Origin of the sequence: Pseudomonas sp. VA159-2, assembly GCF_024126635.1 — a bacterium.
GTDB lineage: Bacteria > Pseudomonadota > Gammaproteobacteria > Pseudomonadales > Pseudomonadaceae > Aquipseudomonas > Aquipseudomonas muyukensis.
This window is the reverse complement of record NZ_JAMYBV010000030.1, coordinates 1-57611: the sequence shown is the minus strand read 5'-3', so window position 1 is coordinate 57611 and position 57611 is coordinate 1. Positions and strand designations below refer to the sequence as shown.

Below are 57611 nucleotides of genomic sequence, written 5' to 3'. Positions count from 1 at the left end.
CCGTGGGTACCGCGCTGTACGCCCCATCCTGGGGCGCAGCGCTCGACGGCCATCCATGGCCGTCGCCCCACTACGCAAGCACTCCGCTCGGCCTCCTGAAGTCGCAATTGGCGGCGCCTGAACTATCGCGCGCTTAGAAGCAAGAGCCAGAGCACAACAGCAACAGCAACAGCAACAGCAACAGCAACAGCAACAGCAACAAAATGAGTCAATTGCCGTGTGGATGCAGTTCTTTGATGCCACGCTTCACAGTTTCAGGGCTTGACCTTCTTCAGTTCGTTCAACAACCCCATCAATTGCTCCAACTTGTCACTGCCAAACTGTCGCTGGATCTCCTGGTAATTACGCTCCATCTCCTCGCTCATCGCCAGAAACGCCTGCTGCCCACGCACGGTCAGGCTGATGAAGATCCGCCGCTGGTCCTCCGGCGACTTGCGCCGCGCCACCAGGCCATCACGCTCCAGGCGCTTGAGCACCCCGCTCATGCTCGGTTTGAGAATGCACGCCAAATCCGCCAGCTGGTGGCTCTCCAGCTCGCCCTGCTGGCGCAGGATGCGGATCACCCGCCATTGCTGTTCGGTCAGGTCGTGGGCATTGAGGGCCGGACGGAAGAACGCCATGGTCGCTTCGCGGGCCTGCAACAAGGTCAAGGTCAGTGAGGGTCTAGGTTGAGTCATCAGGATAAAGGGCTGGTTTTATTAAGATATTAATAAAGTGAAAACCATTTGCCCCCGTTCTGTCCAGCCCCCTGGCAACACCCGGTGCCCGCCTGAACCGCTCAGCGCAACCCCGCCTGGCGCAGGCGGTACTCCCCCGGCGTGGTGCCGGCATGGCGCTGGAAGAACCGGCTGAAGTAAGCCGGATCCTTGAACCCCAGCTGGTAGCAGATCGCATTGGCCGAACCGCCGGAATACAACAGCAGCCGCCGCGCCTCCTGCATCAGCCGCTCGAACACCAGGCGCTTGGACGGCAAGTCGGCGATTCGCCGGCACACATCGTTCAAGCGCGCCTCGGTCACCCCCAGCGCCGCCGCGTACGCCGGCAGCGTCCAGTGGTCCAGGTAGTGGCGCTCGATCAGCTCGTTGAAGCGGCGGAACACCTGCAAGTCCTCGTGCCGCGCCGGGTTGGCCGGCAACGCATTGGCGCCCAGGCGCAACAGGCTGATCATCACCAGCCGCGCCAGGTCCTGCAATGCCGTGCCCTGCCCCACCTGGCCCTGGCCGACCTCGCTGCCCAGCAGATCGAGCAACTGCTCCAGGCGCCGCGCCTGCTCGCCGGCCTGGCCCTGCAACTGCCCCAGGGCGACACAGGCCGGCGCCAAGCGCGGGTTGCTGCCCAGGCCCGGCTCGGCCTGCAACAGTTGCCAGACCAGTTGCTGGCTCACGGTCAGCACATGGCCGTCGGCGTCCGTCTCGGTGACGAAGGCATGGGGGATGGTCGGCGGGGTCAGGAAGAACATCGGCCCGGCCTCGTGGAAGCGCTGGTCGTCGAGCAACACCCGCACGCTGCCACTCTTGACGTAGTGCACCTGGAAGCACCGGTCATGGCGATGCACCGGCATGTTGCGGCCAAAGAACCCGGCCAGGTTGCCGAGCCGGTCGTAGTGCACCTCGCTGTCGCTGTAACGCTGGTCGTAGACCTGCCCGATATTGATGTTGGGGATCGGCTGTCGCGCTTTCATTGTTGTTCTCGTGCCGGTTGGACTGCCCGCGATCGCCACCTCGGCAGCGTCGATGCCTTGACGATCGTTAACATATTAAATATAACGTTAACACATTAACAAAAACACCATGAAGCATACCCCCATGCTTCGCAGAGCGCAGGAGAAAAGCATGAGCCGTGCCTTGCACGAGGTCGCCAGCGGCAGCCTGTTCGGCGTCGCCCTGAACTACCCGGGCCTGCTCCAGCAGCACCTGGCGTCCTTCCATGAAGCGCCCTACCGGCAACCACCGGTCAAGCCGGTGCTGTTCATCAAGACCCCCAACACCCGTAACGGGCACGGCCAGGCCTTGACCTACCCCTCGGGAGTCGAACGCCTGCAACCCGGCCCCGCCCTGGGCGTGGTGATCGGCAAGGATGCCAGCCGCGTGAGCGTGGCCAAGGCCCTGGAGCATGTGGCCGGCTACACCCTGGTCAACGAATTTAGCCTGCCCGAGGACAGCTACTACCGCCCGGCGGTCAAGGCCAAGTGCCGCGATGGCTTCTGCCCGCTGGGGCCAGAGCTGGTGCCGGCGGCCCAGGTCGGCAACCCTGATGCGCTGGGTATTCGCCTGTGGGTCAACGGCGAGTTGCGCCAGCAGAACAACACCGCCAACTGCGTGCGCAGCGTCGCGCAGTTGATCGCCGAGATCAGCGAGTTCATGACCTTGCATGCCGGCGACGTGCTGATCACCGGCACCCCGGAAGGCCGAGTCGATGTGCTGCCGGGCGACCAGGTGACGGTCGAGATCGACGGCCTTGGCCAGCTCACCACCCCCATCGTCGCCGAACAAGGACTCGCCCCATGAAGCACGCCCGCATCCAGCTCGACGGCCAGGTCCACCAGGCCATCGTCGAGGCCGACCAGCAACTGCGCCTGGCCGACGGCCGGCGGGTCCAGGCCGACCAGGTCACCTGGCTGCCACCGGCCACCGGCAGCATGTTCGCCCTGGGCCTGAACTACGCCGACCACGCCGCCGAGCTGGCCTTCACACCACCCACCGAACCGCTGGCATTCATCAAGTCACCCGGCACCTACACCGGCCACGACCAGGTGACCTGGCGCCCGGACAACGTCAAGTACATGCACTACGAGTGCGAACTGGTGGCCGTGATCGGCAAGCCGGCGCGCAACGTGCGTCGCGAGAATGCCCTGGACTATCTGGCCGGCTACACGGTGTGCAACGACTACGCCATCCGCGACTACCTGGAGAACTACTACCGCCCCAACCTGCGGGTGAAGAACCGCGATGCCACCACCCCCGTGGGCCCGTGGATCGTCGACACCGCCGATGTGCCGGACCCGTCCAACCTCAAGCTGCGCACCTGGGTCAACGGTGAGCTGAAGCAGGAAGGCAGCACCGCGGACATGATCTTCGACATCCCCTACCTGATCGAATACTTCTCCAGCTTCATGACCTTGCAACCTGGCGACATGATCGCCACCGGTACGCCGGAAGGCCTGGCCGACGTGGTGCCGGGCGATGAAGTGGTGGTTGAGGTGCAAGGCGTCGCTCGCCTGGTCAACCGAATCGTCAGCGAAGCCGAGTTCTTCGCCCGTCACGCACAAGAGGCAACAGCATGATCAAGCACTGGATCGACGGCCGCGAAGTCGAGAGCCGCGACACCTTCGTCAACTACAACCCCGCCACCGGCGAGGCGATCGCCGAGGTCGCCAGCGGCGCTGCCGAGGAAGTCGCCCAGGCCGTGGCCGCGGCCAAGGCGGCCTTCCCGAAATGGGCCAATACCCCGGCCAGGCAGCGGGCCCGGCTGATGCGCCGCCTGGGCGAGCTGATCGAGCAGAACGTGCCGCAGCTGGCCGAACTGGAAACCCTGGACACCGGCCTGCCGATCCACCAGACGCGCAATGTGCTGATCCCCCGCGCTTCGCACAACTTCGACTTCTTCGCCGAGGTGTGCACGCGCATGGACGGCCACAGCTACCCGGTGGACGACCAGATGCTCAACTACACCCTGTACCAGCCGGTGGGCGTGTGCGCCCTGGTGTCGCCATGGAACGTGCCGTTCATGACCGCCACCTGGAAGACCGCGCCATGCCTGGCCCTGGGCAACACCGCGGTGCTGAAGATGAGCGAGCTGTCGCCACTGACCGCCAACGAACTGGGCCGCCTGGCGGTCGAGGCCGGCATCCCCAACGGCGTGCTCAACGTGATCCAGGGCTATGGCGCCACGGCGGGCGATGCCCTGGTGCGTCACCCGGACGTGCGGGCGATCTCCTTCACCGGCGGCACCGCCACCGGCCGCAAGATCATGCAGAGCGCGGGCCTGAAGAAGTACTCGATGGAACTGGGCGGCAAGTCGCCGGTGCTGATCTTCGAGGACGCCGACCTCGAGCGCGCCCTGGACGCCGCGCTGTTCACCATCTTCTCGCTCAACGGCGAGCGCTGCACCGCCGGCAGCCGGATCTTCATCCAGGAGAGTGTGTACCCGCAGTTCGTCGCCGAATTCGCCGCCCGCGCCAAGCGCCTGATCGTCGGCGACCCGACCGACCCGAAGACCCAGGTCGGCTCGATGATCACCCAGCAGCATTACGACAAGGTCACCGGCTATATCCGCATTGGCCTGGAAGAAGGCGCGCGCCTGCTGGCCGGTGGCCTGGAGCGCCCGGCGGGCTTGCCGGCGCACCTGGCCAAGGGGCAGTTCATCCAGCCGACCGTGTTCGCCGATGTGAACAACCAGATGCGCATCGCCCAGGAGGAAATCTTCGGCCCGGTGGTGTGCCTGATCCCGTTCAAGGACGAAGCCGAGGCGCTAAAACTGGCCAACGACACCGAGTACGGCCTGGCCTCGTACATCTGGACCCAGGACATCGGCAAGGCCCACCGCCTGGCCCGCGGGATCGAGGCGGGGATGGTGTTCATCAACAGCCAGAACGTGCGCGACCTGCGCCAGCCGTTCGGCGGGGTCAAGGGCTCGGGCACCGGCCGCGAGGGTGGGCAATACAGCTTCGAGGTCTTCGCCGAGATCAAGAACGTGTGTATATCCATGGGTAGCCATCACATTCCGCGCTGGGGCGTCTGACGGCCTCGCGGGGCAAGCCGCCGCGGCGACTTACCCCGCCACCCTCGGAGCACAACAACAATCAAAGGAGATTCCCATGGGTAAACTCGCGCTCGCCGCCAAGATCACCCACGTGCCGTCGATGTACCTGTCGGAGCTGCCCGGCCCGCGCCAGGGCTTTCGCCAGGCGGCCATCGACGGCCACCACGAGATCGGCCGCCGCTGCCGGAAACTGGGCGTGGACACCATCGTCGTGTTCGACACCCACTGGCTGGTCAACGCCAACTACCACATCAACTGCGCAGCGCAGTTCGAAGGCCTGTACACCAGCAACGAACTGCCGCATTTCATCGCCAACATGAACTACGGCTTCCCCGGCAACCCCGAGTTGGGCCACCTGCTGGCGCAGGCATGCAACCGCCTGGGCGTGGAGACCATGGCCCATGACGCCACCACCCTGGCCCCGGAATACGGCACCCTGGTGCCGATGCGCTACATGAACGCCGACCGCCATTTCAAGGTGATTTCGGTCTCGGCGCTGTGCACCTCGCACTACCTCAACGACAGCGCGCGCCTGGGCTGGGCCATGCGCCGCGCGGTCGAGGATCACTACGACGGCAACGTGGCCTTCCTGGCCAGCGGTTCGCTGTCGCACCGCTTCGCCCAGAACGGCCAGGCCCCAGCGTTCGCCACCCAGGTCTGGAGCCCGTTCCTGGAAACCCTCGATCACCGCGTGGTGCGCATGTGGCAGGACGGCGACTGGGCCGACTTCTGCGCGATGCTGCCCGAATACGCGGTCAAGGGCCATGGCGAGGGCTTCATGCACGACACCGCCATGCTCCTCGGCGCCCTGGGCTGGTCGCGCTACGACGGCAAGGCCGAAGTGGTTACGCCCTACTTCGGCTCGTCCGGTACCGGCCAGATCAACGCGATCTTTCCGGTCACCGCGCAGGACGGCGCCGCCATCCCCGCCGCCCAGGCCTCGAACCCGGCCGGCGTGGCCTCCACCAGCCGCCTTTAAGGAGCATCCGCATGCCCCATCTGGTCCTGCTCTACAGCCCGGACATCGAAACCGACAGCGACCTGCCCGCGCTGTGCCGCGCCCTGGCCGACTGCATGCTCGCCCAGCGCGATGAAAGCGACCGCCAGGTGTTCCCCACCGGCGGCACCCGGGTGCTGGCCTACCCAGCGGCCCATGCGGCGATCGCCGACGGCCAGGGCGACTATGGCTTCGTCTACGCCAACCTGCGCATGGGCGCGGGGCGCAGCGCCAGTGTGCATCGCCAGGTCGGCGAGCAGTTGCTGGCCGTGTTGCGCCGGCACCTGGACCCGCTGCTCGCGCGGCGCCCGGTGGGCCTGACCGTGCAAATCGACGAAAGCCAGGCCCAGGTGTACGACGCCAAGCACAGCAGCCTGCACGCCTTGTTCAGCCGCCAGCCCTGAGGTTTCCATGCTCGACGCCCCTATCATCCAGCAAGCCGCCGCGCGCCTCGACCAGGCCGAGCGCGCCGGCGAACAGGTCGGCCAGTTTTCCCTGGAATACCCTGCGATCAGCATCGAGGACGCCTACGCCATCCAGCGCGCCTGGGTGAACCAGAAGATCAAGGATGGCCGCCGCCTGGTCGGCCACAAGATCGGCCTTACTTCCCGCGCCATGCAGGTCTCCTCGAACATCACCGAGCCTGACTACGGCGCGCTGCTCGACGACATGTTCTTCGACGAAGGCAGCGACATCCCCTTCGCGCGCTTCATCGTGCCGCGGGTCGAGGTGGAACTGGCGTTCATCCTCGGCAAGCCACTCAAGGGCCCCGGCGTGACCCTGTTCGACGTGCTCGAGGCCACCGAATGGGTGATGCCGGCCCTGGAGATCATCGACGCGCGCATCCAGCAGGTCGACCCGCACACCGGGGCCACCCGCAAGGTGTTCGATACCATTTCCGACAACGCCGCCAACGCCGGGGTGGTCCTGGGCGGGCGCGCCGTGCGGCCCGGCCAGATCGACCTGCGCAAGGTGCCGGCGGTGCTCTACCGCAACGGCGTGATCGAAGAGTCCGGGGTGTCCGCCGCCGTGCTCAACCACCCGGCCAAGGGCGTGGCCTGGCTGGCCAACAAACTGGCCGCCCACGACGTCGGCCTGGAGGCCGGCCAGGTTATTCTCGGCGGCTCCTTCACCCGCCCGGTGGCAGCGCGCCCCGGCGACACCTTCCATGTCGATTACGACCAGCTCGGTTCGATCGCCTGCCGTTTCGTGTAAGGACAATCCATGGACATGCCTATCAACAGCTTCAAGCAACGGCTGCGCGGCGGCCAGGCGCAAATCGGCCTGTGGCTGGGCCTGGCCGACCCGTACTGCGCCGAGCTGGCCGCCAGCGTCGGCTTCGATTGGTTGCTGCTCGATGGCGAGCACGCCCCCAATGACCTGCGCAGCCTGCTCGGCCAACTGCAGGGCGTGGCGCCCTACCCTGGCCAGGCCGTGGTACGCCCGGTCATCGGCGATATCGCGCTGATCAAGCAACTGCTCGATATCGGCGCGCAAACGTTGCTGGTGCCGATGGTCGAGAGCGCCGAACAGGCTCGCCAACTGGTACGCGCGACCCGCTACCCGCCAGCGGGTATACGCGGGGTTGGCAGCGCCCTGGCCCGCGCCTCACGCTGGAACAGCATTCCTGACTATCTGGATCGCGCCGACGACCAGGTTTGCCTGCTGGTGCAGATCGAAAACCGCGAGGGCCTGGCCAACCTTGACGCCATCTGCGCGGTGGACGGTGTCGACGGGGTATTCATCGGCCCGGCCGACCTCAGCGCCGCCATGGGCCACCGGGGCAATCCTGGGCATCCCGAGGTGCAGGCGGCCATCGAGCAGGCCATCGTGCGCATCGGCCAGGCCGGCAAGGCGGCGGGGATCCTCAGTGCCGACGAGCAACTGGCACGTCGCTATATCCAGCTCGGCGCGGCATTCGTCGCGGTGGGGGTGGATACCACGGTGCTGATGCGTGGCTTGCAGGGGTTGCTGGCCACGTTCAAGGACAGCGCGCCGAGCACGGCTGCACGCTCGGTGTACTGATCCTTTCGCTGTTCGCGGCTAAAGCTGCTTGCGCTGCGCGCTTGCTGCAGGCGCCAGATCGTTACTCGAAGGCCGCCACCAACCGCTCGATCACCGCGCGTACCCGCGCGGTGTGGCGCAGGTCCTGGTGGGTGACCATCCATACCTCGTAGGGCTGCGCCCGGGTGCGCTGCGGCCACACCCGGCGCAAACCATCGCGCTGGCCAAGCGCGAGCGGAATCTCGCCAATCCCCAACCCTTCGTGAAGGGCCCGGCGCAACAGCATGCTGGCGTTGGCCGCCATCACCACCCGGCCCTCGCCGATCGGCACGTCCACCAGGGTCGGCTGCGCCTGGCCGCGCCAGTAAGGCTCGTACACCACCAGGTCATGCCCGGCGAAACTGCCGTCTTGCGGCAGGCCATGGCGCTGCAGGTAGTCCTCTGCGGCGAACAAGCCCATCTGCCAACTGGCCAGCTTGCGCAGCACCAGGTCGGGGCTGTCCGGCCGCTGGTTGCGAATGGCGATGTCAGTCTCGCGTTGCGACAGGTTGACGATATCCGAGCCGCCGCTGAGCACCACGCGGACCTCCGGATGGCTCTGGCGCAGCTCGCGCAACGCGGGAATGACGAACTCGTGGGCCAGCGAATCGGTGGTGGCGATACGTACCTCGCCAGCCTCTTCGTTGTCGGCGCCGCGGGTACGCCGGGCCAGCTCCAGCGCGGCGTGCTCCATCTTCTGCGCCATTTCCACCGCCACCTCGCCAATGGCGGTCAGCTGGTAGCCGCCAGGGGTGCGCAGGAACAGGGTCGAACCCAGGTCTGCCTCCAGTGCCGCCACGCGCCGGCCCACCGTGGCCTGGTCGACTCGCAGCAGCCGCGCGGCGCGGCGCAGGGTCTGCTCACGGCTCAAGGCCAGCAGCATGCGGGCGTCATCCCAATTCATTCGTCGACTCCATCAAGGGCCACAAGTTATCCGGCCTTGCCGACGAATACTAGCGTCGGCAAGGCATCCACCGCGCCGTCTGCTTCGCCAGCAAGGCTGGCTCCTACACGTGCGTTTGGTTGAAGAAAATCTGCAAGGGTGCGGCGCAAAATCGCCGCGCGACGGTTGCGGCCGTGTTCCATACCCTGTGACCCACCTTTCTTCAGAATCACAGAGGTCCTCATGCGTCACACCGTTCCCGAGCACATGACCGCCATCGACATCACCCAGCCTGGCGGCCCGCAGGTCTTGCAAGCCGCCACCCACGCCACGCCGCAACCTGGCCCACGCGAGGTGCTGATCCAGGTTCACGCCGCCGGCGTCAATGGCCCGGACCTGCTGCAACGCAAGGGTCTGTACGACCCACCTGCCGGCGCCCCGGACATTCCCGGCCTGGAGATCGCCGGCAAGGTGGTCGCGCTCGGCGCGCAGGTCAAGGGTTTCGCCCTCGGCGACGCGGTCATCGCCCTGGTCCAGGGCGGTGGCTACGCCGAGTACGCCGTGGCCGACGAGCGTACCACCGCGCACCTGCCCGATAACCTGTCGATGGTCGAGGGCGCGGCGCTGCCGGAAACCTTCATGACCGTCTGGGTCAACCTGTTCCAGCGCGGCGGCTTCAAGGCCGGCGAGAGCGTGCTGATCCACGGCGGCGCCTCGGGCATCGGCACCACCGCCACGCAACTGGCCAAGGCCCTGGGCGCGGCGCAGGTGTTCACCACGGTCAACGGCCCCGGGCAACAGGCGGCGAGCCTGGCGTTGGGCGCCGATGTCGCCATCGACTACAACCGCGAGGACTTCGTCGAGCAGGTGCTGCTGCACACCGAAGGCCGTGGCGTCGATGTGATCGTCGATATCATTGCCGGCGACTATGTCGCGCGCAACTTCAAGGCCGCGGCCATGGACGGGCGCATCGTGCAGATTGGCGTGATCAAGGGCCCGGCCACCGAGCTCGACCTGTTCCCCATGCTCACCAAGCGCCTGACCCATATCGGCTCGACCCTGCGCGCGCGCAGCGCCGACGACAAGGCGGCGATCCTCGCCGAGCTGCAGGCCAAGGCCTGGCCCCATGTGCGCAGCGGCGCGGTCAAGCCGCTGATCCACGCCACCTTCCCCTTGGCGGCGGCCAGCCAGGCCCATGCGCTGATGGAGTCTGGCCGGCACATCGGCAAAGTGGTGCTGAACGTCGCGCACAAGGGCTGAGTCAGTCGAGCGCGCCACTGCCCAGGGCGATGCGAATCGCCTGGGCGGTGGTGCTGACGCCCAGGCGTCGGCGCGCCGCGCGCAGGTGGTTTTCCACGGTGCGCAGCGACAACCCCAGGGTGGCGGCGATATCGGCCTGGCGCTGGCCGGCGGCGGTCCAGGCCAGCACCTGGCGCTCGCGCTCGGACAATGGCCCCAACCCCGGTGGCGCTTCCAGCAGCCGCCGGGCGTTGCTGAAGGCGGCATTGGCCAGCAAGGTCAACCCCAGGCGCACACTGGTGCTTGCTTCGATACGCTGCCCGCCCAGGCTCATGGCGCCCTCCAACCCTGCCGGGCCGAACACCGGCACCTGCAAGCCATGCACGCCCGGCCCGCTTGGCGTCCTCACCACTTGGTAACGCTCGCCGTCCGCCTCCTGGCATTTGCTCCAGAAAAACGGCGCGCGCGCGCTCAGCAGGTGGCGGTTGACCGGGCAATGGCGAATGTAGGTCTGCGCATCGACAGGTTGCCCCGCGCCGAACCAGGCCCCCTCCACCCAGTGAATGCGCTCGACCACTTCGTCGCGCGCGGCACTGGCGCTGAACAGCACGTAGCGGTCATAGCCCAGCGGCCGCGCAATGCTGCGCACGGCCGCCTGGACAATGGCCAGGGTGGTGGCTTGCTCGATGTGCTGGACCGCTTGCACCAGTTTGTCGAACGGCATGTCGCTCACTGGCCGTTGACCGCCTTGAGCAAGGCGCCTGCGGCCAGCTTGCCCAGCGCATTGCCAGCCAGTGGGCTGTCGCCGGTGAGCAACTTGCGGTCCTGGTGCACGGCGCCGGATATACCTTCGTTGATGATGGTCACGCCCTGCCCAAGCAGGCGCTCACCGAATTTCCAGGTCAGGTGGCCGGGCATGTAGCCGATGTCCGGGGTCTTGGCGTCCAGCTCATCCGGGAAGGCGCAGATCTTGTAGCCATCGTAGAGCTTGCCGCCAGCCAGCAGTGCCGCCGGGCCATGGCACAGGGTGATGACGAATTTGTCGTTGTCCGCAGCCCATTGCAGCACCTGTCCGACCTCCTCGCTTTGCGGCAAGCCGATCAACGCGCCATGGCCACCGGGGATGAACACGCCGATGTAGTCGCAATCGTCACCCAGTGCGCTGGCGAGCACTTCGGACAACTTGCGCGGCTGCTTGAACGCCTGCTTGTAGCGATCGAACAGGCCAAGCACCTGCTGGTCCTCGCGGGGCATGGCCCAGTATTCGAACTTGACCGGGTTGCCCGACAGGGTCGCGACGTCGAAGGCGAACCCGGCCTTGTCCAGGTGGTACATGGGCAACAGGGTTTCCACCGGGTGATTGCCGGTGGAGAACAAGGTGCCGTTGTCAGTGAGCAGGTAGCGCTCGTCGGCGCCGATCATCAGGATCTTCCAGCGCCCGCCCTGGTAGGCATCGGCATAGTCGGCGCCGCTGAGGTCGGACTTGCTCGAGGTGAACTGGCTGAGGGAATACGGCGAGGGGAAGAAAGCGTTGTCCTCGGCCGGATCGGGGGTCGGGCGTTTGTCGTCGTTGTTGTTGGTCATGGCTGTGCTCCTGGGCTTGGGATGGGAAACCGAATCCATGCTAGGAGGCCACCGGACGAGCGGCAATGAGGGTTTTCCCTCAATGGCTGCCTGTGGCATCGGTATATCAGGCCACGCTATCCGTGTTGATCCACTGCGTCACGTAATGCCGGAAATTGACCCAGAGCAGTCTAGTCGAGCGCAGACGGCGTATCGACGTCGCGCACTACCCCGCCATCGTCCAGTTCCAGCACAACGATGCGTTCGGCATGTCGCCGTAACACGCAGCGCGCCCCTTCATCACCGGACAGCCCACCGAGCTCGCCCCAGAACGCCCGCCCGAACAGCACCGGATGCCCATTGTGCCCCTGATGACGAGGCACCACGATGACCGCAGGAGCAGCGACACTGATCAGACGCTGGAAGGTCGCAGGCGCAATCCACGGCATGTCCCCCAGCAGGATGGCGACCGCCTGTGCCTGGCTATTGCCCAGCGAGGCCGCGCCCGCCGCCAGGCTATGGCCCATGCCAAGCCCGGCATCGCGGCTATGGACGACCCGACAGCCCGCCGGCAACCCCAGGTCCTCGCCCCGCTCCCCTTCACGCAGCACCACGCGCACTTCGTCGAACACCGCCAGGGCGCGCTCGACGCTGTGCTGCAACAGGCTGCGGCCATCGCCCAGCAGCGCCCGGCGCTTGTCCGTGCCGAAGCGCGAACCCTGGCCGGCCGCCAACACCAGCGCGACGACGTTCACAAGGCCTCGCGGGCGATGCCGCTGCGGGTACGCAGGATATCGGCGAGCACCGCCAGGGCGATCTCCGCCGGGGTCTTGCTGCCCAGGTTCAGGCCAATGGGCGCGTGAATGCGCGCCATCTCGGCGTCGTCCAGCCCGCCAATACGACGCAGGCGTTCACGGCGTTTTTCCGAGGTGGCCTGCGAGCCCATCACGCCTATGTAGAAAGCTTCGGTACGCACGGCTTCGAGCATGGCCAGGTCGTCGATCTTCGGGTCGTGGGTAAGCGCCACCACCGCGGTATCGCGGTGGCAGCCGCCATTGGCGATGAACAGCGAAGGCAGTTCACGGCGGATTTCTATCCCGTCGAGCACCACGTTGTCCATCACTTCGTCCCGTGGGTCGCACAGCACCACCTCGAAGCCCAGGCCCTTGGCGAACTCGGCGCAACACTGCGCGACGCTCGAATAACCCGCCAGCAGCAGGCGCTGGGCGGCGCCGATGCGCAGGCGCACCTGATGCTCGCCCTGCTCCACTCTTGGCCCCTGGCTGTGGTCATCACTCAGGCGGCTCTTGCCGCTGTTCAGGTCGACTTCGCGCAGTAGCCGGCGGCGGCCCGACAGCGCCGCCTCCAGCTCGCCGAGGTGCGCCTGGGTGGCGCAGTCGGCCGGCAGGCGCTCGACCAGCACGTCGAGGATGCCGCCACAGGGCAGGCGGATGTTCGAGCGCGTGTCGCTGCCGTCGCCATAACGCACCACGGCCACCGCCGCGCTGAACTCGCCCGCGCCGAGGCGCTCGAGAAAGTCTTCCTCGACGCAACCGCCAGACAGCGAGCCGACCCAGCGCCCCTGGCCATTGACCGCCAGCAGCGAGCCCGGCGCACGGGGCGCCGAGCCATAGGTGCAGAGCACCGTGCACAACCACACCGGCAGCCCGTCGCGGGACCACTGCGCCGCCTGGCGCACCACCTGCAGGTCCAGATGCTGCACCTCAGTCCGCCTTCAGCTGGGCCAGCTGCTGGGCGCTGAAGTCGCCCGGCAAACCGCCCCAGGCTTCACGCAGGTAGTTGACCATGTCGGTCAGCTGCTGGTCGTCGAGCTTGCCGGCGAAGCCCGGCATCGGCTGCATGCGCTCGAAGCCAGTGAACTGCTGCTCGCGGATACCCTCGACGATCACCTTGACCAGGTTGCGCGAGTCGGCCTGGCGCAGGATGGTGTTGCCCTGCATGGCCACGGCGATGTGCGGCTTGCCCTCGCCGTCGCCGCCATGGCAGCCGGCGCAGACGTTGAGGTACTGCTGGCGACCACGCTTGGCGCTCTCGCCCAGGGTCTCGTGGGCCACGGCCTGGACCACCTTGGCCGCCGGCGGCTGGTCGCCCAGCAGGTAGGTGGCCATGGCCGCCAGGTCGCTGTCTTCAAGATGCTGGGTGCTGTGGTGCACCACTGGGAACATCTCGTTGAACATGCTGCCCTGGGCACTCATGCCGTGCTTGAGGAAGGTGGCCAGGTCGCGCTGGTTCCAGCCGCGCTCGGCCAGGTCGTTGGCCAGCAGGCTGGGGGCCAGGTAGCCACCGAGCAGGCCGCCGGTCAGGCGTTTGTCCTGCTCCAGCGCGCCGATCGGGTTGCGCGGGGTGTGGCACTCGCCGCAGTGGCCGAGCACCTCGACCATGTACTGGCCGCGTTTCCAGGCCTCGCTGTTGCCCTTGCCCTCTTCGAGCTGCACGCTCTTGCCGTACAGCATGTTCCAGCCCATCAGGCCGGCGCGCACGTTGAACGGAAAGCTCAGGCTGGTTTCAGGGGCCGGGCGATTGATCGGCGCCACGGTCATCAGGTAGGCGTGGATGGCGTCGGCATCCTCGCGCTTGACCAGGTGGTACGAGGTGTACGGCATGGCCGGGTACAGGTTGGCGCCGTCCTTGCGCTTGCCCTCGGTGAGGGCGGCGAAGAATTCGTCACTGCTGTAGTTGCCGATACCGTACTGCTTGTCCGGGGTGATGTTGGTGCCATAGATGGTGCCGAACGGCGAATGGATCGGCAGGCCGCCCGCGTAGGGCGCGCCACCTTCGGCGGTATGGCAGGCCATGCAGTCGGCGGCGCGGGCCAGGTATTCGCCGCGCTTGACCTGGTCCTGGTCGGCTGCCTGGGCGCTGAAGGCCAGCGCCGCGCCAATGGCCAATGCCAGGCCGTTGAAAACGCGCATCATGCTCAAGCCTCCTTGACCAGACCGAGATCGGTCAGCACATCGCGGGTCGCCTCGTAGTAGCGCACGTAGCCTGTGCAGCGGCACACGTGGTGGCCCAGGCTGGCCTCGATGGCGCCCTCCAGCTCGCTCTTTTTCAGCGGCTGGCGCTGGGCCTTCTCCACCAGCACCGTGGCGGCGTTGACGAAGCCCGGGGCACAGTAGCTGCACTGGAAGGCGAAGCGCTCGACGAACTTCTGCTGGATCGGGCTCAGCTCGCCCAGGTTGCCGGCCTCGTCACGCTTGGCGTGGCCTTCGATGGTGCGCACCTTCTTGCCCGCGAAGTAGTGCGCGCCGGTGATGCAGGTGCGCACTTCCTCGCTGGTGCCGTCGGGGTTGTCGACGATCACCACGCAGGCATGGCAGATACCCTGGCCGCAGCCCAGGCGCGAACCGGTGAGGTTCTGGTATTCGTGCAGGTAGTCGATCATCGCCAGGTCATCGGGGACCACTTCGGTGACGACGGATTGACCGTTGAGGGTCAGTTGCAGCTTGCGCTCAGCCATTGAGGGCCTCCTTGACGCGGGCGGGGGTGATGGGCAGGTCGCGCACGCGCTTGCCGATGGCGTGGGCCACGGCGTTGGCGATGGCACCGACCACCGGGATCATCACCACCTCGGCGATGCCCTTGGACGGGTCGGTGGGCGACAGCGGCGGCAGGATCTCCGAGGTCTGCTTCCACACCGCGACATGCTTGGCCATCGGCAGGCGATAGCGGTTGAAGTTCCAGTCGCCCTCACCCGGGCCACCCTCGTACAGCGGCATTTCTTCCAGCAGTGCATGGCCGATGCCCATGGCGATACCGCCTTCGAGCTGGCCCTTGACCAGCTCCGGCACCAGTACCCGGCCACACTCGACCCAGCTGTGGTGGTTGAGCACGCTCACCTCGCCACTGCCCTTGTTGACCTTGACCTCGACGATGGTCGCCACCGGGCTGTAGTAGGTGACCATGGCGTTGTTCAACTGGGTGGCCGGGTACGCGGTGTTCTGCCGGTCCAGCAGGTGGAAGCCGGCGCTGGTCATCTGCGCCTTCTTGGCGTTCGCCGCGCCGTCGCCGTATTTCACCGCCAGGCCGTCCAGCGGCAGGCGCTCGCGCACACCGTCGATGACGTAGTCGGCCTCAGCCCAGCTCCAGCGGTTGAACGCGTGCACGCTGACGCCAGTGACCAGGCCCATTTCATGGGCCTTCTTGGCCAGCACGGCGAATGGGATCGGCGCCAGGCCGTTGCCGGTCAGCTCGCCGTTGACCCACACCGCATTCTCGCGGCGCACCACCAGCGGATTGGCCTGGCCGCCGAACGGGCCCTGGCGCCACAGCGCCACGGCCGCCGGCCACAGGCCGTGGTTGAACAGCACCCGGGCCGCTTCGCGGGTGGCGTGGCTGAAGTAGAACGCCGAGTTGGTCGCCGACGACGGCGAGGCCAGCTTGGCCACCCAACGCGGGTTGCGCAGCGCCGCGTCCTGCTCGGCCTGGCTCATCAGGTACGGGTTGCCACTGGTGCTCAGGGCCAGCTCCGGCCATTCGGTCTGCGCGGTCTTCACCTCGTCGGCAGCGCGGCCAAGGAAGTCGCTGACCACGAAGGCCTGGGAGGTGGACATGCCGGTGCCCAGTTCGGTGCCGATATGGCGCAGGCTGATCTGGCCGTCGGCGTTGAACTCGATGGCCGCCAGCGGCGCCTCGGCGCCGGTGCCGAAGTCCTTCTGGGTGATGGCGAAGCCCACGCCGTACCAGTTGTCGTGGTCCTTGGCGTCTTCGGCCTGCTTGCGCGCCTGGCGGTTCTGCCACCACTCGTGCTGGCTGGCCTTGTCGAGGATCTCGTGCAGGCGCAGGGCGCCGGCGGGCACCGCGCCCTGGGTGTTCTTCATGCCCGACTTGAGGGCATTTCTGCGGCGCAGCTCGATGGCATCGACACCCAGGCGGTTGGCGATTTCATCGACCATCATCTCGGTGGCGGCCATGCTCTGCAGGGTGCCGTAGCCGCGCATGGAGCCGGCCTCGACACCGCGCGAGTGACAGGCGGTGACCGCCAGGTCGTTCTGCGGCATGTAGTAGATCGACTGCGCCGCAGTGGCCCCCACCGCCGCCACCGACGGGCTGTAGTTGATGCGCCCGCCGCCGTCGACGGTCATCTCGGCGCGGAAGATCTGGAAGCTCAGGTCGTTCTTGTCCACCGCCAGCTGGTAGCGGATGTCGAACGGGTGGCGCTTGATGCCGCTCTGGAACTGCTCGTAGCGGTCGTTGGCCAGGCGAATCGGCACGCCCGCGCCGTACAGGGCGGCGACGGCGGCGTAGAACGGGAAGATGTTGTTGTCCTTGGAGCCGTAGCCGACCGTGTAGCCCGGGTGCATGTTCAAGTGCTTCAGGCCGAAGCGCGACGGCTTGATCATGTGCACGCATTCCTGCGCCACCTCGAACGGGCACTGGCTGGCGACGACGAAATGCAAGGTGCCGGTGGCGGCGTCGAACCAACCGTTGCCGTTGTCCGGCTCCAGCGCGGCCGGCTCGATCGACTGGGTCTTGTAGCGTTCGTCGAACAGCAGCCAGTCTTGCGGCGGCTGCTTGAGCTGCTCGTCGATGCGCTGGGCGTGATACATGCCCTGCTCGGTGAGGCTGCCATGCTGCTTGGGCACGACGTTCCATACCGGTTTACGGGCGAGGATGGTGGGGAACAGCGGCGAGTCCTTCAGGCTCGAGAAGGTGTCCTCGTCGAACGGCGTCTTGCCGGCCACCCGCACGAAACGGAAGCTGCCATAGGGGTCGCGCTGGTACAGCGGGGCTTGCGCACCGTAGCGGATCGCCGCTTCGTTGAACTGCAGCTTGAGCTTGGCCTTGCGAAAGCGCTCGAAGTCGTGCCAGATCAGGATCGCCACCGGGTGGCCGATGAACATCGGCACCTGGCCAGGCGGCAGCAGCGGGTCCGGGGAGTGCGCCTCGGGCCAGGCGATGCCGTCCTTCTTCAGGTCGTCGGCGGTGACGATGCGGTCTGGCTGCAGGTCGGCGCCCAGCATCGACAGGTCGTAGCCGGCATAGAGCCGGTCGGCCTTGGTGGCCTTGAGCAACAGCGCGTGGCCTTGCTGCTGGGGCCAGCCTGGCATGTCCTTGCTGCGGATGTCGCGGGCGAAGACTTTTTCACCGCAGACCTTGGACAGCGCATCGTTGCGTACGCGGACCTTGCCGTCGTGGTTCATCCACTTTTGCGGCGAGGCGGTAACCTGGCTTTCCATCAGGGCGGCGAACGCCTGGCTGCCGAGCGGCGCCATGGTCACGCCGACACCGGCGATCAGCCCGCCTTGGAGGAACGAGCGCCGGGAAATATCACGGTTGGACATGGTTGATCCTCTGGGTAGCTCATGGGCTGCCCATGCTTTTTCTGGTGCTTGAGAAACTGGAAGGGCGCGCACGATCACAAAATCTGACTATTAAGTCAAGATGACGATCAGCTATGCCCTCCTCCAGTCAAGCAGACAACTTGTCGCGGAGGGGGGGGGGATCGCCGTGGGTCGGGTAAAACCCGCGGTGAGCCGCCGTTCTCTTTGCTGCACAGGGTTCCTGCCCTGGCTACTGTTGACACTTGCGCTTATGAGGGCCGGCCGATGCGGGCCACCTGCCACAGCCGCGCCACGTCGGCCGCACGTGCCCTGAGCAACCTGTCGGCCTCGGCACAGGCCTGCTCCAGGCTCATCGGCCCATTGGCCAGTGCAAACGCGGCGTCGATGCCGTGGGCGTACAGCTGTTCATAACCGGCCCCCAGGGTTCCAGCCAACACCACCACCGGCACGCCGTGGCGCTTGGCCACCCGCGCTACGCCCAGCGGGGTCTTGCCGCGCAGGGTCTGGGCGTCGAAGCGGCCCTCGCCGGTGATCACCAGGTCGGCGCCCTGCACCAAAGCCTCCAGCCCGGCCAGCTCGGCCACCACCTCGACCCCCGGACGGAACCGCGCGGCCATGAACGCCTTGGCGGCAAAACCCATGCCGCCGGCCGCGCCGCTGCCCGGCTCATCGCGCAGGTCCTTGCCCAGCAAACGCGCGCAGTGGTCGGCAAAATGCCCCAAGGCCTGGTCCAGCGCCTGCACCTGCGCCGGGCTGGCGCCCTTCTGCGGGCCGAAGATCGCCGAGGCACCATTGGCGCCGCACAGTGGATTGTCGACATCGGCGGCGACCTCCAGGTGCACACTGGCCAGGCGCGGGTCGAGCGCGCTGGCGTCGATCCGTGCCAACTGCGCCAGGGCCAAGCCGCCTTCGGCCAGCGGTTGACCGGCGGCGTCGAACAGCCGCAGGCCCAGCGCTCGCAGCATGCCGCTGCCGCCGTCGTTGGTGGCGCTGCCGCCAATGGCCAGGACGATGCGCCGGGCCCCGGCCGCCAGGGCTGCGCCGACCAGCTCGCCGGTACCCCAGGTGCTGCTGCGACAGGCATCGCGCTGGGCGCTGGGGAGCAATTGGATGCCGCTGGCCTCGGCCATCTCGATCACCGCGGTGTGGCTGTCCGCCAGCCAGCCCCAACTGGCCTGCACGGGCTCGCCCAATGGGCCGCGCACCCATTGGCGGCGCTGCTCGCCGTGGCTGGCGGCGACGATAGCGGCCATGGTGCCCTCGCCCCCGTCGGCCATGGGGCATTCGCGCAATTCGGCGCTCGGCCAGACCTCGGCCAGGCCAGCGGCAATGGCCTGGGCGACGCCGGCGGCGTCAAGGCTGTCCTTGAACGAGTCGGGGGCGATGACGATTTTCATGGGATTCTCCTGTCCTGTTAGCGCGCATGCTGACAGGTGCGCGGCACAGCGGCCTCGGTCGGATGCACAAAAGCCTAGGAGGTTGTTTGGGCGAATGCCTGCTGCCCCTTTGCCGGTGAACCCCGGCATAGCCGATGCCAGCCACCCTGTTGGCCGCTTCGCCAGCAAGGCTGGCAGCTCCAGCGAAAGCGCGGGTCAATCGACCGGCAGCAACTGCAAGCCCAGGTACAAACTGAGCATGCCGTCCATGCGCAGCGGATCGACCTCGCCAACCTCGGCAATCCGCTCCAGCCGATAGCGCAAGCTGTTGCGATGGATACCCAAGGCTTCGGCGCACGCCTGGCTCTGCCCATCATGGGCGCACCAGGCACGCAGGGTGGCCAGCAGCTGGCCGCTGGTGTCCTTGGCGCGAATGCGTTGCAGCGGCTCGAGCAACTCGTCCAGCGCATCGTCGTTGCGGTAGCGCCACAGCAGCGCTGGCAAGCGATAGCGCGCCAGGCTCAACAGGCGCTCGGCGGGCAGCACTTCACGACCATAGGCCAGCAGGTCACGCACCCGGCGATAGCCCCGGCGCAACTGCTCCAGGCTTTGCGCCGGGCTGCCCAAGGCCAGGCGCTCGACCAGCCAGCCATGGCGTTGCAGGCGCTCGAGCAAGCGCGGCTCGTCCAGTTGCGCCGTCGCCGGGCGGCACCACAGCAACGATTGGCGCGCCGGGCTGACGCACCAGCTATCCGGGTAACGGCCCATCAACCAGGCCGACAGCGCCTCGGCCGGTGGTCCGGCTTGCAGTTCGAACAGGCAGGGAACACGTGCCAGGTTAGGTTTGAGGCCCAGTTGCTGCGCCTCGTCGACCAGGCGCGGCGACTCGCCGCTGCCGCCCAGCAGCAAGGCCAGCAAATCGTCACAGCGCTGCCGGCGCCATTGCTGCTCCACCTGCAGGTGGCGCTGGGCCAGGAGCATTTCGGCGGTCATGCGCACCAGCTCGCCATAGGTGCGCAGTTGCTGCGGGTCGCCGGTCAGGCCGAGCACGCCGATCAGCCGGCCATCGAGCATCAGCGGCAGGTTGACCCCTGGCTGCACGCCCTTCAGGCATTTGGCAGCCTCGCCGTCGAGCTCGACGATGCGCCCGTTGGCCAGCACCAACTGGGCCCCTTCGTGGCGGGTATTGATGCGCTCGGGTTCGCCGCTGCCGAGGATCAGCCCCTGGCTGTCCATCACATTGACGTTGCACGGCAGGATGGCCATCGCCCGGTCGACGATGTCCTGGGCCAGGTCGTGGTCCAGTTCGAACATGCACAGAATCCTTCGGCTTTGGTCGGCGGCACAGCAGCCAGGTGCCGCCGCTGTGCAAAAGCACAAAGACAGCCGCGCTACACTCCCCGAGACTTTTCATGGCGAGCGCCGGCACAGGCGACGCGGCGACAACCATAACAAAAGAGAACCCGATCATGGCACACAGCCCCGCCCCTGACCAAGGCACCGACCTCACCCGCGATGCGCTGTACCGGCGTATCACCCTGCGGCTGATCCCGTTCATTTTCATCTGCTACCTGTTCAACTACCTGGACCGCGTCAACGTCGGCTTCGCCAAGTTGCAGATGCTCGACGCGCTGAAATTCAGCGAAACCGTGTACGGCCTGGGCGCCGGCATCTTCTTCATCGGCTACGTGCTCTGCGGCCTGCCCAGCAACCTGGCGCTCAACCGCTTCGGCCCGCGGCGCTGGATCGCGCTGATGATGATCGCCTGGGGCAGCCTGTCCACTTGCCTGCTGTTCGTCACCACGCCCAGCGAGTTCTACACCCTGCGCCTGCTCACCGGGGCCGCCGAAGCGGGCTTCTTCCCCGGCGTGGTGCTGTACCTCTCGCGCTGGTTCCCGGCAGACCGTCGCGGGCGGATCATGGCCCTGTTCATGTCGGCGATCCCGGTCTCGGGCCTGCTCGGCGGGCCGTTCTCCGGCTGGATTCTCGACCACTTCGCCGCCGGCCAGCATGGCCTGGCGGGCTGGCAATGGATGTTCCTGATTCAGGGCCTGCCCACCGTGGCCCTGGGCGCGCTGGCCATCGTGCTGCTCAGCGACGGCTACCAGAAGGCCACCTGGCTGAGCCCGGCCGAACGCCAGCTGATCGAGGCCGACCTCAAGGCCGACGCCGCCAGCAAGCCAGCCTCCCAAGGCGACAGCGTTCTGGCCGTGCTGAGCAACCCGCTGATCTGGACCTTCGGCTTCGTCTACTTCTGCATCCAGAGCGGGGTGTACGCCATCAACTTCTGGCTGCCGTCGATCATCAAGAACATGGGCTTCGACAGCCCGCTGCTGATCGGCTGGCTGAGCGCCATCCCGTACCTGCTGGCCGGGGTGTTCATGATCCTCGTCGGTCGCTCGGCGGACCTGCGCAACGAGCGCCGCTGGCACCTTGTGGTGCCGATGCTGATGGGCGCCCTGGGCCTGGTGATCGCGGTGAACTTCGCCGCCAACCCGAGCATCGCCATCCTTGGCCTGTCGATCGCCACCATGGGCGCGCTGACCGGCCTGCCGATGTTCTGGCCGATGCCGACCGCGCTGCTGAGCGCCGGCACCGCCGTGGCGGGCCTGGCGATCATCAACTCGGTGGGGCAGATGGCGGGCTTCCTCAGCCCCTACCTGGTGGGGTTCATCAAGGACCAGACCGGCTCGACCGACGCGGCGCTGTATGCGCTGGCCGGGTTGATCGTGCTGGGTAGCGTGGTGGCGCTGCGGGTTTCGCGCGCGGGCAAGCCTGCGTTCGCCCGCGCACGCTAGCAACTCCGCTCGCGGGGCTTGCCCGTCGCCACGCGCCAGGGTGCCCTAGGGCACGACTACAGGTGGCAGCGGGCAAGCCCTGCGATACGTTCAACGCCGGGCTTGCGCTTTCCACCCCACCTCATGCAACGCTGTCAACAATGTATCCCCATCCAGCCCCGGCACCAGCGCCCCGCCCTTGCCTACCATCGCCCTTCCTGCCAGCAGCGCATTGACGATCGCCTCCTCCACCGCCTCCGCCGCCGCCATGAACAGCGCCGAGATATGGTCGTTGTTGAGCATGCGCACCGCCGTGCACTGGGCCAGGTCCTTGCGCCCGTAGTCAGCCGGCGGCAGGCCCTGGTTGCCGGTGGAGAACGCCAGGAAGATATCGCCGCTGGAGTCTTCGGTGCCGCCACCGGTGCGGGCGATCCCGATGGACGCCCGTTGCGCCAGGCGCTGGCACTGGTGCGGCAGCAGCGGCGCATCGGTGGCGATCAACACCACGATCGAGCCCATGCCAGGGGAGCCCTGTTCACGCTCGGTGAATGGCGACGGCAAATGCCCCAGCTGGCGACCCACCGGGTAGCCATCGACCCGCAGCTCGCGGCGCTGGCCATGATTGGCCTGCACCAGCACGCCAACGGTCCAGCCGCCCTGCTCGTCCGCCAGCCGCCGCGAGGCGGTGCCGATCCCGCCCTTGAACTCGTGGCAGATCATGCCGGTGCCGCCACCGACCGGCCCTTCGGCCACCGCCCCGGTGGCTGCGCCGTCGAGCGCCTGGCGCACCTGTGCCGGCGTGACATGCTGGCCCCAGATGTCGTTGAGCACGCCGTCGAAGGTCTCCATCACCACCGGCATGCACCAGTACACCGCGTCATCGGCCAGGCGCTCGCGCTCGGCGGCGATCAGCGCGTCGCGCACCACGCCAACGCTGTGGGTATTGGTGATGGCGATCGGCGTGGTCAGCAGGCCCGCCTCGCGGATCCACTCCAACCCGGTGGCGTCGCCGTTGCCATTGAGCACATGACAGCCGGCGAAGCACGGCGCCAGGCGCGCCGCCCCGGCACGTGGCTCGATCACCGTGACCCCGGTGCGCACTGGCGCCGGGCGCTGTTCATCGATCAGGGTGCTGTGGCCGACCCGCACCCCAGGCACATCGGTAATGGCATTGAACGGGCCCGGGGCGCCGTGGCCGAGGGTGATGCCCAGTTGACGCGCACGCATGTGTACTCCTTGGTTCTCACAATTTCTGAAAGGTCGGGCTAAGCCGGCCGTGGGTGCCGTACAGGGTCACCGACACCGCCAGCAGCCCGAGGATGATCAACAGGTCGCGCACCGAGGCCTCGCGCAGCAGGGTCACCAGCAGCCAGCCGGCGCCACTGACCGCCAGCAACGCCGGCAACGGCCACAGCGGCATGCGGTACGGGTGTTCGCGGTCGCGGCGCAGCACCCGGCTGCACAGGGCACAGGCCGCCACCACCAGGTAGATCAGCAGCAACAGCAGCACGGTGAACGAGGTCAGCTGTTCCAGGCTGCCCGACAGGCTCAGCAGCGCCGAGGGCACGGCGAGGAACAGCGTGGCCAGCCAGGGCGATTCCCAGCGTGGGTGGATCACGGTGAAGGCGCGGTTGAGCATGGGTGTCCAGATCGCATCGCGGCCACTGCTGTACACCACCCGTCCAACCTGGATGACGATGGCGACGATGGCGTTGAACACCGACAGGAAAATCCCCGCGCTGACCAGCCGCGCCAAGGTTTCGTTGCCATGGGCGGTGAGCAGGTAGCCGATGGGGTCGCCACTGGCCAGCATCGCCTCGAGCGAAGGCGCGCCGACCAGCAACGCCGCCAGCGGGATCACCTCGATGGCCACCACCACCGCCAACGACCAGAGCACGGCGCGGTGCACGGTGCGGCCACGGTCCTTCATGTCCTCGGCCAGCAATACCGCGCCGCCATAGCCGTTGAAGGCGAACAGCGCCATGCCCACCGCCCCCAGCACCAATGCCCAGGGCACGGCGACCAGCGTCCCCTGCTCGAGCATCTGCGGCTGCAACAGGCTCGCCGCCGGCTGGCTGGCGTTACCGAAGCCCAGCACCACGATCACCAGCAGCGCGGCGACCTCGCAGAACAGGAACAGGCCAGTGATCCAGGCATTGAGGCGAATGTTGAGGATGCCCAGGGCATAGCTGCAGACCACGATGACCAGCGCGACGGCCTGGGTATCGAAGCGCGTGCCCAGGGCGGTGTTCAGGTAGGCGGCGGCACCGGCGGCGAGCACCGGCGGGATGAACAGCATCGAGGCCAGCACGGTGAGGAAGGTGGCATAGCCGGCCAGCCCGCCGAACACCCGCTTGGCGTACACATATTCGCCACCAGCCGAGCTGTGGGCGCGGCCCAGTTCGGCGTAGCACCAGGCGAACATCAGCGCCAGGGCGCCGGCCATGATGAACGACAGGAAGGCGCCGCTGCCGGCCTGCTGGATGGCGAACGGGGCGATGACGAACACGGAACTGGCCGGGGTTACCGCCGACACGGTGATGGCGACCACGTCGAACACACCCAGGCGCTGCTTGAGCGCGCTTGCGGGCTCTGCACGGGAGCTCATGGCGTTTTTCCTCTGGTTGTTATTGGTTGTGAGGGGAAAACCGGTCGGGCGGCCGCAAGACCTGGCTGGACTGTAGGCTGGCGGCGGGTGGGCGCCAATTACCCTATGGGGGTACGCCCCTTGACGGGCTGGCAGAAAAACTCCAAGACTGCGTCACCTTTTATCCAGCAACACCGCCAACTGTAGGAGCGGCGTTGTGTCGCGAAAGGGCTGCAGGGCAGCCCCGGCAATTTTTGCTTCGATGCCGAGATCCCGGGGCTGCTTTGCAGCCCTTCGCGACACAAGGCCGCTCCTACAGATCCGTATTGCATATTCAGCTGATAGAGCCCTCGCATGCACAACCTGTTCACCGAGGCCAGTGCCCACACCGGCCTGGCGCGCACCGTCGAGCAGCTCGGCCAGCCACGCTTCTGGCGCCAGTTGATGCTGCTGTTGCAGCAGTGGCTGGCCTTCGACAATGCCTTGGCCATGCTCTACCCGCGCGACGGCCTGCCGCGGGCATTGGAGATCTTCGATGCGCGCGGCGAAGGCAACCCCGAGGCCATGGCCCTGTACCTCAGCGGCCTGTATCAGCTAGACCCGTTCTACCAGGCCTGCCAGGAGCGCATCGGCGATGGCCTGCACCGGCTCGAAGAAGTGGCGCCGGACCAGTTCCGCCAGAGCGAGTACTACCTCAAGTACTTCCACGACCATGTGCTGGAGGACGAGGTGCAGTTCATCGTCCAGCTTGGCGACAGTGGCGCGCTGTCGCTGTCACTGGGCAGCCGCGAGCGCTTCGACCCGCCGCGCCATGGCCTGCTGGCGCTGATCTGCCCGTGGGTGCTGGCCCTGATCACCCAGCATTGGCACCGCCAGGCGCTGCACCCTGCCCCGGCGATGGCCAGCCAGGTGCGCGATGCCATGAGCCTGTTCGGGGCGAAGGTGTTGTCCGAGCGCGAGCTGGAGATTGCCCGGTTGATCTTGCGCGGCTACTCGTCCAAGGCCATGGCCGAGCGCCTGGCGATTTCGCCGGAGACCATCAAGGTGCACCGCCGGCACCTGTACGCCAAGCTGGATATCTCGTCGCAGCCGGAGTTGTTTTCGTTGTTTCTGCAATCCCTGGGGCATGACCCGCAGGATCCATGATCGCCCCTTGTACCCTGGCATCACGGCGCTAAAGTGGCTGCATCGGCGTCTGGCCAAGCCAATCAAGGTAAAAATGCAGAAACGCCCTGCAGATTTGCCAATTGTGCAAGGTAAATTCGCATGACAGGATCCTGCGATCCGCCCGCGAATTCCAGACTTCACCTGGAAAATCAATAACAAAGCAGGGAGACCGCGATGACCGCGCACGCTCAACCCTCGGCAACGGATCAGGTACTGGCCGAGGTCCGCAACCACATCGGCCACCTCACCCTCAACCGCCCCGCCGGCCTCAACGCCCTGACCCTGGACATGGTCCGCAGCCTGCGCCAGCGGCTCGACCAGTGGGCCGACGACCCGCAGGTGCACGCGGTGGCGCTGCGCGGCGAAGGCCCCAAGGGCTTCTGCGCCGGGGGCGATATCCGTTCGCTGCACGACAGCTTCAAGGCCGGCGAAACGCTGCATGAAGACTTCTTCGTCGAGGAGTACGCCCTGGACCTGTGCATTCACCGTTACCGCAAGCCGGTGCTGGTGCTGATGGACGGCTTCACCCTCGGTGGCGGCATGGGCCTGGCCCAGGGCTGCGACCTGCGCATCGTCACCGAACGCAGCCGCCTGGGCATGCCCGAGGTCGGCATCGGCTACTTCCCCGATGTCGGCGGCAGCTACTTCCTGCCCCGCGTGCCTGGCGAGCTGGGCATCTACCTGGGCGTCAGCGGCATCCAGATCAAGGCGGCCGACGCCCTGTACTGCGGCCTGGCCGACTGGTACCTGGACAGCGCCCAGCTCGCCGCGCTCGACCAAGGCCTGGACACCCTGCAGTTCGGCGAGCACCCGCTCAAGGACCTGCAAGGCCTGCTGGCCCGCCTCGGCACCCAGGTGCTCGAGGATGCGCCGCTGGCCGCCCTGCGCCCGGTGATCGACCACTTCTTCGCCCTGCCCGACCTGCCCAGCATCATCGAACAGCTGCGCGCGGTGACCATCGGCGACAGCCGGCAATGGGCGCTGGACACCGCCGCGCTGCTGGAAAGCCGCTCGCCGCTGGCCATGGCCGTGACCCTCGAACTGCTGCGCCGCGGCCGCCGCCTGGCGCTGGAAGAGTGTTTTGCCATGGAACTGCACATCGACCGCCAGTGGTTCGCCCACGGCGACATCATCGAGGGCGTGCGCGCCCTGATCATCGACAAGGACAAGCAACCGCGCTGGAACCCGCCGACCCTGGCCGGGCTGACCCAGCAGCGCGTCGAGCAATTCTTCGAAGGCCTGTGAGCCCGGGAGTACACAGATGCAAGACCTGGAACTGAGCGAAGAACAGATCATGATCCGCGACATGGCCCGGGATTTTGCCCGCGGCGAGATCGCGCCCCATGCCCAGGCCTGGGAAAAGGCCGGCTGGATCGACGACGAGGTGGTACGCAAGATGGGCGAGCTGGGCCTGCTCGGCATGGTCGCCCCGGAGCAGTTCGGCGGCAGCTACACCGACTACGTGGCCTATGCCCTGGCAGTGGAGGAAGTTTCCGCCGGCGACGGCGCCACCGGGGCGATGATGAGCATTCACAACTCGGTGGGCTGCGGCCCATTGCTGGCCTACGGCACCCCCGAGCAGCAACAGGCCTGGCTGCCGAAGCTGGCCAGTGGCGAGGTGATCGCCTGCTTCTGCCTGACTGAGCCCCAGGCCGGCTCCGAGGCGCACAACCTGCGCACCCGCGCCGAACTGATCGACGGCCACTGGGTGATCAACGGTGCCAAGCAATTCGTCAGCAACGCCCGTCGGGCCAAGCTGGCCATCGTCTTCGCCGTGACCGACCCGGAGTTGGGCAAGAAAGGCCTGTCGGCGTTCCTGGTGCCCACCGACAACCCGGGTTTCAAGGTCGACCGCAGCGAACACAAGATGGGTATCCGCGCCTCCGACACCTGCGCAGTGACCCTCGACAATTGCCGCATCCCGGCGGCCAACCTGCTCGGCGAGCGCGGCAAGGGCCTGGCCATCGCCCTGTCCAACCTCGAAGGCGGGCGTATCGGCATCGCCGCCCAGGCCTTGGGCATCGCCCGTGCAGCGTTCGAAGCGGCGCTGCGCTATTCGCGCGAGCGTATCCAGTTCGGCAAGCCGATCAACGAACACCAGAGCATTGCCAACCTGCTGGCCGACATGCAGTTGCAGATCAACGCCACCCGGCTGCTGATCCTGCATGCCGCGCGCTTGCGCACAGCGGGCAAGCCGTGCCTGTCCGAGGCGTCCCAGGCCAAGCTGTTCGCCTCGGAAATGGCCGAGCGGGTCTGCTCGATGGCGATCCAGGTGCATGGCGGCTATGGCTACCTGGAGGACTACCCGGTGGAAAAATACTACCGGGATGCGCGGATCACCCAGATCTACGAAGGCTCGAGCGAGATCCAGCGCATGCTGATCGCCCGGGAGCTCAAGCACTATCCGTTGTGACCGCCGCAGGCTTTGTCGGCGCCTACGACACGCCTGACCAGCAGGCGCCAGCCTTGCTGGCGAACCAGGCAACGCGGTGGATGGCACCGGCTACGCCGGTGTTCGCCGGCAAGGCCGGCTCCTACGCCGATTACGGCCTGCAATGCCCGTAGGAGCCAGCCTTGCTGGCGAACCAGGCGACGCGGTGGAGGGTGTGGGAACGGAGGGTCTAGACTGAACGGGGGGCTGCCACACGTGGAGGTGTGAGATGAGCCAGTTCAAGCGATTGTTGGTCATGCTCGGCCCGCAGATGCGTCACACGCCTGCCTTGCAGCGCGCCGCGGCGCTGGCCGAGTCCAGCGGGGCCCTGCTGGATGTCAACGTCTGCGTCGACGATGTCGACACCTTCGGCCTGATGGCCGACAGCCGCGATCGCGAACGGCTGCTCGAACACAACCGCCAGTGGCTGGCCGACGAGGCCGAGCAACTGCGAGGCGCCGGCCTCGACGTGTCCACCGAACTGCTGCTGACCCGCGACCCACTGGGCAGCGTGCTCGAACAGGTCGAGCGGCTGGGCTGCGACCTGCTGGTCAAGGATGTGCAGCACGAGCCGATTCTCAAGCGCATGCTGGTCACCCCACTGGACTGGCAGCTGCTCAAGGACAGCCCGGTGGCCGTGCACCTGGTCAGCGACATCCGCCTGCCCCTGCCCCGGCAAATCGCCGCAGCCGTGGACCTGGACAGCCATGGCGACGGCGAGCACCTGGACCAACAGGTGATTCGCAGCGCCCATGCCCTGGCCCTGCAATGCAACGCCGACCTGCACCTGCTGCATGTGTGCGACGCGGCCAAGACCCATATCGCCGACTTCGGCGCTGGCACCGTGACCATGCCTGGCTTCGACGGCAGTGTGCGCACCGCGCAGCGGGCAGCCTTCAACCGCCTGGGCGACCATCATCAGATTGCCCTGGAACGACGGCATTTTCTCGAAGGACCGGCGATCAAGGCAATTACCCAGTACATCGCCCATGGCCGGGTGGATGTGATCGTCATGGGCAACCATCGCCATGATGCGCTGCACGCGTTCCTCGGGGGTACCACCGCGCATGTGCTGGAACATCCGCTGTGCAATGTGCTGGCGATAAAGTCGCTGCGCTAGCCGGTGCCCCTCAGGCAAAGCGGCCGATTGGGTGTCGGTACGATTTGCCTGTGGGGGGCCTGGATCAGAAGGCTTTGCTATAGAACAGCGAGTACGACTCGATGCCGTCGTTCGGCTCCTTGATGCCAGCATTGGAATAGTGCATGGCACGAATCCCGACCTTTTGCTCGCCCGGCAGCTTCAGGCCAAAACCGATGCGGTCCTCGAAGTTGACCGAGGAGCCCAGGCGCTGGTCGCCGACGTCGGTCTTGGAAAACGCCGCCAGGCCAATGCCAGCCTCGATGAACGGGGTGTAGGTGAAACCGCTGAACTCATAGACGAACACCGGGCTGAACGACAGCGAATGGGCACCACTGGCCTCACCGCCTTCCCAGTAGGTGTAGGCAGCGTCCCAATAACCGGTGAGGTGGCCGGTGCTGCTTTCCAGCCATTTCTTGTCCCAGTCGAACGACAGGCCGATCCGGTAGGTCATGTCGCCCTGGCCGGTGGCACCGACGGCGCCGGAGATCTGAGCGGCCTGCGCCAGGTTTGCGCCGGCGAATGCCAGCACAGCGGCGGCCAGCGAGGTGGCGAGACGGTTTTTCATCAATGACTACTCCTGTGGTCTTCACGGACAGGCCCGCGACCGAGGGGCGCGGGCCGTGGCATGTGGGGGCCGTGCCCCTCGATTGTGTACCTGTGTTCCGGCGCCGGGCGCCAGGTTACAAGTGGTAATACTTCCGCGATTATGGTCCGCATTCGCAGAAAGTTGGAAGTGATTTGCCACTATTGGCTAAGTACCTGTAACTGGGACGATGGTTCAATAAATTTCCTCCTCCTGGAGATGGAGCGGATATCCAGGCTGACCGGGACCTGCGAAAAGGCTTCAACGCCAGTTCAGGTCGACCCGCGCGGGGGTCTTGCCATCGACCGTCACCTGTTGCTGCACAGTCTGGCCTTCGGCGCTGCCAGTGACCCGGTAATGCCCGGGCGGCAACTGCACGAAGATCAACGGCCCGGCATCCTGCAACGCCAGCAACTGCTGGCCTTGGGCTGATTCGATCGTCAGCGCCGCGCCACTCTGGAACTTGCCGTCGGCGCCGGTCGACAGGGTGATGTGCAGGTCATAGCCGCGGGTTTGGCGCAAGGCATTGGCCTCGTCCTGGCCGATACCGCCTTGCAGGTAGCGAATGCCGTTTTGTTCCTGGGCCTGCAAGTGCACGCCCTGCGGGTCGATCGGCGCGTTCAGGTCGGCGGCTGCGGCCAAGGTCCAGGGCATGGCCAGGGCCACCAGCAACACCGCGCAAAGACGGTAATGATGGGTACGCATGGTGCATTCCTCCCTTCGAAGGATGGTCTACACAGTTTTGATGCCGACGCGCGCGCGCCGTTCGGCCAACCGGGCACCATTAGTCCAATCGGCACGGGCTCGCAGGCTCACGGGCCTCCAGCAGCTCGATGAAGGTGCCCAGGCTGCGCGACACCGTGCCCCGTCGCCATACCAGCCAGGTCTGCAGATAGCGGAATTCTTCAGCCATGGGCCAGGCGCTGACCGTGCTGCAGCCCGGCATGTTGTCGAGCATGCTGCGCGGCAGCATCGCCAGCCCGGCACCTGCGCTGACGCAGGCGAGCATGCCGTGGTACGACTCCATCTCGTGGATCTTGCCCGGTACCGACTGGTCCTGGACGAACCAGCGCTCGAAATGGTGGCGGTACGAGCAGTTGGCGCGAAAGGCATAGATGCTTGCGCCATTGACGTCGCGGGCACGCCTCACCGGCGCATGGTTGAGGGGCGCGATCAGCATCATCTCCTCCTCGAACACCGGCATGCCTTCGAGGCTGGGATGCAGCACCGGGCCGTCGACGAACGCCGCCACCAGGCGCCCGGACAGCACGCCTTCGAGCATGCTGCCGGAGGGCCCGGTGGACAGGTCCAGGTCGACCTTGGGGTAGCGTTGGTTGTAGGCCGCCAGCAAGGCCGGAATACGCACCGCCGCGGTGCTTTCCAGCGAGCCCAGGGCGAAGGTGCCTTGTGGGTCATCGCCGGCCACGCTGCAACGGGCCTCCTGCACCAGCTCGAGAATGCGCCGGGTGTATTCGAGGAAGTTCCAGCCTGCCGGCGACAGGCGCAGGCGGCTCTTTTCGCGGATGAACAAGTCCACGCCGAGGTCTTGTTCCAGTTGCTTGATGCGAGTGGTCAGGTTCGATGGCACCCGGTGGATCTGCTGGGCCGCGGCGCTGATGCTGCCGTGCTCGGCCACAGCCTTGAACATTTCTAGTTGCACCAGGTCCACAGCCATTCTCCATACGTGAATATCTCGCTCATTATTATTCAGTTTTCATTAAATATCGCTCCCCTTAGGCTTGCTGCACCAATGACCCACGACGAGCCTTTAGCCATGAGCGCGATCAGCCCCCTGACCCATGCCATTTCCGTCGACCCGTACAGCGGCGAGCGGATCGGCCACTATGCCTTCGACACCGACGCGGCACTGGAAGCGGCGCTGCAACGGGCCAAGGTGGGCTACGACCAGTGGCGCCAGGTGGCGCTGGGGCAGCGCAGCGAATACCTGGTTGCCCTGGCCGATGCCCTGAAGGCCAATGCCGAGGCATTCGCGCAGATGATCGCCCGCGAGATCGGCAAACCGATCAGCCAGGCGCGTGGCGAAGTCGACAAGTGCGTCGACCTGTGCCGCTGGTACGCCGAGCACGGCCCGGCGATGCTCGCCCCGGAGCCGACGCAGATCGAAAAGGCCCGCATCGAGTACCGTCCGTTGGGCCCGATCCTCGCCGTGATGCCGTGGAACTTCCCGGTCTGGCAGGTGCTACGTGGCGCCGTGCCGGCATTGTTGGCCGGCAACACCTATGTGCTCAAGCATGCCCCCAACGTGATGGGCAGCGCCTACCTGCTGGCCGACCTGTGCAAGCGCGCCGGCCTGCCTGACGGGGTGTTCGAGGTGCTCAACGTCAGCCCTGAGGGCGTGAGCCGCGCCATCCTCGACCCGCGTATCGCCGCCGTCACCCTCACCGGTAGCGTGCGCGCCGGCATGGCCATTGGTGCGCAGGCCGGTGCCGCGCTGAAGAAGTGCGTGCTCGAGCTGGGCGGCTGCGACCCATTCATCGTGCTGGCCGATGCCGACCTCGACGCCGCGGTAAAAGCTGCGGTGGTCGGTCGTTACCAGAACACCGGTCAAGTCTGCGCCGCGGCCAAGCGGCTGATCGTCGAGGCGAGCATCGTCGACGCCTTCACCCGCAAGTTCGTCGAGGCTACCCGCGCCTTGGCGCTCGGCAACCCGCTGGACGACACGACCTACATCGGCCCGATGGCTCGCGCCGATCTGCGTGACGAGCTCGACGGCCAGGTCCAGGCGACCTTGGCCGAAGGCGCCACCTTGCTGTTGGGCGGGCACAAGCTCGACGGAGCCGGCAACTTCTATGCGCCGACCGTGCTTGGCGATGTGACCGCAGCCATGACCGCGTTCAAGCAGGAGCTGTTTGGCCCGGTGGCGGCGATCATCAGCGCGCGCGATGCCGAGCATGCAGTGGAACTGGCCAACGACAGCGAGTTCGGCCTGACGGCGACGATCTACACTGCCGACTACGCCCTGGCCGAGCGCATGAGCGCCGCGCTGGATACCGGCGGCGTGTTCATCAACGGCTACTGCGCCTCCGATCCTCGCGTGGCCTTCGGCGGCGTGAAGAAGAGCGGCTTTGGCCGTGAACTGTCGCACTTTGGCCTGCGCGAGTTCACCAATGCCCAGACGGTCTGGCTGGATCGGCAATAAGCCGAACGACGTTTTCGCTGTCGATATTGCCAGGGACGTTTTGCGCCCCTGGCAAGGCCAAGCTGGACGGCTAGTCCCGCGCCAGCGCCTCGATCGGATCCAGCCGCGCCGCGTTGCGCGCTGGCACGAAGCCGAACACCATCCCGATCAAGGTCGAACAGACAAACGCCGTGACGATCGAGCCCAGTGAAAACACCATCTCCCACTGCTTGACGAACAACGCGAACAGATAGCCAATCCCATACGACAACGCGATCCCCACCACCCCGCCCATCAGGCAGACCATCACCGCCTCCACCAGAAACTGCTGGCGAATATCCGACTGCCGCGCCCCCACCGCCATGCGGATGCCGATCTCGCGGGTCCGTTCGGTGACCGACACCAGCATGATGTTCATCACCCCGATCCCGCCCACCACCAGCGAAATCACCGCGATCAGCGACAGCAGCAAGGTCAGCGAGCGGCTGGTCTTCTGCACCGTCTGCATGATGCTGTCGAGGTTGTTGGTGAAGAAGTCCTTGGTGCCGTGGCGCTGCAGCATCAGCTTGTTGACCTCCTCCTCCACCCGCTTGCTCGGCATGCCGTCCTTGATCCGCACGCTGATGCTGTCCAGGTGGCGCTGGCCGAGCACCCGGCCGGCCGCGGTCTCGTAGGGCATCCACACGTTGAGCGTGTTGCCGGCGACGAACAGGTTCTTGTTCTCGGCGGTCACGCCGATCACCGTGCACGGCAGCTTGCCCACCAGGATCACCTGCCCCAGCGGGTTGACCCCGGCGCCGAACAGGCGCTTGCGGGTGTTGTGGTCGATCACCACCACCTGCGCCTGGCGCCGCGCGTCGTCGGCGCTGAACACAATCCCCGCGGCCAGGGGGATATTGCGCACCTGGAAGTACTGCTCGCTGACGCCGTTGAGCTGCACGTCGGCGTCGATGTTGCGGTAGCGCACCAGCGAGCTCTGGCCGATCACCGGGGTGGCGCTGTCGACGTAGTAGAGTTCGTTCAGCGCGCTGACATCCGCCGGCACCAGGGTCTCGATGGCCTTGGCCCGGCTGTCGCCGAAACTGCTGCCCGAATAGATGTCGATGGTGTTGCTGCCAATCGCCTGAATGTCCTTGAGCACATAGCCCTTGGCGCCCTCGCCGATGGCCGAGATCGACACCACCGAGGTGATGCCGATGATGATCCCGAGCATGGTCAGCAAGGTGCGCATGCGGTGCGAAACCAAGGCGATCCAGGCCATCTTGAAGGCCTCGCGGAACAGCCCGAGGCTGGCCACCAGGCGCCGGGGCGCGGCCTCGCGGGGCGCTTGCCCGGCACCTGCCGCCGCCGGCACCTCGCGCACGCTGCGTCGGTCGCTGACGATCTGCCCGTCGCTGACCTCGATGATGCGCTCGGCATGGGCGGCGACCTTGGGATCGTGGGTCACCAGGATCACCGTGTGCCCGGCGCCGTGCAGCTCCAGCAGGATGTTCATCACCTCCTTGCCACTGGCGGTGTCCAGGGCACCGGTGGGCTCGTCGGCGAGGATCACCTCGCCGCCGTTCATCAACGCCCGGCAGATACTCACCCGTTGCTGCTGCCCGCCCGACAGCTGGCTGGGCCGATGCGCCAGGTGGCCGTCCAGGCCCAGGCGCGTGAGCAGCTCGCGGGCCCGCTGGTGGCGCCCGCCCTGGGGCATGCCGGCATACACCGCCGGGATTTCCACGTTGCGCAGGGCATCCAGGTGCGGCAGCAGGTGGTAGCGCTGGAAGATGAAGCCGAAATGGTCGCGGCGCAGCGCCGCCAGGGCATCGTCGTCGAGCTCACGGGTTTCCTGGCCGCTGACCTGGTAACTGCCGGCGCTGGCGTGGTCCAGGCAACCGAGGATGTTCATCAGGGTCGACTTGCCCGAGCCCGAGGCACCGATGATCGCCACCAGCTCGCCGGCCTGGATCTGCAGGTCGATGCCCTTGAGCGCCAGGAATTCGCGGTCACCGGCCCTGAAGCTGCGGCTGACCCCTTGCAGGCGCAGCAGCGGTTGCGCGCCGCCCGCCGGCACCGCACGCTGCGGCGCCAGCTCGACATTCAAGTTCATGCTCATGCCCCCGCCTCGCCCGACACCGGTTCGCCGATCACCACCCGGTCGCCTTCGGCCAGGCCGTCCTTGACCTGCACCTTGACGTTGTTGTTGATCCCCGCCTGGACCTTGCGCACTTGGGCGAAGCCCTTGCTGTCGAGCACCCGCACCGGGAAGCTGCCGTCGGCCTCGCGCGGGCCCAGCGCCGCCACCGGCACGGTGAGCACGCCCTGGGCGGTGTTGAGGACGATGCGCACCTGGGCGGTCATCGAGATACGCAGCCGATGCTCGGGGTTGGGCACCTCGAACAGCGCGTTGTAGAACACCGCGCTGGCCTGCTTGGCCGCGCCGCTGTTCTTGTCGCTGCTCTCCAGGTAGTTCTGCGGCGCCGGCTCCGTGCCGCGCAGCTTGGCGTAGTAGCGCTGGTCGTCACCGAGGATGGTGAAGTACACCTGCTGGCCGGGGCTGATATGGATCACGTCGGCCTCGGATACCTGGGCCTTGATGGTCATGGTGTCGAGGTCGGCCAGCTTGAGGATCACCGGCGCCAGCTGGTTGGAAATCACCGTCTGGCCTTCCTGGGTGACGATGCCCACCACATGGCCATCGATCGGCGCGACGATGCGGGTGTAGCCGAGGTTGACCCGGGCCGTGTCGATCTGCACCTGGGCGCTCTTGATCTGCGCATCCAGCGAACGCAGGTTGGCTTGCTGCACCTCGAACTCCGACTCGGCGTTCTCGAAATCCTGGCGCGAGATCGACTCGTCGGCCTGGAGCAGGTCATAGCGCTGGTAGACCCGCTTGGCCTGCTTGAGCTTGGCCTGCACCGAACGGCGCTCGGCCTGCAGCTTCTCGGCGTCGACCTCGGCCTGGCGCAAGGTGTTCTGCGGCACCAGCGGGTCGATCTCGGCCAGCCACTGGCCTTCGCTGACCTTGTCGCCGAGCTTGACCTTGAGCGACTTCAACTGCCCGGACACCTGGGCGCCGACGTCCACCTGGCGGATGCCCTCCAAGGTACCGGTGGCCAGCACCGCGTTCTCGATATCGCCGCGCTCGACACTGGCGGTGATGTACTGCGGCGCCTTGGCCGGGGCCTGCACGGCGTACAGCACGATGCCGGCGACCAGGGCCGCCGCGGCGCCAAGGGTGATCTTGCGAAACTTGCTGTTTTCCATGAGTGCCTACTACTGATCGAAGAGGGGGGCCGCGTTGCGGCCCTTTCGCGACACAAGGCCGCTCCTACAGACATTCATCCTCGAGGGCCCTGCCCTCGCCCGACCTCAGGTCAATCCCGCCTTGGCGGCAAGAGCCTGGCCGTCATGCCACCAGGCCGCCAGGCTGAACACATCCGGCACCTTGAGGATGCTGAAGTGATTGCCCGGCCCCTGCCATACCTCCAGTTGCGGCATCAGCTGCCGCCAGCCCTCCTGCATCGCCACCTGCTCGCGCTGGTTGCCGGTGCTGTCCAGGGTTGGGTCGGCCACCAGCACCAGGCGCGCCAGGCCGTTGAAACCCGCCCCTGGTCGATACACCGTGCGCAGCGCCGTGGCGAAGGTGCGGGTAACCCCGGCCAACGCCTGCGGCGTGGAGCGCGCCGGCATCAAGCCGATGCGCACCATCGCCGCATGCAACTGCGTCAACTGCGTCTGGTCATCGGCCTCGGCGAACGCCTCGGCGTCGATACCCAGCGACTTGCCAGTGGACAGCTGCAACGACTCCACCAGCCGCTGCAGGGCCGCGGTGAAGGTGTGCGGCTTGCCGCAACTGCCACCGCCACCCGGCGCCTCGCTGTCGATCAGGGTCAGCGAACGTACCTCGCGACCCTTGGCCTGCAGGCGCAGGGCCAGAGCATGGGCGACCCAGCCGCCGAACGAATGCCCGACCAGGTTCAACGGCCCTTCGGGGTGGAACGCCTCGATGGCTTGCAGATGGCACTCGGCGGCCGCCTCCACCTGGCTGTGCGGCACCTCGCCGGCGGCCAGGCCGCGGGCCTGCAACCCCAGTACCGGCCAATCCGGGCCCAGCGCCTCGGCCAGGCCGATGAAGCTGGTGACGCTGTCGCCGGCGCCCGGCACGCAGAACACCGGGACATGTCCCGGGCTGCCGCTCTGGATCGCCAGCAGCGGCTGGTGCGCCGGCAAGGCCGGGGCCTGGGTGGCGGCCAAGGCCTCGGCGATAGCCAGGCCAAGTACCGCCACCTGCGGCTCCTGCACCATGCTCTGGTGGTCGCCCGGCACGCCGTGGCAATGCAGCACCTGCCCCGGCAACGCCTCGGCCCAGCCCAGGGTCGGGCTGTCGCAGACAATGGCACCGGTACGCTGCTCGGCCTGGAACAAGTGCAGCGGCACCGGCAACGGCGCCAGGTGGTAATGAGCCAGGGCATGGCCGTGGGCGACATGCCGGGCGAAGAAGTGCCGCAGTTGCGCGTCGCTGGCCGGGGCCAGGCCCGGCACCAGCAACTGGCGCGCCCGGCAATGGCCAAGCAAGGCGTCGAAGGCCAGCGCCCCCGGCTCCAGCGCCTCGACCTCGGCCAACTGCGTGGCCCCCGCCGCGCCCTGGGCGCGCCAGTGCTCGCGGCAATGCAGCAGCAGTTGCGCCTCGGCCAGGTGCGGGCCGTGCCAGCGCGCCTTGCCCTGGTCGCTCAGGCGCGGCACGTAGGTGTCGATCAGGCCGACGAAGGCCACCGCCTGGTCGGCCCCAAGCAACTGGGCGGCCACTTCAAAGGCCAGCACCCCGCCGAACGACCAGCCGGCCAGGCGGTACGGGCCTTGCGGCTGTACCGCGCGCAGCCGTCGCACCAGGCGCGCCGCCAGGCATTCCAGGGTCTGCAGTTGCGCCTCGCCGACGGGCACGCCGGGCAGGCCGTAGATCGGGAAGTCGCCGGGGATATGCCGGCCCAGTACCGGGAAATACAGGTCCAGGCCGCTGAACTCATGGATCAGGAACAACGCGGGGCCGCTGCCCGTGGCACGCACGGTGACCAGGCTGGGGTCCTGCTGCGGTGCCTCGCGCTGGCCCAGGCGTTCGGCCAGGGCGGCCACGCTGGGGTACTGGAACAGCTCCGCCAGGGTGGTGCGCAGCCCCGCGTGCTCCATGGCGCTGACCAGGCGGATCGCCAGCAGCGAATGGCCGCCCAGCTCGAAGAAGCTGTCATGGCGCCCGACCCGCTCGACCTCCAGCACCTGCGCCCACAGCGCGGCCAGGGCCTGCTCCCGCTCGCCCAGCGGCGCCTCGAAGGCGGCCACCGCCAGGTCCTGCGCACCGGGCAGCGGCAGGGCCTTGCGGTCGACCTTGCCGTTGTTGGTCAACGGCAGCGCCGGCAAGGCGACGAACGCCGCCGGCAGCATGTACTCGGGCAGGCGCTCGCGCAGGAAGGCGCGCAGGGCCGGGCCGTCCAGGGCCGGGTCGTGGCGGGTGAACCAGGCCACCAGGCGCAACGGTCCCTGCTCCAGGCGCAAGGCCATGACCACCACCTCGTCCAGCCCCGGGCACTGGGCCAGTTGCTGCTCGATCTCGCCCAGCTCGATACGAAAGCCGCGGATCTTGACCTGGTCGTCGCTGCGGCCCAGGCACTCCAGCAGGCCATCGGCGCGCCAGCGGGCCAGGTCGCCGGTCCGGTACAGGCGCGCGCCGGCATGCTGGGCGAAGGGGTCGTCGACAAAGCGCTCGGCGCTCAGTTGCGGGCGGTTCAGGTAGCCCAGCGCCACGCCGTCGCCGCCGATGTACAGCTCGCCGGTCACGCCCTCGGGCACCACCCGGCCCTGCGCGTCGAGCACATACACCGTGGTGTTGCCGATGGGCCGGCCGATCGGTACATGCTCGGCGCCCGGCGCCAGCGTGGTGACCGCATGGGTGGTGGCGTAGGTGGTGGTCTCGGTAGGGCCGTAGCAATGCACCAGGCGCAAGCCCGGCGCCTGCGCCAGCAAGGCACGGAACGCCCCCGGCTCGCCACGCTCGCCGCCGCACAGCAGGATGCGCAGCCCGGCCAGGGCCTCGGGAATCAGCTGCACGTACTGGTTGAACAGCGCCGTGGTGACGAACAGCACGCTGGCGCCGCCATCACGCAGCGCCGCGCCGAACTGCGCGGGCTCCAGCAGGGTCTGCTGGTCGATCACCAGCACCTGCCCGCCGTTGAGCAACGCGCCCCAGACATCCATGGTGGCGGCGTCGAACGCCGGGTTGGCGACAAAGGCCAGGCGATCCTCGGCGTTGAAGTCGGCGTAGCCGTTGTTCAGCACCAGCCGGGCAATACCGCGGTGGGCCACGCGCACCCCTTTCGGTGTGCCGGTGGAGCCAGAGGTGTACATCACATAGGCCACCGCGCCGGCGTCCACGGCCAGGCCCGGGTTGTGCCCCGGCTGGTCGTCCAGCGCCAGGCAGTCCAGGTCGATGCGCCGCACCGCGCAATCGCCGGCCATGCTGGCGAGGGTCAGCAGCGCCACGGCCTGGCAGTCCTGGGCCATGAACGCCTGGCGCTCGGCCGGGGCGTTGCTGTCCAGCGGCACATAGATCGCGGCGCACTTGAGCACCGCCAGTTGCGCCACCAGCAGGATCAGCGAGCGCGGCAGCAGGACCGCCACATGCTCGCCGGGCTTGAGCCCCTCGCCGATCAGCCAGTGGGCCAGGCGGTTGGCCTGCTCGTTGAGTTCGCCATAGGTCAGCTGGCGCTCATCGTGCACCGCGGCCAGGGCCAGTGGGTGACGGGCCACGCGCTGTTCGAACAGGCGCTGCACCGGCAGCTCGCGGGGGTAGTCGCGGGCGGTGGCGTTATAGTCGCCGACCAGGCGCTGACGCTCCGCGTCCGGCACGATGCTGATACCTTCCATGCCCTGCTCGGGGTCGTGCGCCAACGCCTCGAGCAGCCCAGCCAAGGCCTGCTCGAAGTAAGCGCACAGGCGCTGCGCATCGATCCCCGGCGCGCACTGGGCGCTCAGGCTGAACGCCTCGCCCAGGTCATCGATGCTCAACGCCAGCGGGTAGTTGCTGCGTTCCTCGGCGTGCAGCAGCTCGATGCCGGCCCAGGCCTGCCCCGCCGTCGCGTCGCCTGCCAGCGCGCTGGCGCTGTGGCGGTAGTTGAGCAAGGCGCTGAACAGCGGCGCCCCCGCAGGCAGCGCGCTGCAACGCTGGGCCAGGGCCAACTGGGCGTGCTCGTGCACCAGCAGGCCAGTCAGCCGCCGGTGGGTGTCGAGCAGCGCCTCGCGCACCGGCAGCAGGCCAACGTCCAGGCGCAGCGGCAAGGTATTGATGAACACCCCCAGCGCCCGTTCGATGCCTTCGCCGCCGTGCAGGCGCCCCAGCAGCACGGTGCCGAACACCACGCGGGTGCGCCCCGACAATTGCCCCAGCACCAGGCCCCAGGCCAGGTGCATCAGGCTGGCGGCGCCCACCCCCAGCTGGCGCGCCTGTTCGCGCACGCGCAGGGCCATGCCGGCCGGCAACCAGTGCTGCGCCTCGGCCACGCCATCCGGGTGCGGCTGCGCCTGGGCGCCGTAGGGCAAGGTCGGCTCGTCGATGTCACCCAGCTGTTCGCGGAAGAACGCCTCGTGCTGCGCCTCGCCCGCGCCTTGCAGCACCTGGGCGATGTAGTTGCGGTACGGCACCGGCGCCGGCAGCTGGTGTTGCTGGCCCAGCAGGCAGGCTTGCAGTTCGGCGCGCAGCACATCCTGGGCAACGTGGTCCATCACCAGGTGGTGGAACAGCAGGGTCGCGGTGATCGCCCCGGTTTGCCGGTGCTGGCTGTACTGAAGGCGCAGCAGCGGCGCGCAGGTCAGGTCCAGGCGCAAGGCCGGGCTCTGGTCATCGGCAACCTCCACCAGCGGCAACGGCGCCTGCCGCCAGACCACCTGCAGCGGCTGCGCCAGGCCCTCCCAGGCCAGTGCGCTGCGCAGGATGTCGTGGCGGGCGATCACCTGCTCCAGCGCCTGGTGCAGGGCCAGCAAGCGCCCACGGTCGGCCACGGCGAAGCGCGCCTGCAACAGGTACGGGTCGTCGCCCTCGCTGGCCAGGTGGTGGTAGAGGATGCCCGCTTGCAGCGGCCCCAGCGGGTAGATGTCCTGGACATTGGCGGCGCCACCGGGTACCTGGGCGACGATGCCGTCGATGGCGGCCTGCTCCAGCTGCACCAATGGCAGCAGTTGCGGGGTGATGTGCTGGCAGTCGGCGGCGATCCGGTTGGCTGGCACCTGCGGCCCGGCGCCATGGCCAAGGGTCGCGGCCAGGGCGGCCAGGGTCGGTTCGGCGAACAGCACGCGGATATCCGCCTGCAGCCCCTGGGCGCGCAGGCGGGCGATCAGGGTCACCGCCAGCAGCGAGTGGCCACCGAGTTCGAAGAAGTGGTCGTGGCGCCCTACCCGCGGCAGGTTGAGCAGCTCGGCCCACAGCGCCGCCAGCTGGATTTCGGCCTCGCCCCGTGGCGGCTCGTAGGCGCGGCTGAGCACCGCCTCGGCGCCCGGCTCCGGCAGCGCCTGGCGGTCGAGCTTGCCGTTGGCGCTCAGCGGCATGGCCGGCAACGTCACGTAGGCCGCTGGCACCATGTAGTCCGGCAGCTGCGCCAGGGCGTGCTTGCGCAGCGCCTCGATACCCGGCGTGCTGGCCCCTTCACGCAGGGTCAACCAGGCCACCAGGCGCTCGCCGCGCAGCAGCACCGCCACCTCGCGCACCGCGCCGTGGCGAGCCAGGCAGGCCTCGATCTCACCCAGCTCGATGCGCAGGCCGTGCAGCTTGACCTGGAAGTCGTTGCGGCCAAGGAACTCCAGTTCGCCATCGGCGCGGCGGCGCGCCAGGTCGCCGCTGCGGTACATGCGTTCGCCCACCACGAACGGGCTGTCGCCAAAACGCGCGGCGTCCAGCTCAGGCAAGCCCAGGTAGCCACGGGCAACCCCCACGCCGGCGATGTACAGCTCGCCAACCACGCCACGGGGCACCGGTAGGCCCTGAGCGTCGAGCACATACAGGCGGGTGTTGGCGATCGGTCGGCCAATCGGCGGCGCGCCGGCCGGCAACGGCTGGCTCGGTTCCAGGGTCCAGACGCTGCAATCGACGGTGGTCTCGGTCGGCCCGTAGACGTTGTGCAGGCGCACCTTGGGCAGGCGCGCGCGCAACTGTTGCAGCAAGGCCGAGGTCAGCTCGCCGCCACCGCAGACGATATCGGTGAGGCTGTCGCAGGCCGCGCTGGCCTCCAGGGCCAGGAACTGCTGCAACAACGCCGGCACGAACTGCACCACGCCCACCCGGCGGCGCTGGATGACCTCGGCCAGGTAGGCCGGGTCGCGCTGCCCATCGGGCCGCGCCAGCACCAGGCGCAGGCCGGCGCACAGCGGCCAGAACAGCTCCCACACCGAGGCATCGAAGCTCACCGGGGTCTTGTGCAGCAGCGCGCCTTCGGCGCTCGGCGCGATCAGCCGCGAACTCCAATGCACCAGGTTGCACAGGCTGCGGTGCTCGACCATCACCCCTTTGGGCGTGCCGGTGGAGCCGGAGGTGTAGATCACATAGGCCAGCTGGCGCGCGCCAAGGCCCTTGACCTGCGGGTTGTGCGGCGGCCGCGTAGCCCAGCTCGGCTGGTCGAGGTCCAGCCGGGGCAGCAGGCTGGCGGCGAAGCGCCCACGGCTGCTGGCGTCCACCAGCAATGCCAGCGGGGCGCTGTCGGCGAGCATGTAGGCCAGGCGCTCGTCCGGATAGCCCGGGTCCAGCGGCACATAGGCGCCACCGGCCTTGAGCACGGCGAGCAGACCGACCAGCAGCTGCGGCCCGCGGGCCAGGCAGACCGCCACCCGGCTGTCGGGCTGCACGCCGCGGGCGATCAGTTCATGGGCCAGGCGGTTGGCCGCCTCGTTGAGCTGCTGGTAGCTCAGCTGGCCGTCCTCGGCCTGCACCGCGATGGCCTGGGGCGCACGCAGCACCTGGGCTTCGAACAGTGCCTGCAGCGGTTGTTGCAGGCCGCCCACCAGCTCGCTGGCGTTGCAGCTGACCAGCTCCTGGCGGCGTTCGCTGGCGCTGAGCAGCTCGACCCGCGCCGGCACGGCCTGGTCGCTGCCGGCGAAGGCCCAGAGCAGTTGCTCCAGGTAGCCGACGTGGCGCTCGATGGTGGCGCGGTCGAACAGCGCGGTGGCGTACTCCAGCGCGCCGGCAAAGCCATCAGCGGTCTCGCCCAGGCTCAGGGTCAGGTCGAACTTGGCGATGGCCTGGGGCGTGCCCAGCGGCGCCAGTTGCAGCTCGCCCAGGCGCAGCGCCTCGCCCGGCGCGCCATTCCAGGCCAGCGACACCTGGTACAGCGGGGTGTGGGCCAGGCTGCGCGGGGGTTGCAGTAGCTCGACCACCTGCTCGAAGGGGATGTCCTGGTGGTCCTGGGCCTGGCTCACGCAGGCCTTGACCCGGGCCAGCAGCGCCGCCACATCGGGGCTGCCGGCGGTGTCGATGCGCAGGGCCAGGGCGTTGACGAACAGGCCGATCAAGCCCTCGACCTCGGCATGCCTGCGGTTGGCCACCGGGGTACCGATGACCACCTCGGCCTGGCCCGACAGCCGCGCCAGCAGCACCGCCCAGGCGGCGCCGAACAGCATGAACGGGGTAATCGCGTGGCGTTGGCACAGGTCCTTGAGGTCGGCGCTCAGGCGCCGATCCAGGCGCACTTCGACCCGCTCGCCCTGATAGTCCTGGCGCGCCGGGCGCGGCCGGTCGCTGGGCAGGGTCAGCAGCAGCGGCGCAGCGGCCAGGGCCTGGCGCCAGTACTCGGCCTGGCGTTGCAGCTCGTCGCCGGCCAGCCAGCGGCGTTGCCAGATGGCGTAGTCGCCGTACTGGATCGCCAGCGCTGGCAGCGGGTCGGCCACGCCGCTACTGAAGGCCTGGTACAGCGTCGCCAGCTCCTGGGTGAACACGCCCATCGACCAACCATCGGCGACGATATGGTGCAGGGTCAGCAGCAGCGCATGGCGCTCGCTGTCCAGGCACAGCAAGCGGCCGCGGATCGGCAACTGGCGCGCCAGGTCGAACGGCAGCAGCGCCTCTTCGCGCAACAGCCCCGCCAAGGCCTGGCCCTGGCCGCGCAGGTCATGCCAGCCGAGGCTGAAGCCGCCGTTGCCGGGGGCTACGCGCACCCGCGCTTCGGCGCCCTCCTGGGCAAAGTGGCTGCGCAGGCTCTCGTGGCGCTCGACGATGCGCGCCAGCGCGCGCTCCAGCGCCGGCCGGTCGAGCGGCCCGCGCAGTTCCAGGGCCAGGGGAATATGGTAGGCGGCACTGGCATCGTCCATCTGCGCCAGGAACCACAGGCGCTGCTGGGCGAACGACAGCGGTTGCGACTGACCGCGCGGCGCCGCCTCGATGGCCGGCAAAGTGCTGGATGCCGCGCCTTGCAGCGCGGCGGCCAGCGCCAGCAGGCGGTCGTCGGCGAACAACTGGCCAAGGCCCAGCTCCAGGCCCAGGCGCTGGCGCAACTGGCCGACCATGCGCATGGCCAGCAGTGAATGGCCACCCAGTTCGAAGAAGCGGTCGTGGCGACCGACCTGCTCGACCTGCAACAGCTCGGCCCAGAGTTCAGCCAGGGCGCATTCCAACGCGCCTTCAGGCGCTTCGTGGGCCTGGCTGGCCAGGGCCTGGCGCTCCGGCATTGGCAGCGCGCGGCGGTCGACCTTGCCATTGGCGGTCAACGGCCAGCTGTCCAGGCGCACCAGCGCCACCGGCAGCATGTAGGCCGGCAGGTGCTGGGCCAGGCTGGCGCGCAGCTCGGCCGCTGATGCCACCTCGCCCTGGGCGATGAACCAGGCCAGCAGCCGTGGCTGGCCTGGCACCTCCTCGCGGGCCAGCACCAGCGCCTCGTCGATGCCCGGCAGGCGCAGCAACTGCGCCTCGATTTCGCCCAGTTCGATGCGCAGGCCGCGAATCTTCACCTGGTCGTCGTTACGCCCCAGGTAATCCAAGGTGCCATCGGCGTTCCAGCGGGCCAGGTCGCCGGTACGGTACATGCGCGCCCCGGGCACCTCGCTGAACGGGTCGTCGAGAAAACGCTCGGTGGTCAGTTCGGCGCGGTGCAGGTAACCGCGCGCCACCCCGGCACCGCCCACGTACAGCTCGCCGGTGCTGCCCATTGGCACCAGCTGGCGCGCTTCGTCCAGCAGGTACAGGCGGGCGTTGGCGATCGGCCGGCCGATGTCCAGGGTGCCGCCGGGCAACACCAGCCCGGAGCTGGCGACCACCGTGGCCTCGGTGGGGCCGTAGTTGTTGACCACCACGCAGCCGGGGTCGCTGTGGAACTGGCGCAGGCGATCACCACCGATCAACAAGGTGCGCAGGGTCGGGTGGCGCAGCCCCTGGGCGAAGGCGTACTCGGCCACCGGGGTCGGCAGGAAGGCCACTTTCAGCGGCTGCTCCAGCCACCAGGCCAGCAGCGCGTCGAGCTGCTCGTTGCCCAGCGTGGCCGGCGACAGGTGCAGCACGGCACCGGCGCACAGCGCCGGCCACACTTCCCAGGCCATGGCGTCGAAGCCGAAGCCGGCGACGCTGGCGGTGTGGTCGCCGGCGCCCAACTCGAAGGCCTTGCAGTGCCAATGCACCAGGTTGGCCAAGCTCTGGTGCTCGACCATCACCCCCTTGGGCTCGCCGGTGGAGCCGGAGGTGTAGATCACGTAGGCCAGCTGGTTCACCCCCAGCCCCGCGACGCGCGGGTTGTCGGCCCGCGCCGGCCAGTCCGCGCGGTCCAGGGCCAGCAGCGGCACGCTCAGTCCTGGCAGGCGCTCGCACAGCGCCTGCTGGGCCAGCACCACCGTCGGGGCGCTGTCGGCAAGCAGGTAGCGCAGGCGCTCGTCCGGGTGCGCCGGGTCCACCGGCACATAGCCGGCACCGGCCTTGAGCACGGCCAGCAGCGCCACCAGGGTGTCCAGGCCGCGACGGGCGACCACCGCCACCCGCTGGTCGGGCCGCACGCCCTGGGCGATCAGGTGATGGGCCAGGGCATTGGCCTGGGCATTCAACTCGCCATAGCTCAGCGACTGCCCGTCGACCACCGCGGCAACGGCCTGCCCGGCGCGGGCCGCCTGGGTTTCGATCAGGCCATGCACGGTCTGCCCCTGGGGCAACAGCCGGCGGCTGTTGTTCAAGCCGTGCAGCAGGCGCTGGCGCTCGTCCTCGCCGACCAGCGCCACCTCGGCCAGCGCTTGCTGGTCGTTGGCCAGCATGGCTTGCAGCAGGGTCTGGAAGTAGCCGGCGATACGCTGCACGCGTGCTTCGTCGAACAACGCCGTGGCGTATTCCAGGCTGCCGACCAGCGCCTCGCCCTGCTCGCCCAGGCTCAGCGACAGGTCGAACTTGGCCACCTGGTTGGTCTGCGCCACCGCCTCCAACTGCACCCCTTCCAGGCTCAGCGCGGCAGCGGCGCCGGCCTGCCAGTTCAGGGTGGTCTGGAACAGCGGGGTATGCGCCAGGCTGCGTACCGGACGCACGATCTCCACCACCTGCTCGAACGGCAGGTCCTGGTGCGCCTGGGCTTGCAGCAGGCGCGCCTTGACCTGGGCGAGCAAGGCCTCGGTGCTGGGCGCCGCCGAGGCGTCGACACGCACCGCCAGGGTGTTGACGAACACCCCCACCAGCGGCTCCAGCTCGGCACTGCCGCGCCCGGCCACCGGGCAACCGACCACCACCTCCGGCTGCCCGGCCAGACGCGCCAGGGTCGTGGCCCAGGCGCCCAGCAGGACCATGTACAAGGTGGCCTGGTGACGCTGGGCCAGGGCGCGTAGGCCGGCGCCCAGGCGCGCGTCCAGGCGCAACGCCAGGCTGGCGCCGCTGAAGTCCTGGCGGGCCGGACGCGGCCGGTCGCAGGGCAGGCTCAACAGGGTCGGCGCGCCGTCCAGGGCCTCGCGCCAGTAATCCGCCTGGCGCTGCAACTGCTCGCCGGCCAGCCAGCGGCGCTGCCACACGGCGTAGTCGCCGTACTGGATGGCCAGCGCCGGCCGCGGGTCGGCGTGGCCGGCACGCAAGGCCGGGTACAGCGCGCCGAGCTCGCCGGTAAGCACGCCCAGGGACCAGCCATCGGCGGCGATATGGTGCACGGTGAGCACCAGCACATGCTGCTGTTCGCCCAGCTGCAGCAGGCTGGCGCGCACAGGCGGCCCGGCCACCAGGTCGAACGGCGCCACCGCCTCGTCCTGCAGCCAGGTGGCCAGGGCATCGGCGGCCAGGGCCTGGCGTCGCAGCCAGCCCGCCTGCGGCGGGTCCAGCACCTCGACCTCGGCGCTGTCGCCGCGGGGCACGAAGCGGCTGCGCAGGGTTTCATGGCGCGCGACGATGCACAGCAGCGCGCGCTCCAGCGCATCGACGTCGAGCTCACCGCGCAGGCCCAGGGCCAGGGGCACGTTGTAGGCCTGGTTGCCCCCTTCGAGCTGGGCCAGGAACCACAGCCGCTGCTGGGCGAACGACAACGGCAGGGCCTGGTCGCGGGCCACCGGCACGATTGCCGGCAGTGCGCTGCGCCCGGCCCCGGCCAGCACCTGGGCCACCGCCGCCAGCTCGGCATTGGCGAACAGCTCGGCCAGGGCCAGCTCCACGCCCAGGCGCAGGCGCACCTGGGAGACCATGCGCATGGCCAGCAGCGAGTGCCCGCCCAGGGCGAAGAAGTGATCATGCCGGCCTACCCGCTCCACCTGCAGCAGCTCGGCCCAGAGCCCGGCCAGGGCGGTTTCCAGCTCGCCCTCGGGGGCCACGTAGGCCTGTTCGAACAGCGCCGAGCGCTGCGGTGCCGGCAAGGCACGGCGGTCGAGCTTGCCGTTGGCGGTCAGCGGCAAGGCCGCCAGCAGCACGAAGGCCAGCGGCACCATGTATTCCGGCAGGTGGGCCAGCAGTTGCCCGCGCAGTTGCTCGGGCTGCGGCGCCTCGACGCCCGCCTGCGGGGTGAAGTAGGCGACCAGGCGTGGCTGGCCGGGCTGGTCCTCGCGGGCCAGCACCACCGCCTCGTTGATCCCCGGCAGGCTGGCGAGGCGGCTTTCGATCTCGCCCAGTTCGATACGCACGCCGCGGATCTTCACCTGGTCGTCGTTGCGCCCCAGGTAGTCCAGGGTGCCGTCGGCCAGCCAGCGCACCAGGTCGCCGGTGCGGTACATGCGCGCGCCCAGGCCTGGGTCGAACGGGTCGTCGAGGAAGCGTTCGGCGGTCAGCGCGGGGCGGTTCAGGTAGCCCCGGGCCACCCCGGCGCCACCGATGTACAGCTCGCCCGGCACGCCCAGGGGCAGCGGCTGCAGGTTGGCATCGAGCACGTACAGGCGGGCGTTGTCCACCGGCCTGCCGATGTGCAGCGGGCCCTCGGCCGCGACCGGCCCGGAGCTGGCCACCACGGTGGTCTCGGTGGGGCCGTAGTTGTTGACCACGGCGAAGGTCTGGGTGCGGTTGAACTGGCGCAGGCGGTCGCCGCCGATCAGCAGGGTGCGCAGGGTCGGGTGGCCCAGCTGGTGGCTGAAGGCATATTCCGCCACCGGGGTCGGCAGGAAGCTCACGTCCAGCGGCTGTGCGCGCCACCAGGCGAGCATGGCGTCGAGGTCCTCATGGCCTTCGCCAGGTGGCGCCAGGTGCAGCAGCGCGCCGCTGGCCAGTGCCGGCCAGAGCTCCCAGGCCATGGCATCGAAACCGAAGCCGGCCAGGCTCGAGGTGTGCCGGCCCAGGCACAGGTCGAAGGCACGGCAGTGCCAGTCCACCAGGTTGTTCAGGGTACGGTGCTCGACCATCACCCCTTTCGGCTGGCCGGTGGAGCCGGAGGTGTAGATCACATAGGCCAGGTGCCCGCCGTGCAGCCCGCTAACCTGGGGATCGTCCGCGCGGGCCGGCCAGTCGGCCTGGTCGAGGGGCAGCACCGGCACGTCCAGCGGCCCCAGGCGCGAACGCAGGGCATGCTGGGTCAACACCACCACCGGGGCGCTGTCGGCCAGCAGGTAGTGCACGCGCTCGTCGGGATGGGCCGGGTCCACCGGCACATAGCCGGCGCCGGCCTTGAGCACGGCCAACAGCCCGACCAGGGTGTCCAGGCCGCGGCGGGCCAGCACCGCGACCCGGTCATCGGCGCGCACGCCCAGGCCGATCAGGTGATGGGCCAGGGCGTTGGCGCGGCTGTTCAGCTCGGCGTAGCTCAGCGTCTGCCCCTGGCAGGTGGCGGCGCTGGCCTGGGGATGGGCCTGGGCCACGGCCTCGATGCGTGCGTGCAGCGTACCCGGGGTGATCGCGCCGCCCGGCGTCTGGTTGAAGCCTTCGAGCAGCTCGGCACGCTCGCTGGCCGGCAGCATCGGCAGCGCCCCTACCGCCGCGCTGCCGCCCTCGGCCAGGGCCGCCAGCAGGCTGCGCAGGGTGTGCTCGAGGTAGGCGCAGACCCGCTGCGCCGGCACCTCGGGGCTGGCCAGCAGGGTCAGGCGGAACGCCTCGCCGAAATCGTCGACGCTCAGGGTCAGCGGGTAGTTGGTGGCTTCGGCGGCATGGACGATCTCGATGCCGGCCCAGCCGGCCCGGCGCACCTCCTCGGAGCCCGAGGCCGCGCTGTGGCGGTAGTTGAGCAAGGCGTTGAACAGCGGCGTCGGCGCGACCACGCCGCTGCAGCGCTGGGCCAGGGCCAACGGCGCGTGCTCATGGCGCATCAGGGTGCTCAGGCGCTGGTGGGTAGCCTTGATCGCCGCGCCCAGGTCGGCACCGTCCAGGTCAACCCGCAGCGGCAAGGTGTTGATGAAGATGCCCAAGGCCCGGTCGGTGGCCTCGGCGCCCAGCAGCCGGCCCATCAGCACCGTGCCGAAGACCACCTGCTGCTGCCCGGTGAGGCCGCCCAGCACCCGCGCCCAGGCCAGGTGGAACAGGCTGGCGACACTGACCCCCTGGGCCCGGGCCTGGCCGCGCAGCGCCTGGCACAGCGCCAGGTCGAGGTCCAGGGCATGCTCGTTGAGCGCCGTGCCATCGCCTTGCACGTCGGCCAGGCCATAGGCCAAGGTCGGCACCTCGATGGCGCCGAGCATGTCGCGGAAGAACGCCTCGTGCTCGGCCTCGCCGACGCCCAGCAGGGCCTGGGCGACATGGTTGCGAAACGGCACCGGGCGGCCCAGTTGCGTGGTGTCGCCCAGCAGGTAGGCGAGCATTTCGTGGCGTACCACCTCCAGGGCGCTGTGGTCCATGGCTAGGTGGTGGAACTGCAAGGTCGCGCCGATGCGCCCAGCGCTGTCCGGCGCCTGGCATTGCAGGCGAATCAGCGGCGCCTGGGCCAGATCGAAGCCGCTCTCGGGCGCTTGTCCGGGCGCCAGCTGGATGACCCGCAGGCGAGCCTGGCGCCAGACCACCTGCAGCGGGGTCTCGACCTCCTTCCAGTGCACCGAGGTGCGCAGGATATCGTGGCGCTCGATCACCCCCTGCAAGGCCTCGGCAAAGGCCTGCACCCGCGAGTCGTCGGCGAACACGAAGCGCGCCTGCATCACATAGGGGTCGTGCTCGCCGGCGCTGGCGTGGTGGAACAGCATGCCCTGCTGCAATGGCAGCAACGGGTAGATGTCCTGCACATTGGCCGCGCCGCCAGGCACGGCGGCCACCAGGCGGTCGAGGCTGGCCTGGTCGAGCTCGACCAGGCTGAGCAGCTCGGGGGTGATGCGCGTGCAGTCGGCCGGGATGCGGTTGTCCGGCACCACCACCGCGCCCTGGCGGCTGGCCACGTACTCGCCGCTGGCCAGCAAGGCCAGCAGCGCCGGCTTGTGCTCGCGCAGCTGGGCCACCAGGTTGGCGTCGCTCAGCGCCTGGCGGTTGCCCTGGACCGCCAGCTGGCCGTCCTTGAGCGCCAGTTGGACATCGTGGGCGGCCAGGGTGGCCAGTAGTTGGTTGATGCTCACAGGACGATCTCCATTCTGTCTGTGATGGCGGCATAGCCGGCCAGCGTCGGTTGTTCGAACAGGCTGCGCACGTCGGCTTCCAGGCCGGCTTCGCGCAGCCGCGAGGTGAGGGTCACGGCCAGCAGCGAGTGGCCGCCCAGTTCGAAGAAGTTGTCGTGCCGCCCTACCCGCTCCACGCCCAGCAGTTCGGCCCAGACCCGCGCCAGCAGCGCTTCGGTGTCGCCGATCGGCGCCTGGTACTCGCGACCCGGCAGGTGCGCCAGGTCCGGTGCCGGCAGGGCCTTGCGGTCGAGCTTGCCGTTGGGGGTCAGCGGCAGGGCGTCGAGATGGATGAACAGCGCCGGCACCATGTATTCCGGCAACTGCGCCAGCAGCGCCGCGCGCAGGGCCTCGACGGCCAGCGGCTCGCCTGTGTGGTAGGCGAGCAGCCGCGGCCCCGCGGGTGCGGCGTCGTGCACCAGCACCACGGCCTCGCGCACCCCGGCCAGGCGCATCAGGCTGGCTTCGATCTCGCCGGGCTCGATGCGCAGGCCGCGCAGCTTGATCTGGTGGTCGCTACGGCCAAGGAATTCGAGGCTGCCGTCGCCGCGCTGGCGTACCAGGTCGCCACTGCGGTACAGGCGTTCACCGGGGTTGAACGGGCTGGCGATGAACCGCTCGGCCTGCTGCTGCGGCAAGCCGAGGTAACCGCGCGCCACCCCGGCACCGCCGATATGCAACTGGCCGGCGACCCCCAGCGGCACGGGTTGATCATGGGCGTCGAGCACGTACAGCGTGGTGTTGTCGATGGGCCGGCCAATAGGCAGCGCGCCACGCGGCACCGGTTGCCCCGGGTGCAAGGTCCAGACACTGCAATCGACCGTGGTCTCGGTCGGGCCGTAGACGTTGTGCAGGCGCGCCTGTGGCAAGCGCTCGCGCACCTGGCGGGCCAGGGCTTCGGTCAGCTCGCCGCCACCGCAGACGATGTCGGTGAGGCTGGCGCAGCGGGCGCTGCCCTCGAGGTCGAGGAACTGCTGGAGCAAGGCCGGCACGAACTGCACCACGGCCACCTGCTGGCGCTCGATCAGCTCGACCAGGTAGTGCGGATCGCGCTGCCCGTCCGGGCGTGCCAGCACCAGGCGCAAGCCATTGCACAGTGGCCAGAACAGCTCCCACACCGAGGCGTCGAAGCTCACCGGGGTCTTGTGCAGCAGCGCGCCACCAGCCGGGAACTGCCGCTGGCTCCAGTGCACCAGGTTGACCACATTACGGTGCTCGACCATGACGCCCTTGGGCACCCCGGTGGACCCGGAGGTGTAGATTACATAGGCCAGGTGGCTGGCGTTCAGCGCCGGCACCAGCGGGTTGTCAGCCGGCAAGGCGGCCCAGATCGACTGGTCGAGGTCCACCTGCGCCACCGCCGACACGCCCGCCAGGGCCCGGGTGGACGCCTGTACCAGCACGGCACGCGGCTGACTGTCGCCGAGCATGTGGCGGATACGTTCGGCCGGGTAGTCCGGGTCGACCGGTACATAGGCGCCGCCGGCCTTGAGAATGGCCAGCAAGCCGAGCACCAGTGCCGGGCCGCGCTCGACGCAGATCGCCACACGATCGTCAGGCTGCACGCCGAGGGCGATCAAGTGGCGGGCCAGGCGATTGGCCTGCTGATTGAGCTGGCCATAGCTCAAATCGCCCTGCTCGGCGCTGACCGCCACCGCGTCGGGGTTGCGCAATGCCTGGGCCTCGAACAGGCCATGCAAGGTCTGGCTGATATCGTGGGGCACTTCGCTGCGGTTGAAGTCGACCAGCACCTGGTGGCGCTCCTCGGCTTGCAGCACTGGCAAGTCGAGCAACAGCCGCTGCGGTTGCTGCTCCAACGCCTCGGCCATCCCCAGCAAGACCTGCTGCACCTGCCCGCACACCCGCGCCGCGCCGACGCTGGCCGGGGCCAGGGCAACCAGGCGGAAACGCTCGCCGATATCGTCCACGCTCAGGCTCAGCGGGTAGTTGCTGCGCTCCTCGCTCTGCAAGGTCTGGATGCCTTGCAAGGCCTGGCGCTGGGCCTCGTCGACCTGGCTGCCATGGCGGTAGTTGAGCATGGCGCTGAACAACGGCGCCGGCGCGGCCACGCCGCTGCAACGCTGGGCCAGGGCCAGCGAGGCGTGCTCGTGGCCGAGCAAGGCGCTGAGCCGCTGCTGGGTCGCCCGCAGCGCCTCGGCCAGGCTGACGCCCGCCAAGTCCAGGCGCAGCGGCAAGGTGTTGATGAACATGCCCAGGGCCTGTTCGGCGCCCTCGCCGGCCTCCAGCCGACCCAGCAGCACGGTGCCGAACACCACGCTGTCGCGACCACTGGTGGCGGCCAGCAGGCGCGCGTAGGCCAAGTGGAACAGGCTGGCGACGCTGACCCCCCGCTGCCGCGCCTGCCGACGCAGGCGCAGCGCCAGGCTGTCGTCCAACCAGTGCTGACCTTCCTCGGTGGCCTGGCCATCCAGTTGCACATCGCCCAGGCCGAACGGCAGGGTCGGCTCGTCGATATCAGCCAACTGCTCGCGGAAGAACGCCTCGTGCTCGGCCTGGCTAACGCCCAGGCGTGCCTGGGCCACGTAGTTGCGGTACGGCGCGCCCGGCTCGGCGGGCACTGGCAGGCCTTGCAAGTAACCCACCAGCTCCTGGCCGAGCACATCCAGCGCGGTGTGGTCGAGCACGATATGGTGGAACTGCAAGGCCGCCAACTGGCCTGCGCCTTGTGGATCCGGCCAATGGTACAGACGCACCAGTGGCGCCTGATCCAGGGCGAGCGCGTGAGGGACCTGGGCCTCGCCGGCCACCTCGAATACCGCCAGCGGCGCGCTGCGCCAGACCACCTGCAGCGGCTGCGGCAGGCCATCCCAGAGCACCGCGGTGCGCAGCACATCATGCCGGGCGATGACCTTGCCAAGGGCATCGACGAACGCCTGCAAGCGCTCATGGCTGGCGAAGACCATGCGTGATTGCAGCACGTAAGGGTCGTGCTCGGGCGAGCTGAGGTGGTGGTAGAGAATGCCTTCCTGTAATGGCGCCAGTGGGTAGATGTCCTGCACATTGGCCGCGCCGCCCGGCACCGTGGCGACGATGCGCTCGATGGCGGCTTGCTCCAGCACCACCAGTGGCAGCAGGTCCGGGGTGATCTGTGTGCAATTGGTCGAAATCCGGTTGGCCGGGACTTCGACCCGGCGCCCATGGCCCAACGTGGCAGCCAACGCCGCCACGGTCGGTTGGCCGAACAGCGTGCGCACGTCGGCCTCCAGGCCGGCCTGGCGCAGACGCGCGGTGAGGCTCACCGCCAGCAGCGAATGGCCACCCAGTTCGAAGAAGTTGTCGTGGCGGCCGACCTGTTCAAGGCCCAGTACCTCGGCCCAGATTGCGGCCATGGCGGCCTCGGTGGCCCCCAGTGGCGCTGCATAGGCCTGGCGCGCCAGTGCCGAGGCGTCCGGCTCTGGCAGGGCCTTGCGATCGAGCTTGCCATGCAGGGTCAGCGGCAGCTCATCCAACTGCACAAAGGCTTGCGGCAGCAGATGAGCCGGCAGGCGGGCTTGCAGGCCCTGGCGCAGCGCCTCGCTGTCCAGCGCCTCGTCGGTTGCGGTGAACCAGGCCAGCAGGCGCTCGTTGCGCACCAGCACCACGGCATCGGCGATGCCTGGCTGGGCCTTGAGCGCGGCCTCGATTTCGCCCAGTTCGACCCGCACGCCACGGATCTTCACCTGGTCATCGTTACGGCCCTGGTAGTCCAGGGTGCCATCGGCGTTCCAGCGCACCAGGTCGCCACTGCGGTACATCGTGCCGCCGTTGAACGGGTCGGGCAGGAAGCGTTCGGCGGTCAGGTCCGGGCGGTTGAGGTAACCGCGCGCCACCTGGGCACCGCCGATGTACAGCTCGCCGGTCACGCCAACTGGTACTGGCTGGCGCTGCTCATCCAGCACATAGACCCGGGTGTTGGCGGTCGGTTTGCCGATAAGCAGCGCCCCGCCCGGCTGAAGCACGCCGGAGGTCGCCACCACGGTGGTCTCGGTCGGGCCGTAGTTGTTGACCAGCTGGAAGCCTGGATCACGCTCGAAGTGGCGCAGGCGGTCACCGCCGACCAGCAGCGTGCGCAGGCTTGGGTGTTGCTGCTCGCGGCGCAACGCCTGTTCGGCCACCGGTGTCGGCAGGAAGCTGACCTCCAGCGGTTGCGCCAGCCACCAGTCCAGCAGCTCGTCGACGTGCTCGCCGCCAATGTGCGCGGGCGGCAGGTGCAAGGTTGCGCCGGCGCACAGGGCCGGCCAGGCTTCCCAGGCCATGGCGTCGAAGCCGAAGCCCGCGACGCTGGAGGTCTGGCTGCCGGCCCCTACTTCGAAGGCCTGGCAGTGCCAATGCACCAGGTTGGCCAGGGTGCGGTGCTCGACCATCACGCCCTTGGGCTGGCCGGTGGAACCGGAGGTGTAGATCACATAAGCCAGTTGCTGTGCGTCCAGCCCGGCAACCACTGGGTTGCTGTCAGGCTCGGCCAGCCAGGCATCGCCATCCACAGCAACGCTGGCCTTATCTCCAACCAACGCGGCGGTAGCGGCCTCGACCAGCACCAAGGCCGGCGCACTGTCGCTGAGCAGATAAGCAATCCGCTGCGCCGGATAGGCCGGATCGACCGGCACATAGGCCGCGCCGGCCTTGAGCGCGGCCAGCATGGCGATCACGCGCTGCGGACCGCGCTCAAGGCACAGGGCAACCCGGTCAGCGAGTTTCACACCCCGGGCGATCAGGTGATGGGCCAGGCGATTGGCGCGCTGGTTCAGCTCGCCATAGCTCAGTTGCTGTTCACCCTGCACCACCGCCAGGGCTTCTGCCCGCTGGGCTTCGACCAACGCCTGGATCACCTGCCCTTGCGGGTAGGTCACGGCTGGCGGGTTGAAACCCTCAAGCAGTTGCAGGCGCTCCTGGGCAGCGAGGATCGGCAGCGTATCAACGCGACCCGTGCCCTCTTGCTCCAGGGCCTGGATCAACTGCGCCACGGCTACCGCCATCCAGTTCGCCACACGCACGGCGCCAATCCCCTGCTGGGCCAGCACACTGAGGCTGAAGCCCTCGCTCAGGTCATCGACGCTCAAGGTCAGCGGGTAGTTGCTGCGCTCCTCGCCGCCCAGCTGGTGCATGCCCTGGAAGCTGTCGGTGGCGTCAGTGGCGATTCCCGCCGGGCTGTGCCGGTAGTTGAGCAAGGCGCTGAACAGCGCTGCCGAAGCGGGCACGCCGCTGCAACGCTGGGCCAGGGCCAGGGAGGCATGCTCATGGCCGAGCAATGCCGAAAGCCGTTGATGGGTGACACGCACCGCCTCCTTGGCGCTGACGCGGGTATCGATGCGCAGCGGCAAGGTGTTGATGAACACCCCCAACGCCCGGTCGGCACCCTCGCCGCCTTGCAGGCGGCCCATCAGCACGGTGCCGAACACCACGTCCTGGCGCCCGGCCAGCACCCCCACCACCCGCGCCCAGGCCAGGTGCATCAGGCTGGCGGCGCTGATGCCGAGCTGGCGCGCCTGCAGGCGAACCCGCCGCGCCAGGTCCAGGTCGAGCGCCTGGCGGGCTTCCTCGATATCGCGGCCATCGCCCTGCACATCGGCCAGGCCCATGGGCAGGGTCGGTTCCTCGACATCGCCAAGCATTTCGCGGAAGAACGCCTCGTGCCCGGCCTGGGCGGCGCCCAGGCGCACCTGGGCGACATAGGTGCGGTACGGCACCGACGCGGCCAGTTGCGCTCCACGCCCGGCCAGCAAGGCCTGCATTTCGTGGACTATCACCTCCATGGCCGTGTGGTCCAGGGCCAGGTGATGGAAGTGCAGGATCGCCACCACCCGCTGCTGCGCCGGGTCCAGGGCGTAGGTCAGGCGCAGCAACGGCGCCTGGGTCAGGTCCAGGCGTTGCTGGCGGGCATCGAAATGCTCGTGCAGGCGCTCGATCACCGCGTCCTCGCCCAGCCCGGTGACCTCGGTCACCGCCAGGCGTGCCTGGCGCCAGACCACCTGCACCGGCTCGGCCAGCCCTTCCCATACCACCGAGGTGCGCAGGATATCGTGGCGGTCGACCACCTGTTGCAAGGCCCCGGCACAGGCTTGCAGACGGTCCAGGCTGTCGAAGGCCAGGCGGGTCTGCAGCAGGTACGGGTCGCCCTGCTCGGCGCTCAGGTGGTGATAGAGAATGCCCTCCTGCAACGGCGCCAGCGGGTAGATTTCCTGCACGTTGGCCGCGCCGCCCGGCACCGTGGCGACGATGCGGTCGATGCTGGCCTGGTCCAGCGCGATCAGGCTGAGCATGGCGGGGGTGATCCGGGTCGCGTCCACCGGCACGCGGTTGGCCGGCACCTCGACCTCGCGACCACTGCCAACCGCTGCCGCCAGGGCTGCCAGGGTCGGCTGGGCGAACAGCACGCGCACATCGGCGTCCAGGCCGGCCTTGCGCATGCGCTCGATCAGGCTCACCGCCAGCAGCGAGTGGCCGCCCAGTTCGAAGAAGTGATCGCGGCGCCCCACCTGCTCGACCTTGAGCACCTCGGCCCAGATCGCCGCCAAGGCCAACTCGATCTCGCCCTGGGGCGCCTCGAAGGCGCGGCTGACCACGGCCTCGCGGTCCGGGGCCGGCAGCGCCCGGCGGTCGAGCTTGCCGTTGGCGGTCAGGGGCAGTTCGTCCAGGTGCACGTAGGCCGCGGGCAGCATGTAGTCCGGCAGCTGGCCTT

Annotated in this window: 37 protein-coding genes; 15 read left to right on the top strand and 22 right to left on the bottom strand. The window is 68.3% G+C overall.

Annotated elements, in window-relative coordinates; all coding sequences use genetic code 11:
* Nucleotides 1–254 precede the first annotated feature (254 nt).
* Nucleotides 255–677 (bottom strand): homoprotocatechuate degradation operon regulator HpaR, encoded by a 423-nt coding sequence (gene hpaR / locus NJG22_RS21695; protein WP_253097676.1) that lies wholly within the window; start codon nt 675–677, stop codon nt 255–257.
* Between the two features lie 101 nt (nt 678–778).
* Entirely contained in the window at nt 779–1681 is a 903-nt protein-coding gene (gene hpaA / locus NJG22_RS21690) for a 4-hydroxyphenylacetate catabolism regulatory protein HpaA (RefSeq protein ID WP_253097675.1), read from the bottom strand.
* A gap of 151 nt (nt 1682–1832) precedes the next feature.
* Here hpaA and NJG22_RS21685 point away from each other — a divergent pair, with 151 nt between their 5' ends.
* From NJG22_RS21685 to hpaI, 7 genes are all read left to right on the top strand, one after another.
* The gene (locus tag NJG22_RS21685; RefSeq protein WP_253097674.1) at nt 1833–2507 is read left to right on the top strand and encodes a fumarylacetoacetate hydrolase family protein; all 675 of its coding nucleotides are present in this window, start codon (nt 1833–1835) and stop codon (nt 2505–2507) included.
* Nucleotides 2504–3283 (top strand): fumarylacetoacetate hydrolase family protein, encoded by a 780-nt coding sequence (locus tag NJG22_RS21680; protein WP_253097673.1) that lies wholly within the window; start codon nt 2504–2506, stop codon nt 3281–3283. The genes NJG22_RS21685 and NJG22_RS21680 overlap by 4 nt, the downstream gene beginning before the upstream one ends.
* Nucleotides 3280–4740, top strand: coding sequence for a 5-carboxymethyl-2-hydroxymuconate semialdehyde dehydrogenase (gene hpaE, locus NJG22_RS21675; protein ID WP_253097672.1), 1461 nt, complete (start codon nt 3280–3282; stop codon nt 4738–4740). The genes NJG22_RS21680 and hpaE overlap by 4 nt, the downstream gene beginning before the upstream one ends.
* Nucleotides 4741–4816: 76 nt before the next feature.
* Entirely contained in the window at nt 4817–5740 is a 924-nt protein-coding gene (hpaD, locus tag NJG22_RS21670) for a 3,4-dihydroxyphenylacetate 2,3-dioxygenase (protein ID WP_253097671.1), read from the top strand.
* A gap of 11 nt (nt 5741–5751) precedes the next feature.
* A complete protein-coding gene (locus NJG22_RS21665) occupies nt 5752–6162 on the top strand; it encodes a 5-carboxymethyl-2-hydroxymuconate Delta-isomerase (protein ID WP_253097670.1) in 411 nt (136 codons plus the stop codon).
* A gap of 7 nt (nt 6163–6169) precedes the next feature.
* Nucleotides 6170–6973, top strand: coding sequence for a 2-oxo-hept-4-ene-1,7-dioate hydratase (gene hpaH, locus NJG22_RS21660; protein WP_253097669.1), 804 nt, complete (start codon nt 6170–6172; stop codon nt 6971–6973).
* 9 nt (nt 6974–6982) lie between these two features.
* The gene (gene hpaI / locus NJG22_RS21655) at nt 6983–7783 is read left to right on the top strand and encodes a 4-hydroxy-2-oxoheptanedioate aldolase (RefSeq protein WP_253097668.1); all 801 of its coding nucleotides are present in this window, start codon (nt 6983–6985) and stop codon (nt 7781–7783) included.
* A gap of 61 nt (nt 7784–7844) precedes the next feature.
* Here the strand turns inward: hpaI and NJG22_RS21650 are convergent, their stop codons facing one another.
* Both NJG22_RS21650 and NJG22_RS21645 read right to left on the bottom strand, forming a co-directional pair.
* Nucleotides 7845–8705: a LysR family transcriptional regulator gene (locus NJG22_RS21650; RefSeq protein WP_253097667.1), complete on the bottom strand. Its 861-nt coding sequence runs from the start codon at nt 8703–8705 to the stop codon at nt 7845–7847.
* Between the two features lie 26 nt (nt 8706–8731).
* Complete coding sequence (locus NJG22_RS21645) at nt 8732–8887, bottom strand: hypothetical protein (RefSeq protein ID WP_253097666.1); 156 nt, start codon at nt 8885–8887, stop codon at nt 8732–8734.
* A gap of 64 nt (nt 8888–8951) precedes the next feature.
* On the opposite strand from NJG22_RS21645, the gene NJG22_RS21640 reads away from it, so the two are divergent.
* Nucleotides 8952–9944: an NAD(P)H-quinone oxidoreductase gene (locus NJG22_RS21640; protein ID WP_253097678.1), complete on the top strand. Its 993-nt coding sequence runs from the start codon at nt 8952–8954 to the stop codon at nt 9942–9944.
* A 1-nt stretch (nt 9945) separates the two neighbouring features.
* Here NJG22_RS21640 and NJG22_RS21635 read toward each other — a convergent pair whose 3' ends face one another.
* The 9 genes from NJG22_RS21635 to NJG22_RS21595 all read right to left on the bottom strand — a co-directional run bounded on the left by NJG22_RS21635 (nt 9946) and on the right by NJG22_RS21595 (nt 20478).
* Nucleotides 9946–10647 carry a PA1136 family autoinducer-binding transcriptional regulator gene (locus tag NJG22_RS21635; RefSeq protein WP_253097665.1) on the bottom strand — a complete coding sequence of 234 codons (702 nt, stop codon included), beginning with the start codon at nt 10645–10647 and terminating at the stop codon, nt 9946–9948.
* Between the two features lie 5 nt (nt 10648–10652).
* Nucleotides 10653–11507 carry a glyoxalase III HchA gene (gene hchA, locus NJG22_RS21630; RefSeq protein ID WP_253097664.1) on the bottom strand — a complete coding sequence of 285 codons (855 nt, stop codon included), beginning with the start codon at nt 11505–11507 and terminating at the stop codon, nt 10653–10655.
* A 170-nt stretch (nt 11508–11677) separates the two neighbouring features.
* Nucleotides 11678–12241, bottom strand: a complete 564-nt coding sequence (locus NJG22_RS21625) for a nucleotidyltransferase family protein (RefSeq protein WP_253097663.1) — start codon at nt 12239–12241, stop codon at nt 11678–11680.
* Nucleotides 12238–13209 (bottom strand): XdhC family protein, encoded by a 972-nt coding sequence (locus tag NJG22_RS21620; protein ID WP_253097662.1) that lies wholly within the window; start codon nt 13207–13209, stop codon nt 12238–12240. The genes NJG22_RS21625 and NJG22_RS21620 overlap by 4 nt, the downstream gene beginning before the upstream one ends.
* 1 nt (nt 13210) lies before the next feature.
* Entirely contained in the window at nt 13211–14422 is a 1212-nt protein-coding gene (locus NJG22_RS21615; RefSeq protein WP_253097661.1) for a cytochrome c, read from the bottom strand.
* A 2-nt stretch (nt 14423–14424) separates the two neighbouring features.
* Nucleotides 14425–14964 (bottom strand): (2Fe-2S)-binding protein, encoded by a 540-nt coding sequence (locus NJG22_RS21610; protein WP_253097660.1) that lies wholly within the window; start codon nt 14962–14964, stop codon nt 14425–14427.
* Complete coding sequence (locus NJG22_RS21605) at nt 14957–17788, bottom strand: xanthine dehydrogenase family protein molybdopterin-binding subunit (protein WP_253097659.1); 2832 nt, start codon at nt 17786–17788, stop codon at nt 14957–14959. The genes NJG22_RS21610 and NJG22_RS21605 overlap by 8 nt, the downstream gene beginning before the upstream one ends.
* Nucleotides 17789–18036: 248 nt before the next feature.
* On the bottom strand, nt 18037–19185 hold the full coding sequence (locus NJG22_RS21600) for a glycerate kinase (protein WP_253097658.1): 1149 nt from the start codon (nt 19183–19185) through the stop codon (nt 18037–18039).
* 195 nt (nt 19186–19380) lie between these two features.
* Nucleotides 19381–20478, bottom strand: coding sequence for a sugar diacid recognition domain-containing protein (locus NJG22_RS21595; protein WP_253097657.1), 1098 nt, complete (start codon nt 20476–20478; stop codon nt 19381–19383).
* 155 nt (nt 20479–20633) lie between these two features.
* Here NJG22_RS21595 and NJG22_RS21590 point away from each other — a divergent pair, with 155 nt between their 5' ends.
* Complete coding sequence (locus NJG22_RS21590) at nt 20634–21962, top strand: MFS transporter (protein ID WP_253097656.1); 1329 nt, start codon at nt 20634–20636, stop codon at nt 21960–21962.
* A gap of 90 nt (nt 21963–22052) precedes the next feature.
* Here NJG22_RS21590 and NJG22_RS21585 read toward each other — a convergent pair whose 3' ends face one another.
* Nucleotides 22053–23168 carry a P1 family peptidase gene (locus NJG22_RS21585; protein ID WP_253097655.1) on the bottom strand — a complete coding sequence of 372 codons (1116 nt, stop codon included), beginning with the start codon at nt 23166–23168 and terminating at the stop codon, nt 22053–22055.
* A gap of 16 nt (nt 23169–23184) precedes the next feature.
* Nucleotides 23185–24549 (bottom strand): APC family permease, encoded by a 1365-nt coding sequence (locus tag NJG22_RS21580; protein ID WP_253097654.1) that lies wholly within the window; start codon nt 24547–24549, stop codon nt 23185–23187.
* 333 nt (nt 24550–24882) lie between these two features.
* Here NJG22_RS21580 and NJG22_RS21575 point away from each other — a divergent pair, with 333 nt between their 5' ends.
* The 5 genes from NJG22_RS21575 to NJG22_RS21555 all read left to right on the top strand — a co-directional run bounded on the left by NJG22_RS21575 (nt 24883) and on the right by NJG22_RS21555 (nt 29246).
* Nucleotides 24883–25674, top strand: a complete 792-nt coding sequence (locus NJG22_RS21575) for a helix-turn-helix transcriptional regulator (protein ID WP_253097653.1) — start codon at nt 24883–24885, stop codon at nt 25672–25674.
* 195 nt (nt 25675–25869) lie between these two features.
* Entirely contained in the window at nt 25870–26940 is a 1071-nt protein-coding gene (locus NJG22_RS21570; RefSeq protein ID WP_253097652.1) for an enoyl-CoA hydratase/isomerase family protein, read from the top strand.
* Between the two features lie 16 nt (nt 26941–26956).
* The gene (locus tag NJG22_RS21565; protein WP_253097651.1) at nt 26957–28108 is read left to right on the top strand and encodes an acyl-CoA dehydrogenase family protein; all 1152 of its coding nucleotides are present in this window, start codon (nt 26957–26959) and stop codon (nt 28106–28108) included.
* Nucleotides 28105–28260, top strand: coding sequence for a hypothetical protein (locus tag NJG22_RS21560; RefSeq protein ID WP_253097650.1), 156 nt, complete (start codon nt 28105–28107; stop codon nt 28258–28260). The genes NJG22_RS21565 and NJG22_RS21560 overlap by 4 nt, the downstream gene beginning before the upstream one ends.
* Before the next feature lie 95 nt (nt 28261–28355).
* A complete protein-coding gene (locus NJG22_RS21555; RefSeq protein ID WP_253097649.1) occupies nt 28356–29246 on the top strand; it encodes a universal stress protein in 891 nt (296 codons plus the stop codon).
* A 64-nt stretch (nt 29247–29310) separates the two neighbouring features.
* Here the strand turns inward: NJG22_RS21555 and NJG22_RS21550 are convergent, their stop codons facing one another.
* The 3 genes from NJG22_RS21550 to NJG22_RS21540 form a co-directional block, all read right to left on the bottom strand.
* Nucleotides 29311–29832, bottom strand: coding sequence for an acyloxyacyl hydrolase (locus tag NJG22_RS21550; RefSeq protein ID WP_253097648.1), 522 nt, complete (start codon nt 29830–29832; stop codon nt 29311–29313).
* Nucleotides 29833–30111: 279 nt separating this feature from the next.
* Nucleotides 30112–30555 (bottom strand): carboxypeptidase-like regulatory domain-containing protein, encoded by a 444-nt coding sequence (locus tag NJG22_RS21545; protein ID WP_253097647.1) that lies wholly within the window; start codon nt 30553–30555, stop codon nt 30112–30114.
* A gap of 79 nt (nt 30556–30634) precedes the next feature.
* A complete protein-coding gene (locus NJG22_RS21540; protein WP_253097646.1) occupies nt 30635–31519 on the bottom strand; it encodes a LysR family transcriptional regulator in 885 nt (294 codons plus the stop codon).
* Nucleotides 31520–31624: 105 nt separating this feature from the next.
* Between NJG22_RS21540 and NJG22_RS21535 the strand changes: the two genes are divergently transcribed.
* Nucleotides 31625–33010 carry an aldehyde dehydrogenase family protein gene (locus NJG22_RS21535; RefSeq protein ID WP_253097645.1) on the top strand — a complete coding sequence of 462 codons (1386 nt, stop codon included), beginning with the start codon at nt 31625–31627 and terminating at the stop codon, nt 33008–33010.
* A 70-nt stretch (nt 33011–33080) separates the two neighbouring features.
* Here the strand turns inward: NJG22_RS21535 and NJG22_RS21530 are convergent, their stop codons facing one another.
* The 4 genes from NJG22_RS21530 to NJG22_RS21515 all read right to left on the bottom strand — a co-directional run.
* On the bottom strand, nt 33081–35084 hold the full coding sequence (locus NJG22_RS21530; RefSeq protein WP_253097677.1) for a MacB family efflux pump subunit: 2004 nt from the start codon (nt 35082–35084) through the stop codon (nt 33081–33083).
* Nucleotides 35085–35086: 2 nt separating this feature from the next.
* Complete coding sequence (gene macA, locus NJG22_RS21525; RefSeq protein WP_253097644.1) at nt 35087–36241, bottom strand: macrolide transporter subunit MacA; 1155 nt, start codon at nt 36239–36241, stop codon at nt 35087–35089.
* A gap of 105 nt (nt 36242–36346) precedes the next feature.
* A complete protein-coding gene (locus NJG22_RS21520) occupies nt 36347–50893 on the bottom strand; it encodes a non-ribosomal peptide synthetase (RefSeq protein ID WP_253097643.1) in 14547 nt (4848 codons plus the stop codon).
* On the bottom strand, nt 50890–57611 hold a 6722-nt coding region (locus NJG22_RS21515), incomplete at its 5' end, for a non-ribosomal peptide synthetase (RefSeq protein WP_253097642.1). The genes NJG22_RS21515 and NJG22_RS21520, both read right to left, overlap by 4 nt.

Excerpts from the sequence above, each read along its gene's own strand:
- NJG22_RS21605 (WP_253097659.1), bottom strand. The coding sequence starts at position 17,788 with ATGTCCAACCGTGATATTTCCCGGCGCTCGTTCCTCCAAGGCGGGCTG.
- NJG22_RS21600 (WP_253097658.1), bottom strand. The coding sequence starts at position 19,185 with ATGAAAATCGTCATCGCCCCCGACTCGTTCAAGGACAGCCTTGACGCC.
- NJG22_RS21555 (WP_253097649.1), top strand. The coding sequence starts at position 28,356 with ATGAGCCAGTTCAAGCGATTGTTGGTCATGCTCGGCCCGCAGATGCGT.
- NJG22_RS21535 (WP_253097645.1), top strand. The coding sequence starts at position 31,625 with ATGAGCGCGATCAGCCCCCTGACCCATGCCATTTCCGTCGACCCGTAC.
- NJG22_RS21595 (WP_253097657.1), bottom strand. The coding sequence starts at position 20,478 with ATGTTCGAACTGGACCACGACCTGGCCCAGGACATCGTCGACCGGGCG.
- NJG22_RS21615 (WP_253097661.1), bottom strand. The coding sequence starts at position 14,422 with ATGATGCGCGTTTTCAACGGCCTGGCATTGGCCATTGGCGCGGCGCTG.
- hpaR (WP_253097676.1), bottom strand. The coding sequence starts at position 677 with ATGACTCAACCTAGACCCTCACTGACCTTGACCTTGTTGCAGGCCCGC.
- hpaD (WP_253097671.1), top strand. The coding sequence starts at position 4,817 with ATGGGTAAACTCGCGCTCGCCGCCAAGATCACCCACGTGCCGTCGATG.
- NJG22_RS21645 (WP_253097666.1), bottom strand. The coding sequence starts at position 8,887 with ATGGAACACGGCCGCAACCGTCGCGCGGCGATTTTGCGCCGCACCCTT.
- NJG22_RS21565 (WP_253097651.1), top strand. The coding sequence starts at position 26,957 with ATGCAAGACCTGGAACTGAGCGAAGAACAGATCATGATCCGCGACATG.
- NJG22_RS21650 (WP_253097667.1), bottom strand. The coding sequence starts at position 8,705 with ATGAATTGGGATGACGCCCGCATGCTGCTGGCCTTGAGCCGTGAGCAG.
- NJG22_RS21610 (WP_253097660.1), bottom strand. The coding sequence starts at position 14,964 with ATGGCTGAGCGCAAGCTGCAACTGACCCTCAACGGTCAATCCGTCGTC.
- NJG22_RS21685 (WP_253097674.1), top strand. The coding sequence starts at position 1,833 with ATGAGCCGTGCCTTGCACGAGGTCGCCAGCGGCAGCCTGTTCGGCGTC.
- hpaH (WP_253097669.1), top strand. The coding sequence starts at position 6,170 with ATGCTCGACGCCCCTATCATCCAGCAAGCCGCCGCGCGCCTCGACCAG.
- NJG22_RS21575 (WP_253097653.1), top strand. The coding sequence starts at position 24,883 with ATGCACAACCTGTTCACCGAGGCCAGTGCCCACACCGGCCTGGCGCGC.
- NJG22_RS21590 (WP_253097656.1), top strand. The coding sequence starts at position 20,634 with ATGGCACACAGCCCCGCCCCTGACCAAGGCACCGACCTCACCCGCGAT.
- hchA (WP_253097664.1), bottom strand. The coding sequence starts at position 11,507 with ATGACCAACAACAACGACGACAAACGCCCGACCCCCGATCCGGCCGAG.
- NJG22_RS21530 (WP_253097677.1), bottom strand. The coding sequence starts at position 35,084 with ATGAACTTGAATGTCGAGCTGGCGCCGCAGCGTGCGGTGCCGGCGGGC.
- NJG22_RS21680 (WP_253097673.1), top strand. The coding sequence starts at position 2,504 with ATGAAGCACGCCCGCATCCAGCTCGACGGCCAGGTCCACCAGGCCATC.
- hpaE (WP_253097672.1), top strand. The coding sequence starts at position 3,280 with ATGATCAAGCACTGGATCGACGGCCGCGAAGTCGAGAGCCGCGACACC.
- NJG22_RS21585 (WP_253097655.1), bottom strand. The coding sequence starts at position 23,168 with ATGCGTGCGCGTCAACTGGGCATCACCCTCGGCCACGGCGCCCCGGGC.
- hpaA (WP_253097675.1), bottom strand. The coding sequence starts at position 1,681 with ATGAAAGCGCGACAGCCGATCCCCAACATCAATATCGGGCAGGTCTAC.
- NJG22_RS21570 (WP_253097652.1), top strand. The coding sequence starts at position 25,870 with ATGACCGCGCACGCTCAACCCTCGGCAACGGATCAGGTACTGGCCGAG.
- NJG22_RS21640 (WP_253097678.1), top strand. The coding sequence starts at position 8,952 with ATGACCGCCATCGACATCACCCAGCCTGGCGGCCCGCAGGTCTTGCAA.
- NJG22_RS21545 (WP_253097647.1), bottom strand. The coding sequence starts at position 30,555 with ATGCGTACCCATCATTACCGTCTTTGCGCGGTGTTGCTGGTGGCCCTG.
- NJG22_RS21635 (WP_253097665.1), bottom strand. The coding sequence starts at position 10,647 with ATGCCGTTCGACAAACTGGTGCAAGCGGTCCAGCACATCGAGCAAGCC.
- NJG22_RS21580 (WP_253097654.1), bottom strand. The coding sequence starts at position 24,549 with ATGAGCTCCCGTGCAGAGCCCGCAAGCGCGCTCAAGCAGCGCCTGGGT.
- NJG22_RS21665 (WP_253097670.1), top strand. The coding sequence starts at position 5,752 with ATGCCCCATCTGGTCCTGCTCTACAGCCCGGACATCGAAACCGACAGC.
- hpaI (WP_253097668.1), top strand. The coding sequence starts at position 6,983 with ATGGACATGCCTATCAACAGCTTCAAGCAACGGCTGCGCGGCGGCCAG.
- macA (WP_253097644.1), bottom strand. The coding sequence starts at position 36,241 with ATGGAAAACAGCAAGTTTCGCAAGATCACCCTTGGCGCCGCGGCGGCC.
- NJG22_RS21550 (WP_253097648.1), bottom strand. The coding sequence starts at position 29,832 with ATGAAAAACCGTCTCGCCACCTCGCTGGCCGCCGCTGTGCTGGCATTC.